Genomic DNA, 57,671 nt, shown 5'->3' on the forward strand with positions numbered 1-57,671 from the left:
CTTTTTTTTGAACCCTCGGACAAGTCCTCAAGTCCCCAGTAGTACCTGGCAACCACGGGATAACGCCGCAGCGCAGGGCTGCGAACGGCCAGGCCGGGCATCGCCCGCTGAGAATCCGTGTTCCCCAGACGAGAGGACTCGACCAATGGAACTGAAAGCATACCAACCCCGCCTCGCCTTCCTGCGCACGGGCCTGCTGATCGGCGCCAGCGCCCTGGTCCTGGCCGGCTGCGCCGGCAACCCGCCGAGCGAGCAGATGGCGGTCACCGAGTCGGCGGTCAACGCCGCGGTCAGCGCCGGCGGCCCGCAGTACGCGCCGGTGGAGACGAAATCCGCCCAGGACAAGCTCGCCCAGGCGCGCATCGCCCTCAACGACAAGGAGTACGAGCAGGCCAGGCGCCTGGCCCAGCAGGCCGAGTGGGACGCCCGCGTGGCCGAGCGCAAGTCGCAGGCGGTCAAGGCGCAGAACGCCGTCAAGGACGCCCAGCAGGGCGTGATGGAAATCCGCGAGGAAGGGCTGCAGAAGCTCCAGCAGCCACAGCAGTAGGCGCCCTTCCCCATTCCCCCCTCCGGATCATTAAGGACGACAGCCATGCGTAAACTCATCGCCCTCCCCGCCCTCTCCAGCCTGGCGCTGCTGCTGGCCGCCTGCGCCCACGAGCCCAACGCCAACCTGGAGAAGGCCCGCAGCGACTATTCCGCCCTGCAGGCGCAACCCCAGGCCACCCAGCTCGCGGCCCTGGAAACCAAGGACGCCGGCGACTGGCTGAGCAAGGCCGACAAGGCCTACCGCGACGGCGAGAAGCAGCAGGACGTGGACCAGCTGGCCTACCTGACGCAGCAGCGCATCAACCTGGCCAACCAGACCATCGCCCTGAAGACCGCCGAAGGGCAGTTGCAGAACACCGCGGCGCAACGCACCCAGGCCCGCCTGGACGTGCGCACCCAGCAGCTCAAGGACCTGCAGGCCAGGCAGACCCAGCGCGGCACCCTGGTGACCTTCGGCGACGTGCTCTTCGACCTCGACCGCGCCGACCTCAAGCCCGAGGCCAGCCACAACATCCAGCAACTGGCCAGCTACCTGCAGCAGAACCCCGAGCGCAAGGTACTGGTCGAGGGCTACACCGACAGCAGCGGCTCGGCCGGCTACAACCAGAGCCTGTCCGAGCGCCGCGCCGACTCGGTGCGCATGGCCCTGCTGGCCCAGGGCGTGGACCCGGCCCGGGTGACCACCCGCGGCTACGGCAAGGACTACCCGGTGGCGAGCAACGCCAGCTCCTCCGGCCGCGCACAGAACCGCCGGGTGGAAGTGACCATCTCCAACGACGCCAAGCCGGTGGTGCCGCGCTCGTCGGTGGATAGCGATTACTGACGCGGCTCTCCATGTAGGAGCGCGCCCTGCGCGCGATTCGCGGGCAGGGCCCGCTCCTACAGGTTACCGTGCAGCACATATCCCACCGTAGGAGCGGACCTTGTCCGCGATAGCCGGAACCACCGGCGCGCTTCGCGGATAAGATCCGCTCCTACACCGCCCCACCCACACCATTCCCATGTAGGAGCGCGCCCTGCGCGCGAATCGCGGGCAGGGCCCGCTCCTACATTGCCTGCCGGCGAGCATGGCTTTTCGTAGGAGCGAGCTTGCTCGCGAACCGCATGGCCCCGCGTTTATTCGCGAGCAAGCTCGCTCCTACGAAGAGCACCTCGGCGCAGTCGGCGCCTACGCACCACCCCGCAGCAGGCGCCGGTAGAGTTCAGCCATGTCCTCGGCGAAGGGCACCAGCAGCAGGCGTTGCAGGCTGCTGCCGGCGGGGCGCAGGCGGCGCAGTTCGCCGATGGCGATGCCGGCCGCCGCTTCCAGGGGATAGCCGTAGATGCCGCAGCTGATCGCCGGAAAGGCGATGCCTTCCAGCCCATGCGCTTCCGCCAGCGCCAGGCTGTTGCGGTAGCAGGCGGCGAGCAGCTCCGGCTCGCCGTGCCCGCCGCCGCGCCAGACCGGGCCGACGGTGTGGATGACGTGGGCGGCCGGCAGGCGGAAACCGGGGGTGATCTTCGCCTCGCCGGTCTCGCAGCCGCCCAGGGTGCGGCAATAAGCCACCAGCTCCGGGCCGGCGGCGCGGTGGATGGCGCCGTCCACGCCCCCGCCGCCGAGCAGCGAGGCGTTGGCGGCGTTGACGATGGCGTCGATGCGCAGGGTGGTGATGTCGCCCTGCCAGATGTGGATTTCGGGGTTGCTCATGGTCGCGCCCTCCGGGTTGCTCCCAGCCTAGCCCCGAACGCTGCCGTCAGTGCACCTGCTGCGGGGTTTCCTGGCCGGCGCAGCGCACGGCGTGCTTCTTGTTGTCCACCAGCACGCCGGAGAGGCCCTTCTGGGCGGTGTCGAACAGTACCAGCACGCCGTCGATGCATTGCGCGACCTGGGTGGCCGGCTCCAGGGACAGCTTCACGTCCTCCCCGGGGATGCTCTTGAGCATGGTGAACTCGGCCAGTAGCAGGGCGTCCTGCTCCTTGGCGAAGTGCAGGTAACCGTAGTACCAGAGGGTGCCGACACTGACGATGATGCTGCCGATGGCGGTGAGGATGTACGGGATCATATTGCGGTCGGTGCTGGTGGTCATGGCTTGCCCTGGGACTGGCTGGCCGGCTCGGCCGGCGGATCGGTGTTGGGGACTTCGGCCAGGCGGCGCAGGCCGCTGAAATGCTGCGGGTCATCGAGGAAGCGCAGCATCACTTCGCGCCAGGTCGGTTCGCCGAAGGTTTCCACGTGCCCGCCACGGGTCAGCTGGAAGACTTTCGGCGGCCGCGCCGCCTTGTACAGGCTCAGGCCGTTGTCCAGGGGCACGATGGTATCGTCGATGCTGTGAAAGAACAGCACGGGTGCGCCAGAAAGTCGCGGCATGGCGCGGATGGCGCTGTCGCCGTCGGGCACCAGCCAGGACAGCGGCACCTGCAGCGGCCAGGTCAGCCAGGCGGTGCCCAGGGTGTAGCGGGCCACCTCGCGGTAGCTGGCCGGCACGCCGTCGAGCACCACCGCCTTGAGCTGCTTCACCCGTTCGGGATGCTGCGCCAGGTAGTGCACACCCATGGCGCCGCCCAGGCTCTGGCCGAGCAGGACCAGCGGCTTGCCCTGGGCTTCCGGGGCCTTGTCCAGCCAGGCGAAGGCCGCGTCTATGTCGCGGTAGACATCGGGCAGGCGCGGCTCGCCCTGGGAATGGCCATAGCCGCGGTAGTCGATCATCAGCACCTGGTAGCCCTGCTCCGGCAGCCAGAAGGTGCCGCCCAGGTGCCAGGCCATGTTGCCGCCGTTGCCATGCAGGTGCAGCACCGTGCCCTTCACCGGCACGCCCGGCTTGGCCGGCAGCCACCAGCCGGCGAGCTTCACGCCGTCGGCGGTGGTCAGGGTGACGTCGCGGTATTCCAGCTTGGCCCGCTGCGGGGTGATGGCCACGTCGGGGCTGGGGTAGAACAGCAGCGAGCTGCAGCCGCCGAGCAGAAGCAGCAGGGACAGCGCGGCGGCCTTGAAGCGGTGGGTCATGGTCGGATCATCCTTGGGGCCGGGAACGCACGGCTTTTCGTAGGAGCGAGCTTGCTCGCGAATGGGCCCCGCTGCGGAGTCGGTTCGCGAGCAAGCTCGCTCCTACGAAGGGCATTTCGGCGCGGTCCCTAGAGGATATTCGCGTAGTCCGCCTCGATGCGGTCCAGGCTCAGGTGGTTGAGGAAGTTGGAGAAGCACATCCAGGCCGACAGCGCGTTGAGGTCGCGGAACTGCGGCGGCAGGTACTTCGGCGGCACCACCAGGCCCTCGTCGACCAGTTGGCGCAGGGTGCGCATGTCTTCCAGGGTGGCCTTGCCGCAGAACAGCAGCGGGATCTGCTCCAGCTTGCCCTTGCGCACGGCGAGCTGGATGTAGTTGTAGATGAGGATGAAGCCCTTCAGGTACGACAGGTCTTTGGTGAACGGCAGCCCGGCCGGGGTCGAGCCGCGGAACACCCGGCTGGCGTTCTGGTAGCTGCTTTCCTGGCTGTAGCCCTGCTCGCGGTAGAAGTGGAACACCTCGAGGAAGTTCGCGCCCTCCTCGGCCATGTGGATGGCGCGGGTGCGGTTGGTGAGCTTGCGCAGGCGCGTGGGGTAGGAGGCGAAGGCGATCACCTCCATGAGGATGGCCAGGCCTTCCTGGGTCACGGTGGAGGACGGCGGGCCCTTGGCCAGGAAGGTGCAGATCGGCTGGTTCTGCCCGTTCAGGGTGGTGCCCACGTGCACCAGGCCCTCGTGGACCTCCAGGGCGCGCACGTCGCGCTCGTTGAACATGGCGTCCGCCCGCACCTTGATGTAGTCGGCGCCGGCCGCGGCGTCGGCGACTATGCCGTCGGACTCGAACACGCGGATGGTGTCCTCGGCCTCGCCGAAGGTCTTGTTCAGGCGCTCCTGCAGCATGGCCACCGCTTCCTTGGCGGTGAGGGTCTTGGGCTCGTCCTTGAGGTCGCCGCGGTCGGCGATGTTGTTCAGGTAGTCCGAGAGCATCAGGCCGAGGTCGGCCAGGGTCGGGTCGCCGGCGTGGAAGGCGTCGGAGGCCGAGCCGTAGAGCTCCTGGGAGATCAGCCCGAAGTCCTGGGTGCCGCGCGCCTCGAGCATGCGGATGACCATGCGGTACTCGCGGCACATGCGCCGCATGATCTGCCCCACCGGGTTGAACTGGCCGAGCTGGCGGGTGATGTCGCGCTCCAGGTTCTGGAATTCCTGCTTCTTGGCATCGCCGTCGAAGGCCAGCGGGCGGCCGTCGTAGTAGCCGCGGTCGACCTTGGGCGCATGCTTGCCGCGGCCCTTGAGGAAGTCCGCGCGCACGCTGTCGTCCCACTTGATGGCGTCGAGCACGCGGATCGGCGTCTGCGCCTCCACCAGGCGGTCGGACAGGCCGCGGATGATCTGCTGGTACTCGCTGGGCGTGGCCTTCTTGCGCCGCAGGTTCATGGGCGTTCTCCCGGAGTCACTCGCTGGAAGCGTAGCGCTTCGCTGAAGACTTCGGCGTTGGCGGGGTCGTCCAGGTAGGCCAGGACGTCGCCCAGGGGGCTGGCCACCAGGGCGCCGGCGCCCTGCTCGCTGTCCACCTTCTGGCCCTGCAGGGTGCCCTTGGCCATGGCCTGGAGGACCTGCTCGACGTCCAGCGAGTAGACCACCAGCTCGTCCTTGTCGGTGATCTCGAAGCCGGCCAGCACGTAGTTGCCGCCCTGGCTCTTGGGCAGCCCGGCGGACAGGTACCAGCGCTGGCCGTGGTGGGCCACGGTGAAGGGCAGGTCTTCGGCGCTATCGGTGTTGCCGCTGTCGTCGTAGTAGCTGAAGGCGCGGTACAGGCCCTCGCCGGTGCGGCTGATCTCGAGGAACTGTTCCTCGCCGTACTCGTCGATCCGCGACCACTGGCCGAGCAACTGCGTGGGCGCGGCCTCCTTCGCCGGGATCGGCTCCTTGAAGGTCACCAGGCAGCCGCCGAGCAGGAGGATGCTCAACAGCAGCAAGGCGCGCCAGGCTTTCATCGAAGTCTCCTCAGGGGCCGCGGGCGGCACGCCATATGGGGTCGTCGGCGGGCTCAGAGGCCCAGCACCAGGTACAGGTAGCGGGTCAGGATGGCGCGCATCTCCACGGTGTCCAGGTGCTCCACGCCATCCAGCAGGCCCTGATACTCCATCTGCAGGATGATGGCCGTCAACACCTTGGCGTCCTGTTCCGGCTGCTGCGAGCCGAGCACCTCGAAGAAGTGCACCACGCCCAGGGAGAGAATGCGCCTGTGGCTCTGCGCCAGCTGTTCCAGGCGCGGGTTGAGCAGCGCCTCCTGGCGGAACGCCTGCTCGGCCAGCAGGTGCTCGCGGCGCTCGGTGAGCTGCACGCGCACGTACTGGATGGCCAGCTCGGCGATGCGGTCGGCCAGCTCGCGGCGCGCCTCGGGGCTGCCGGTGAGGCCGGCGGCCAGGGCCTGCAGGTCGCCCTCGACGCTGGCCCAGAAGGCCGACAGGGCCTCGGCGCTGCGTTCGACGAAGAGCGCGAAGGTGTCGGTGATGAGGTCGTCGATGTCCTTGAAGTAATAGGTGGTGGCCGACAGCGGCACGTCCGCCTCGGCCGCCACCGCCCGGTGGCGCACGGCCCGCACGCCCTCGCGGACGATGATGCGCATGGCCGCGTCGAGGATCGCCTGGCGGCGCTGCTCGCTGCCCTGGCGGGCGGCCTTGCGGCCCTGGTACCGGACACTCTCGGCCACCGCGCTGGCGGCCTGGGCGGCGCTGTCTCTGGGAACTGCTCGGGGCACGGTGTTTCCTCCGCTCGCGGGCGATGGCGCATTGTTCGGGCTTTTGCGCGGGGAATCAATCGGGGCGGGGTGCGTCCCGGGTATGTGGGTGTATGAGGTGGCCTCCGCGCCCTCTCCCCAGCCCTCTCCCTGAAGGGAGAGGGGGCTAGTCCGTGCCGGCTGAAAGCAAGGCTTCAGCCGGATGCCGCAACATCTGGCGAACTCCAGAGCATCCAAGCACACCGAAAGGTCCCTCTCTCTCGGGCGGTGTGCCTCCCGGGTATGTGGGTGCATGAGGTTGCCCCGGAACCCTCTCCCCAGCCCTCGCCTGCGCGTCCCGCCCAGAAGGGAGAGGGGGCTTGTCCGTGCCGAGAGGAGGAGTGGTTTCAGTCGGCAGCCTCTGTGCTAGCCGGCTAACGCCGAAACACCCGAACACTCCGAACGGTCCCCTCTCCCTTCAGGGAGAGGGTTAGGGAGAGGGCGCTCTCAAACCCAGCGCCCAAATCCCCGGCAAGCACCGTTCGCGAGCAAGCTCGCTCCGACGAAAAGCCCACAGACACGAAAAAGCCGCCCTAAGGCGGCTTCTTCTATTGTTCCGGCGCTTACGCCTGCGGGCGCATGTGCGGGAACAGGATCACGTCGCGGATCGACGGCGAGTTGGTCAGCAGCATCACCAGGCGGTCGATGCCGATGCCTTCGCCGGCGGTGGGCGGCATGCCGTATTCCAGGGCGTTGATGAAGTCGGCGTCGTAGTGCATCGCCTCGTCGTCACCGGCGTCCTTCTCCTTGACCTGCAGCATGAAGCGCTCGGCCTGGTCCTCGGCGTCGTTCAGCTCGGAGTAGGCGTTGGCGATCTCGCGGCCACCGATGAACAGCTCGAAGCGGTCGGTGACGCTCGGGTCCTGGTCGTTGCGGCGGGCCAGCGGGGAGACCTCGAAGGGGTACTGGGTGATGAAGTGCGGCTGTTCCAGCTTGTGCTCCACCAGCTCCTCGAAAATCATCACCTGCAGCTTGCCCAGGCCTTCGTGGCCGAGGACCTTGGCGCCGGCCTGCTTGGCGATCGCGCGGGCCTTGTCGACGTCCTGCAGGTCAGCCGCGGTGATGTCCGGGTTGTACTTGAGGATGGCGTCGAACACCGACAGGCGGGCGAACGGCTCGCCGAAGTGGAAGACCTTGTCGCCGTAGGGCACGTCGGTGGTGCCGAGCACCGCCTGGGCCAGCTCGCGGAACAGTTCCTCGGTCAGGTCCATGTTGTCTTCGTAGTCGGCGTAGGCCTGGTAGAACTCGAGCATGGTGAACTCGGGGTTGTGCCGGGTCGAGACGCCTTCGTTGCGGAAGTTGCGGTTGATCTCGAAGACCTTCTCGAAGCCACCGACCACCAGGCGCTTGAGGTACAGCTCCGGGGCGATGCGCAGGAACATGGCCATGTCCAGCGCGTTGTGGTGGGTGGCGAAGGGCTTGGCCGCGGCGCCGCCGGGGATGGTCTGCAGCATCGGGGTTTCCACTTCGAGGAAACCGCGGTCGCTGAGGAAGCGGCGGATGTGGGCGATCACCTGGGAACGCACGCGGAAGGTGTGGCGGGTTTCCTCGTTGACGATCAGGTCGACGTAGCGCTGGCGGTAGCGCTGCTCGGTGTCGGTCAGGCCGTGGTGCTTGTCCGGCAGCGGGCGCAGCGACTTGGTCAGCAGGCGCACGTCGTGCATGTCGACGTACAGGTCGCCCTTGCCGGAGCGGGCCAGCACGCCTTCGGCTCCGATGATGTCGCCCAGGTCCCAGGTCTTGATCTCGGCCAGGGTCTCTTCGGGCAGGGTCTTGCGGTTGACGTACACCTGCAGGCGGTCGCTGCTGTCCTGCAGGACGATGAAGGAACCGCGGTTGAGCATGATGCGACCGGCGACCTTGACCGGGATGGCTGCGGCTTCCAGCTCTTCCTTGGTCTTGTCGGCGTACTGCTTCTGCAGGTCCGCGAAGTAGCTGTCGCGGCGGAAGTCGTTGGGGAAGGCGATGGCCTTGGCCTCGCGCACGGCGGCAAGCTTTTCCTTGCGCTGGGCGATCAGCTTGTTTTCTTCCTGCTGCAGTTCGTGCTGGTCGAGTTGTTGGTCGCTCATGGTCGTTCTATCTGCCTGGCGTATCTTCAATTTGGGTTTATGGCGGGAACGGGCGGTCCCGTTCCCGCGAGGCGGGACGGGTCAGAGGCCCTGTTTCAGGCTGGCTTCCAGGTACTCGTCCAGGTCGCCGTCGAGCACCTTGTCGCAGTCGCTACGCTCGACGCCGGTGCGCAGGTCCTTGATCCGCGACTGGTCGAGCACGTAGGAGCGGATCTGGTGGCCCCAGCCGATGTCCGACTTGCTGTCTTCCAGGGCCTGGGACGCCGCGTTGCGCTTCTGCATCTCCTGCTCGTACAACCGGGCCCGCAGCATCTTCATGGCGGTGTCCCTGTTGGCGTGCTGGGAGCGTTCGTTCTGGCACGCCACCACGGTATTGGTCGGCACGTGGGTGATGCGCACCGCCGAATCGGTGGTGTTCACGTGCTGGCCGCCGGCGCCGGAGGAGCGATAGGTGTCGATGCGCAGGTCCGCCGGGTTGATCTCGATCTCGATGTTGTCGTCGATCTCGGGCGAGACGAACACCGCGGTGAACGAGGTGTGGCGGCGGTTGCCGGAGTCGAACGGGCTCTTGCGCACCAGGCGGTGCACGCCGATCTCGGTGCGCAGCCAGCCGAAGGCGTACTCGCCCTTGATGTGCACGGTGGCGCCCTTGATGCCGGCGACCTCGCCCTCGGACAGTTCGACGATCTCGGCATCGAAGCCGTGCTTGTCGGCCCAGCGCAGGTACATGCGCAGCAGCATGTTGGCCCAGTCCTGGGCCTCGGTGCCGCCGGAGCCGGCCTGGATGTCCAGGTAGGCGTTGTTCGGGTCCATCTCGCCGCTGAACATGCGGCGGAACTCCAGCTTCTCGAGGATCTCGCGCAGGCGCTCGACTTCGGTCGCGACGTCGTTGACGGCGCCTTCGTCGTTTTCCTCGACCGCCATGTCCAGCAGGTCGCTGGAGTCGGCCAGGCCGCCGGTCAGCTCGTCGAGGGTCTCGACGATCTGCGCCAGGGTGGCGCGCTCGCGGCCCAGGTTCTGGGCGTATTCGGGGTTGTTCCAGACGGCCGGGTCTTCCAGCTCGCGGTTCACTTCGACCAGACGATCATGCTTCAGATCGTAGTCAAAGATACCCCCGAATGGACTGGGTGCGGTCGGAGAGGTCCTTGATGCTGTTGAGGATCGGGTTGATTTCCATGACGGTCAGCACTCACGGGTAATGGCGTGGAAAAACCCGGAAGTATACCCGAGAAAGCCGCCCGTGGGCGGCTATGCGTCAGCCGGTCGGGCCGCCGTCCACCCCGACCTGGTTGCGCCCGCCGTGCTTGGCATTGTAGAGCGCGCGGTCGGCGTGCTCGATCAGCCGCAGGCAGCTTTCGCCCTGCCCCGGGGTGAGGGTCGCCACGCCGATGCTGACCGTCAGCACCGCGCCGGAGTCCGGCTCCTCGTGGGCGATGCCCAGGGCCTGCACGGTCAGCCGCAGCTTTTCCGCCAGCAGCCGTGCGCCGCCCGGCGAGGTGCCCGGGAGGATGATGGCGAACTCCTCGCCGCCGTAGCGCGCCGGCAGGTCGGAGGAACGCGCGCAGCTCTCGCGGATGGTGCCGGCGACGCGGCGCAGCGCCTCGTCGCCGGCGACGTGGCCGAAGGTGTCGTTGTAGGCCTTGAAGTGGTCGACGTCGATCAGCAGCAGCGACAGCTGGCTCTGCTCGCGCAGGGCGCGGCGCCATTCCATTTCCAGGTACTCGTCGAAGTGCCGGCGGTTGGACAGCCCGGTGAGGCCGTCGGAGTTCATCAGGCGCTGCAGCACCAGGTTGGTCTCCAGCAGCTTCTGCTGGCTCTCGCGCAGGGCGCGGTAGGCCTCGTCGCGCTGCTGCAGGGCCAGGTAGGAGCGCGAGTGGTAGCGCACCCGCGCCACCAGCTCGATGGCGTCGGGCAGCTTGACCAGGTAGTCGTTGGCCCCGGCGGCGAAGGCGGCGCTCTTGACCTGCGGCTCCTCCTTGGTCGACAGGACGATGATCGGGATGTCCCGCGTCTGCGGGTGGCGGCGGTACTGGCGCACCAGGTCGAGGCCGTCGGTGTCGGGCATCACCAGGTCCTGGAGGATCACCGTCGGGCGGATCTGCAGGGCCTGCTCGATGGCCTGGGTGGCGTCGGAGCAGAAGTGGAAGTCGATGCTGCCGTCGTCGGCCAGGGCGCGGCGCACGGCCTCGCCGATCATGGCCTGGTCGTCGACCAGCAGGACCATGACCGCGGTGTCGTCCGGGGTGATCAAGGGCTTCTCGCTATGGTTGGGATTCATCGTCGTTCTGGCGCCGCTGGCGCTCCCTCCGGAATGTCAGCCGTACAGTTCGCCCAGGCGCCGGGCGATGTCGCCCAGGGCGCGGATCTCGGTGGCGGCGCCGATCGCCGCGGCGGCCTTGGGCATGCCATAGACTGCGCTGCTGGCCTGGTCCTGGGCCAGCGTCAGGAAGCCGCGCTCACGCATGTGCTTGAGGCCCTGGGCGCCGTCGCGGCCCATGCCGGTGAGCAGGACGCCGGTGGCCTGGCCCACCCAATTGTCGGCCACGCTGTCGAAGAACACGTCGATCGAGGGCCGGTAGATGTGCCCGCAGGGTTCGGCGGTGTAGGCCAGCTCGCCGTTGCGTTGCAGGCGGATGTGGTCGTTGGTGCCGGCCAGCAGCACGCAGCCGGGCTGCGGCACCTCGCCGTTGCGCGCCAGGCGCACCGGGATGCTGGCCTGGCTGGCCAGCCATTCGGCCATGCCGGCGGCGAACACTTCGTCCACGTGCTGCACCACCACCATGGCCGCGGAAAAGCTCGCCGGCAGTTTGCCCAGCAGTTCGGCCAGGGCCGCCGGGCCGCCGGCCGAGGCGCCTACGGCCACCAGGCGGCGGGCCTTGGCGGGGTTGTCGCGCACGGCGACCTCGCTGCGCGGCCGGGCATTGCCCGGGGCCGACAGCCAGGCCAGGTTCTGCAGCTTGCGCAGCAGCGGGCGGGCCGCCTCCAGGGAGTCGCCGACGCCCAGCGCCGGGGTGTTCACCGCGTCCACCGCGCCGCAGCCCATGGCCTCGAACACCCGCGAGAGGTTCTGCTCCAGGTCCACGGTGACCACGATGATGGCGCAGGGCGAGGCGGCCATGATCCGCCGCGTGGCCTCGACGCCGTCCATCACCGGCATCAGCAGGTCCATCAGCACCACGTCGGGGGTCTGCGCGGCGCACATCTCCACCGCCTCGGCGCCGTTACCGGCCACCCAGAGCACGCGGTGCGAGGGTTCGAAGGCCAATGCGCGGCGCAATGCTTCCACGGCCAGCGGCATGTCATTGACGATGCCTATCCTCATCCCTGCGCCCCTCCGATCAAGTCGACCACCGCGTCCAGCAGGGCCTCGTCATGGAAACTGGCCTTGGCCAGGTAGTAGTCGGCGCCGGCATCGAGCCCGCGGCGGCGGTCCTCCTCGCGGTCCTTGTAGGACACGACCATGACCGGCAGGGCCTGCAGGCGGGCGTCGCGGCGGATCAACCCGACCAGTTCTATACCGTCCATGCGGGGCATGTCGATATCCGTGATGACCAGGTCGAAACGCTCCGAGCGCAGGGCGTTCCAGCCGTCCATGCCGTCCACCGCCACCGCCACGTCGTAGCCGCGGCCGGCCAGCAGCTTGCGCTCCAGTTCGCGCACCGTCAGCGAATCGTCCACCACCAGCACGCGCTTGCGCAGCATCGCGCCCTGGCGGTTGCCGGCGTCGATGCGCTCCAGGCGGCCGCTGGCCAGCAGCTTGTCCACCGAACGCAGCATGTCCTCGACGTCGAGGATCAGCACCGGGGTGCCATCGTCCAGCACGGCGCCGGCGGACACGTCCCGGACCTTGCCCAGGCGCGCGTCCAGCGGCATCACCACCAGGGTGCGCTCGCCGATGAAGCGCTCCACCGCCACGCCGTACAGGGTGTCGCGCTCGCGGATCAGCACCAGCGGGATGTCGCCTTCCGCCGCGCGGCCTTCCGGGCGCTGCAGCAGTTGGTGCGCCGCCACCAGGCCGACGTGCCGGCCCTCGTGCCAGAACTGCTGGCGGCCCTCGATCTGCACGATCTCCTCCACCGCCAGGCTGCGCATGCGCTCGATGTGCGCCAGGGGGAAGGCGTAGGCCTCGCCGCCGATCTCCACCACCAGGCTGCGCACCACCGAGAGGGTCAGCGGCACCTCGATGTGGAAATGGCTGCCCTGGCCCTGCACCTGCTCCATGCGGATGCCGCCGCGCAGCTGGCGCACCATGTGCTGCACGGCGTCCAGGCCGACGCCGCGGCCGGAGACCTCGGTGACCTGCTCGCGCAGGCTGAAGCCGGGCAGGAAGAGGAAGGCCAGCAGCTCTTCCTCGGACATCCGCGCCGCGGTGTCCGCGGTGGACAGGCCGCGGCGCACGATGCCTTCGCGCAGGCGCTGCAGGTCGACGCCGGCGCCGTCGTCGCGCAGGTCCAGCACCAGCATGCCGGCATGGTGCCGCGCCAGCAGGCGGATCAGCCCCTGCTCCGGCTTGCCGGCCCGGCGCCGCGCGTCCGGCATCTCGATGCCGTGGTCGACGGCGTTGCGCAGCAGGTGCGTCAGCGGCGCCTCGAGTTTTTCCAGGACCTCGCGGTCCACCTGGGTGGACACCCCGTCCACCTCCAGGCGCACCGGCTTGCCCAGTTCGCGGCCGAGGTCGCGGACCATCCGCGCCTGGCCGCCGAGCACGTCGGCGAAGGGCCGCATGCGGCAGGCCAGGGCGCTGTCGTAGAGGGTCTGGGCGCGCTGCGAGGTGGTCCAGGCGAATTCGTCCAGCTCGGCCATCTGTTCGCCCAGCAGTTGCTGGCATTCGCCCACCAGGCGCCGCGCATCGGCGAGGAAGGCCTGGGCCTGCGGGTCGAGGGTGGCGCCGGCGGCGTCGCGGGCGCCGTCGAGCAGGCGGCTGGCGGTGGCCTGCAGGCGCTTCAGGCGCTGCATCGAGGCCAGTTGCGGTTGCAGGCGCTGGGAATCGACCAGGGCCTTGCTGGACAGGTCGAGCAACTGGTTCAGGCGCTCGGCGGTGACGCGCAGCACCCGCCCCGTGCCCTCCTCGCCCGGGCTGCGCGGGTTCGCGACTGCGGCAGGTTCGGGCGGCGGCTCGGCGGCCTCGGGCGGCTGCGGCACCGGCGGCGCGGCTTCGGCGGGAGCGGGCGCCGGCGTGGCGGGCGGCGCCTTGGCTTGCGCCGTCTCCCCGCCCAGCAGGCCCTGCAGGCGCAACACCAGGTCCGGCACCGCCGCGCGCGCCGCGGCGGCCCGCTCGGGCTGGACGTCGGCGATGTGCAGCAGGATGTCGGTGCCGGCCAGCAAGGCATCTATATGCTCCGCCCCCAGCAGCAGGCGGCCGTCCTGGGCGGCCACCAGGCATTCCTCCATGACGTGGGCCACCTGCACGCCTTCGTCCAGGCCGACGATGCGCGCGGCGCCCTTGAGCGAATGCGCGGCACGCATGCAGGCTTCCAGCCGGGTGGCCTGGCGCGGCTCGCGCTCCAGCGCCAGCAGGCCCTGGCCGAGGGCCTGGGCCTGGGCTTCGGCCTCCAGGCGGAAGAGTTCCAGCAGCGAGGCGTCCTTCATCTGCTCGGGGGTCATGCCAGGCTCCGGGCGGCGGCGGCCAGCAGGGCCTGGTGGTCGAGCAGGCGCACGCTGCGCTCGCGCCACTTCAGCACGTCATGGGTGAAACGGCTGCCGGCCGCCGCGGCGGCGCGCGCCTGGCCCGGCGCCAGCGGGTGGATGCCGTCCACCTCGTCCACCGGCGTCAGCACCGGCCCGCTGTCGGTGGCCAGCACCAGCATGCGCGGCCGGCGGCGCCCCTCGTCCTCGCGCGGGGCGGAGGGCGCCAGGCCGAGCAGTTCGGCCAGCGACAGGCAGGCGACGAGGGTGCCATGGACGTTGGCCACGCCCAGCAAGACCGGCGAGCGCTGGTGCGGCAGCGAATGCACCGGGCAGTTCGGCGCCACCTCCGTCAGCGCCAGGGTGCGCAGGGCCAGCCATTCCTCGCCGATGCGGAACAGCAGGTAGGCATCGCCCGGCGGCGCCTCCTCGCCGACGCTGGCGACATGCTCGCTCTCCGAGCCCAGGGCATAGCGGTCCAGCAGGCGCACGGCGGCGCTGGCATGGACCGGGCAGTTGCGGCAGTGGATGTGCTCGGCCAGCCGCGGGCAGGACTTGTCGCCGCGAATGCCGATGCGGTTCCAGCAGTCGTCCACGGCCTGGCCGGCCGCCTCGGGGTGCAGGTGGTAGCGCTGCTCAGGCATCGCGCTTCACTCCTCGCGCGGCGCGCTCCTGCAGGCGCCGCGCACCTTCCAGGTCACCGCGGGCGGCCAGCAGGGCGGCCAGTTGCAGCAGGCTCTCCTGGTGGTCGGGCTGCAGGTACAGCGCCTTGCGGTAGTAGCCCTGGGCCTGTTCGCCCTGCCCTTCGGCGTCGGCCAGCAGGCCCAGCCAGTAATAGGCCTGGGCCGCCGGGCCGTGCTGGGCGAGGTATGCCTCGCAGGCGGCGCGGGCCTGGGCCGCCTGGCCCTGGTTGGCCAGCCGGGCGATTTCCGCCAGGCCCTGTTCGGCGCCGCTCGGCACCGTGGCCGGCACCGGCCTGGCCGGCGCGGGGGGCGGCGCTCGCCGTGGCGATGGGCGTGGCGACACGGCCACCGGTGGCGGGCGCGGGGCGCTGCGCGGCCTGGGCGCCGGCGCTTCGGGCTCCGCAGCCATGCGCAGGAAGGCGAAGGACTGCGGCACGCCCAGCGCGCGCAGCCCCGTGCGCGACATCAGGCTGGCCTCGGCCGGGCCGATGAACAGCGCGCCGTCCTCGCGCACCAGGCGCAGCAGCACCTGCACGGCGCGTTCCTGGGTGTCGCGGTCGAAATAGATCAGCAGGTTGCGGCAGAACAGGAAGTCGTAGGGCGACTCCTCGGCCAGCAGGCCGGGCGCCAGCAGGTTGCCGCGGCGCAGGCGCACGCGGCGACGCACCCGTTCGTCGAGCCGGTAGTCGGGGCCCTCGGCATGGAAGTAGCGGTCGCGGAAGCCCAGTTCGCTGCCGCGGAACGAATTGCGCCCGTACACGCCATGGGCCGCGCGCTCCAGCGAGGCCGGGCTGACGTCCAGGGCGTCGATCTGGAAGGCCGCCTCCGGCAGCCCGGCGTCGAGCAGGGCCATGGCGATGGAGTACGGCTCCTCGCCGGTGGAACAGGGCAGGCTGAGCAGGCGCAGCGGCCGCGCGCCGGCCAGTTCCAGTTGCCGGCTCAGGGCCAGGCGGCCGAGGGCGGCGAAGGATTCGGGGTAGCGGAAGAACCAGGTCTCCGGGACTATCACCGCCTCGATCAGCGCCTGCTGTTCCTCGGCGGAGCCCTGCAGGCGCTGCCAGTAGGCCTCCAGGTCGCCGCCGCTGGTGCGGTTGGCGCACTGGCGCACGGCGCGGGCGATGACCGCATCGCCCACCGACTCCGCGTCCAGGCCGATGCGTGCCTTGAGCAACTGGCTGAAACGGGCGTCGCTCATGGCCGTTCACCTTCGGCCAGGAGCCGCTCGCGCACGTGCTCGGGCAGCAGTTCGTCCACCTGCACGCGTTGCAGCAGGCCCTCGGCGTCTTCCAGCACCGGCCCCAGGTAGCGGGCCTCGCCGCGCTCCAGGCCGTAGTCGCGGAAGGCCGCCGGGTCGCGGCGCAGGGTCTGGCTGGCCTGTTCCAGGATCAGCCCCAGGCGCCGCTGCGGGCCGCTGCCGGCGAAGCGGTAGTCGACCAGCACCAGGCGCGTGCTGGTGTGCCGCGGCGCCGGGCGGCCGCAGGCGATCTGGCTGAGGTCGAGCACCGGCAGCAGCTCGCCGCGGTGGACGAACAGCCCGGCCACCCAGGCCGGCGCCTCGGGCACCTGCTTGAAGCGCTGCAGCGGCAGGACCTCGACGATCTCGCGCACGTCCAGCGCATAGCGGTCGGCGCCCAGGCGGAACTGCAGGTAGAGCCGCCCGCCGGCCTCAGACCTTGAAGCGGGAGACGCCATTGCGCAGTCCATTGGCCACAAGGTTCAGCTCGTCGATGGCGAAACCGGCCTGGCGCAGCGACTCCACGGTCTGCCCGGTTGCCTCGCCCAGCTGCACCAGGGCCTGGTTGATCTGCTCGGCGCCGGTGGCCTGCGCCTGCATGCCTTCGTTGACCATCTGCACCCGCGGCGCCAGGGCCTGCACCTGCTGGATGATCTGCGTCAGCTGCTCGCCGACCTGGCCGACCTCGGCGATGCCGCGGCGCACCTCCTCGGAGAACTTGTCCATGCCCATCACCCCGGCGGACACCGCCGACTGGATCTCGCGGACCATCTGCTCGATGTCGTAGGTGGCCACCGCGGTCTGGTCGGCCAGGCGGCGCACCTCGGTGGCCACCACGGCGAAGCCGCGGCCGTACTCGCCGGCCTTCTCCGCCTCGATGGCGGCGTTGAGCGACAGCAGGTTGGTCTGGTCGGCGACCTTGACGATGGTGGTGACCACCTGGTTGATGTTGCCGGCGCGCTCGTTGAGGATCGCAAGCTTGGCGTTGACCAGCTCGGCGGCGCCCATCACCTGGTGCATGGTCTCTTCCATGCGGGCCAGACCCAGCTGGCCGGAGCCGGCCAGGGTGGAGGTCTGCTCGGCGGCGCTGGACACCTCGGTCATGGTGCGCACCAGGTCCCGCGAGGTGGCGGCGATCTCCCGCGAGGTGGCGCCGATCTCGGTGGTGGTGGCCGCGGTCTCGGTGGCGGTGGCCTGCTGCTGCTTGGAGGTGGCGGCGATCTCGGTGACCGAGGTGGTGACCTGGATGGCCGAGCGCTGCGCCTGCGCCACCAGGGCCTTGAGTTCCTCGGCCATGCCGTTGAAGCCGCTCTCGATCACCCCGAACTCGTCGTTGCGCGCCAGCGCCAGGCGCGCGGTGAGGTCGCCGCCGCTCATGGTCTGGAGGGTCTTCACCACCTGCTCCACCGGGCCGGTGATGGCGCGCATCAGCAGCAGGCCGAGGACGCCGGCGGCGAAGATCGCCAGCAGCAGCGAGACCAGCATGGTGACCTCGGCCACCTCGACCTGGTGGACGATGCCGATGGCAGCGGAATCGGCGATCTGCTTGTTCAGCGAGATCAGCTCGTTGAGCGTCTGCCGGCCCTTCTCCCAGGCCGGCAGCAGTTCATTCAGCAGGGCGCGGCGGGCGGCCTCGTGATCCTTGTCGTAGAGGTCCAGCAGTTGCTCCAGCTGCCCGTGGAAGTCCACCGCCTGCTGCTTGTAGCGGTTCAGCAGCTCACGGTCGGACGACTCGTGCACGGTGGATTCATAGGCGGCGATGCGCTGCTGCAGGGTCTCGTGCAGCTCGCGGAAGCCCTGGCGGCCGGCGGCATCCAGCGGCTTGCCGTCGCCCAGGCCGACCAGCGCCTGGGTGCGCAGCATGGTGTCGGTCCAGGACGAACGCACCGTGGTCAGGGCATAGGTGCCCGGCATGGCGTCGGAGCTGACGCGGCGCGAATCGCGCTCGACGGTGAGCAGGGTGATGTAGGAAACCACCACCATCAGCAACATGATCGCGATCACGACCGCGAAGCTGGCCAGGATACGTCGGCGGAGCGTCCAATTCTTCACAGCAATCCCCTGGTGGTGGCCGGCTATCTGACAGGCAAACCTTCAGATGAAGGCTGATCGGAGTCAGCCTTCTCTTCAGTTCTAGCGGAAAAACGCCGCATATATTATCCGTAACGGCTAATTTTCGGCGTCATTATTCCGAAGCGACTAATACCCGGCCAGCCCCTCCCCCATCAGGCCGCGCGCAGGGGAATGAAGGCGCAGTCGTCGGCCAGCAGCGCGGCGATCATCGCCCCGGTTTCCGCCAGTTGGCGGGCCAGGTCGTCGGTGGAGACGTGCAGCTGCCAGTCCGCCGCGGAACTGGCCGGCGCCTGCGCGCGCACCGCGTCCAGGGCCGCAAGGAAGGCCTTGCGCTGCGGCAGGTAGGCGGTGAAGCCGTCGCCCTTGAGCGCCGAGACGCTGATGCCCAGGCGTTCGCAGATGGCCGCCTTGGCGGCGATCTCCTCGCGGTCGGCCTGGCGCGAACGCTCGATCAGCGCCGCCAGCTCGGTGTCCACCAGGCGGCCGCCGACGATCAGCTCGGGGCCCTCTTCCCAGACCTGCGGAGGGCAGTCCTTGGCCTCCGCGCGCAGGGGGATGTGCGGGTTGATCTCCATGGGGTAGATGCGGCACACCAGCGGCCGCCGCTCGTAGATGCCGCAGCGCATGTCGCTGCCCAGGTGGCGGCAGGCGCCCTGGTTGAAGGCGGCGAAGGTGATCGCCAGGTGCGCCCGGGTGCTGCCGCAGCGCACCGGCAGCGAACGCCGCAGCACGTGCTCGCGCTGCTCATCCGGCAGGCTGGCGCCATCGTCCAGCACCGCCTCCAGCAGGACGATCAGGCTGCCGCCGTCGGCCACCCAGTCGCGGGATTCGTCGAGGGTCAGGGGTACGTGGTGGTCATGGCAGCATTTGCCGCAACCGTTGCAGGAAAAGCGCATGGGATTCGCTCCGTGGCCAGGGGGTGACGGAAAACCGGCGTTTTCCGTGCCATGGCCGATGCGGAGCAGATTGTGTGCCAGGTGTTGCCCGGGGGCGGGGCTCAGCCCGCACGGGCGAACACCAGCGCCTTGAGCGCCGCGTCCGCATCGACGTCGGTGAACTCCGGCGGGTTGTCCAGCCGCTCGACGAAGACCAGTTCCGGCGCCTCGGCCGCCATGCCCTCGATGAGGAAGGCCGGGGTCACGGACGGATCGTTGACGCAGGCCAGCACCCGGCCGCCGGGGGCCAGCAGCTCGGGCAGGCGACGCAGGATGCGCGGGTAGTCCTTGCCGAGGGCGAAGCTGCCCTTCTGGAACGACGGCGGGTCGATGATCACCAGGTCGTAGGGGCCGCTCTTCTTCACCTTGCCCCAGGACTTGAACAGCTCGTGGCCGAGGAACTCCACCCGCGACAGGTCGTGGCCGTTCAGCCGGTGGTTGTCGCGCCCGCGGCTGAGCGCGGCGCGTGCCATGTCCAGGTTGACCACGTGCTCGGCGCCGCCGGCGATGGCCGCCACCGAGAAGCCGCAGGTGTAGGCGAACAGGTTGAGCACCCGCTGCCCGGCGGCCCGGGCCTGCACCCACTGGCGGCCCAGGCGCATGTCGAGGAACAGCCCGTTGTTCTGCTTGCGCCCCAGGTCCAGCAGGTAGCGCAGGCCGTTCTCGCTGACCACGCGTTCCTCCGGCACCTCGCCGAGCAGGGCCTGCATGGCGCTGTCCGGACGGTAGCGGTGCTGCAGCAGCAAGGCCTCGGCGCCGCTGGCGCGCCATTGCGGCGACTCGCCGAGGCTCAGCAGCAGGCGCTCCAGCGCCGCCAGTTCGGCGGCTTCCGGCTCGCGGAACAGCGACACCAGCAGCACGCCCTGCAGCCAGTCGGCGGTCAGGTGCTCCAGCCCCGGCCAGCGCCGGCCGCGGCCGTGGAACAGGCGGCGGACCTCGGCGGGCGGCGCTTCCAGCGCGGCCAGCAGGTGTTGCAGGAGGACATCGAGGGCTTGGGCGTTCATGGCGACGGGGCGGAAGCGGCGAAAGGGGGCGCCATTCTGGACAGGATCGGTGCAAAAGAGAATCGCCGGGCGGCTCTTCGCAGGATGGGTTGAGCCTCGGCGAAACCCATGCGGCCATGGCGATGGGTATCGCTTCGCTCAACCCATCCTGCGACGGTGCTTGGTCCGGACCTGTAGAATGAACGCCTGAAAGATTCTTCCCAGGGGTTCCCGGTGGCAGCACAACACGGCTTCGTCCTCACCCGGCATTGGCGCGACACGCCCGCCGGCACCGAGGTGGAGTTCTGGCTGGCCACCGACGCCGGCCCGCGCCGGGTGCGCCTGCCGCTGCAGACCTCGGTGGCCTTCCTGCCCGCCGCCCAGCACGAGGCGGCGCAGCGCCTGTTGCAGGGCGAGGCCGGCGTGGAGCTGCGCCCGCTGCAGCTGCGCGATTTCGAGCAGCGCCCGGTGCTTGGCCTGTACAGCCGCCAGCACCGCCAGCTGATGGACCTGGACAAGCGCCTGCGCGGCGCCGGCATCGAGCTGCTGGAAGCCGACATCCGCCCGCCGGAGCGCTACCTGATGGAGCGCTTCATCACCGCGCCGGTGACCTTCGACGGCGAACCCGACGCCGACGGCGTGCTGTGCGAGGCCGTGCTCAAGCCGGCGCCGGACTACCGGCCGCAGCTGAAACTGGTGTCCCTGGACATCGAGACCGACATCCACGGCAACCTCTACTCCATCGCCCTGGAGGGCTGCGGCCAGCGCCAGGTGTACATGCTCGGCCCGGCCAACGGCGACGCCAGCTGGCTGGACTTCGACCTGGCCTACCGCGACAGCCGCGGCGAACTGCTGGAAAGCCTCAACCAGTGGCTAGCCGAGCACGACCCCGACGCCATCATCGGCTGGAACCTGGTGCAGTTCGACCTGCGCGTGCTGCGCGACCACGCCCAGCGCCTGAAGATCCCCCTGCGCCTGGGCCGCGGCGGTGACGAGATGGGCTGGCGCCAGCACGGCAGCGGCAGCAACCACTACTTCGCCGCGGCGGCCGGGCGGCTGATCATCGACGGCATCGAGGCGCTGCGCTCGGCGACCTGGAGCTTCCCCTCCTTCAGCCTGGAAAGCGTGGCTCAGACGCTGCTCGGCGAAGGCAAGGCGATCGACAACCCCTACGACCGCATGGCCGAGATCGACCGCAAGTTCGCCGAGGACAAGCCGGCCCTGGCCCACTACAACCTCAAGGACTGCGAGCTGGTCACGCGCATCTTCGCCAGGACCGAGCTGCTGCACTTCCTGCTCGAACGCGCCAGCGTCACCGGCCTGCCCGCCGACCGCAGCGGCGGCTCGGTGGCGGCCTTCACCCACCTGTACCTGCCGCCCATGCACCGCCTGGGCTTCGTCGCCCCCAACCTGGGCGGCAAGCCGCCGGAGGCCAGCCCCGGCGGCTTCGTCATGGACTCGCGGCCGGGCCTGTATGAATCGGTGCTGGTGCTGGACTACAAGAGCCTGTACCCGTCGATCATCCGCAGCTTCCTGATCGACCCGGTGGGCCTGGTGGAAGGCCTGGGCCAGCCGGACGACGAGCACTCGGTGGAAGGCTTCCGCGGCGCCCGCTTCTCGCGCACCCGGCACTGCCTGCCGGCCATCGTCGAGCGCGTGTGGCAGGGCCGCGAGGCGGCCAAGCGCGAGGGCAACAAGCCCCTGTCCCAGGCGCTGAAGATCATCATGAACGCCTTCTACGGCGTGCTCGGCTCCAGCGGCTGCCGCTTCTTCGATCCGCGCCTGGCCTCCTCCATCACCCTGCGCGGGCACCAGATCATGCGCCGCACCCGCGAGCTGATCGAGGCCGAGGGCCAGCAGGTGATCTACGGCGACACCGACTCCACCTTCGTCTGGCTCGGCGGCGCCCACGCCGAGGCGGACGCCGAGCGCATCGGCCGCGCCCTGGTGCAGCACGTCAACCAGTGGTGGAAACGACACCTGCGCGAGGAATTCGGCCTGGAAAGCGCCCTGGAGCTGCAGTACGAAACCCACTACCAGCGCTTCCTGATGCCCACCGTGCGCGGCGCCGAGGAAGGCAGCAAGAAACGCTACGCAGGCCTTGTGCGCCGCGCCGACGGCAGCGAGGAGATGGTCTTCAAGGGCCTGGAGACGGTGCGCACCGACTGGTCGCCGCTGGCCCAGCGCTTCCAGCAGGAACTTTACGAACGCATCTTCCGCCGCCAGCCCTACCAGGACTACGTGCGCGACTACGTGCGCCGCACCCTGGCCGGCGAGCTGGACGACCTGCTGGTCTACCGCAAGCGCCTGCGCCGACGCCTGGACGACTACGAACGCAACGTCCCGCCCCACGTCCGCGCGGCCCGCGCCGCCGACGACTACAACCAGAGCCAGGGGCGCCCACGGCAGTACCAGCACGGCGGCTGGATCAGCTACCTGATCACCGTGGCCGGCCCCGAGCCCCTGGAAAACCGCAGCGCCCCCATCGACTACGAGCACTACCTGACACGCCAGCTGCAACCGGTGGCCGACGCCATCCTGCCCTTCGTCGGGGATGACTTCGGGCGGCTGATCGATCGGCAGATGGAGTTGTTCTGAACACGCCCGCCGGCGATGGCCCCGGCCGGACGTAGGGCGCATAACGCCTACGGCGTCATCCGCCGAATCGCGGACAGAGTCCGCTCCTACGGTTCAGAGAAGCACGGGCGTAGGAGCGGACTCCGTCCGCGATTGGATTTACCGGCCACGCCGGACGCCCCGGTGGCACGGCCGGGTGAGCGCGCCCTGCGCGCGATTCGCGGACGGAGTCCGCTCCTACAGGTTGACGCCAAACTTCCCGAGCACGCCGGACAGCCCCCTTTCCCTTCAGGGCGGGGGGCGCAGCCGAGGGTTGGGGAGAGGGGCGGAGTCAGCCTGAAACACAACTGCCGCCGGAAAGCACCGTTCGCGAGCAAGCTCGCTCCTACGAAGAGCCGGAAGCCGGCGGCGCCATGCTCAATCGGCATGGATGTCGTTGTGCCGCGTCTCGCGCAGGAACAGCAGCGAGCCTCCGGTAACCAACATCGAATACCAGAAGCCGTAGAAGATGACTTCGCACGGCTGTTCGGTTGGCAGATGGAGTTGTCCTAAAGTCACTGAAAAAAAGCCCCTCGACTCACATCGAAGGGCCTTTCTCAACACAGAGCGATCAGTTACCGGCAGCAAGCACCAGTTCTAGCCCGTGGCGCTGCTCGAACACCGCGCCGGATCCTGCTGGGCTCGGTACGCCGAAGGCAGCCATGTTATCTATCAGGTGTTGTGTCTTGCCCTCCAGCGAAGCAGTGGCATCACTCATCAAGGATAGAGAGACGCCTTGTACCGCAGGCCCCTCTGCCAGCAAGGAGTTGGACCGTTCACCTCCGTTCGTGCTTCTGCCGCCGATCGATTTGCCTTGAAGCAACGATTTGACCTGCTCGACATCCCAGATGGTGCCATCGGCGAAGCGGATTTCTTCCAGGCGGTAATCACTTTTACCGTCGTTGGCAAGGTAATTACTGAGTGTGATCCGATCGTCTGTGCCTTTCAGGCTCAAAATCAGATCGGAGCCCCAGCGACTCAGTTGGATATCATTGGCAGAAATGTCCGAGCCGAATTCGATGGCATCCGTCTTACCGCTATTTCTGTCGTAGTTTTCGATACGGTCCTGGCCCCAGCCCCGTTCGAAACGGTACACATCACTACCGTCTCCACCATGGAGGTAGTCGTTGCCGGCACCGCCCACCAAGGTATCATTGCCAGCGTTGCCGAACAGCGTGTCGTTACCAGTACCACCGCCAATCCAGTCATTGCCGATACCACCATCGAGTCGATCATTGCCTGCGCCACCACTCAGGCAGTCATCGCTAGCGTAGCCGGTGAGGATGTCGTTGCCCTCTCCACCCTGTAGCAACAATGACTTGACCCGCTCGACATCCCAGATGGTGCCGTCGGCAAAACGAATCTCTTCCAGGCAATACTGGTTGTTGCCGTCGTTGGAGAGGTAATTACTGAGGGTGATCCGGTCGTCACTGCCCTTCAGGCTCAGGATCAGCTCATTACCTTGACGGCTTAGTTGGATATCGTCAGCAGTAATGTCTGCACCGAACTCAATGGCATCGACTTTGTCAGCGCTTCTGTCGTAATTGGAAACCGTGTCCTGCCCCCAGCCACGTTCGAAACGGTACACATCGCTGCCGTCCCCACCATGGAGGTAGTCGTTGCCGGCACCACCCACCAAGGTGTCGTTGCCAGCATCGCCGTACAGGCTGTCGTTACCGATACCGCCCTCAAGCCAGTCATTACCGGCACCGGCAGAGAGCCGATCATTACCGGCACCGCCGCTCAGGCGATCATCATTGGCGTAACCGGTCAGGGTGTCGTTACCCTCGCCACCCTGCAATAGCAGGGCCTTGACTCGGTCGACATTCCACACGACACCGTCGGCAAAACGAATCTCCTCCAGCCGGAAATCACTGTTGCCGTCGTTGTAAAGGTAATTACTGATCGTGATCCGATCGTCACTGCCTTTCAGGCTCAGGATCAGGTCGAAGCCCCAGCGACTCAGTTGGATATCATCGGCAGAAATGTCCGAGCCAAACTCGATGGCATCAACTTTGTCGGCGCTTCTGTCGTAGTTATAGATACGATCCTGGCCCCAGCCTCGCTCGAAGCGGTACACATCGCTGCCGTCACCGCCCTCGAGGTAATCGTTGCCGGCTCCGCCGATCAGGGTATCGTCGCCAGCCCTTCCATAGAGGGTGTCATTACCGACACCACCCTCCAACCAGTCGTTACCGGCCTCGCCATAAAGCCAATCATTGCCTGCGCCGCCACTCAGGCGATCATCACTAGCGTAACCGGTCAGGGTGTCGTTACCCTCGCCACCCTGCAGTAGCAGGGCCTTGACTCGGTCGACATCCCACACGGCACCGTCGGCAAAACGAATCTCCTCCAGCCGGAAATCACTGTTGCCGTCGTTGTAAAGGTAATTACTGATCGTGATCCGATCGTCACTGCCTTTCAGGCTCAGAACCAAGTCGTTGCCGTTGCGACTCAGTTGGATATCATTGGCAGAAATGTCCGAGCCGAATTCGATGGCATCCGTCTTACCGGTATTTCGGTCGTAGTTTTCGATACGGTCCTGGCCCCAGCCCCGTTCGAAACGGTACACATCACTACCGTCTCCACCATGGAGGTAGTCATTACCAACACCACCCACCAAGGTGTCGTTGCCAGCATCGCCGTATAGGGTGTCGTTACCGATACCGCCCTCGAGCCAGTCATTGCCAGCCCCGGCAGAGAGCCGATCATTACCGGCGCCGCCGCTCAGGTGATCATCAGTGGCATAGCCGGTAAGGGTGTCATTGCCCTCGCCTCCTTGCAGCAGCATCGCCCTGATCCGTTTGACGTCCCAGATCGTGCCATCGGCGAAGCGGATTTCTTCCAGACGATATGAGTTGTTGCCGTCGTTGGTGAGGTAATTGGTGAGGGTGATCCGATCATCGCTGCCTTTCAGGCTCAAAATCAGGTCGGAGCCCCAGCGCCCCATCAGGATGTCGTCAGTCGAGATGTCATTGCCAAATTCGATAGCATCAACTTTGTCGGCGCTTCTATCGTAGTTGTCGATCCGATCCTGACCCCAGCCCCGTTCGAAACGATACACATCACTACCGTCTCCACCATGGAGGTAGTCATTGCCAGCACCACCCATCAAGGTGTCGTTGCCGGCATCGCCATACAGGGTGTCGTTACCGATACCGCCGTCAAGCCAATCATTGCCGGCCCCGGCAGTGAGCCGGTCATTACCCGCACCACCGCTCAGGTGATCATCGCTGGCGTAGCCAGTGAGGGTGTCATTACCCTCGTCCCCTTGCAGCAACATCGCCTTGACCCGCTCGACGTCCCAGATGGTGCCGTCGGCGAAGCGGATTTCTTCCAGGCGATACAAGTTGTTGCCGTCATTGAAGAGGTAACTGCTGAGAGTGATCTGATCGTCAGTGCCTTTCAGGCTCAGTATCAAGTTGGAGCCCCAGCGACTCAGTTGGATATCATCGGCAGAAATGTCCGAGCCAAACTCGATGGCATCCGTCTTGCCGGTACTTCGGTCGTAGTTTTCGATATGGTCCTGGCCCCAGCCACGCTCGAAACGATAGACGTCACTGCCTTCACCACCAATCAAGTAGTCGCTGCCAGCGCCACCGATCAGCGTGTCGTTTCCGACACCACCATACAGTCTGTCGTTACCGATACCGCCTTCAAGCCAGTCATGCCCGGCCTCGCCATAAAGCCAATCATTACCTGCGCCGCCGCTCAGGCGATCATCACTGGCGTAACCGATAAGGGCATCGTTACCCTCTCCCCCCTGCAGTAACAGGGCCTTGACCTGCTCGACGTCCCAGACGGAGCCATCGGCAAAACGAATCTCCTCCAAGCGATAACTGCTACCACCATCGTTGGAGAGGTAGTTACTGAGTGTGATCCGATCGTCTGTGCCTTTCAGGCTCAGGAGCAAGTCGTTGCCGTTGCGCCACAGTTGGATATCGTCGGTAAAAATGTCCGAGCCAAACTCGATGGCATCCGTCTTGCCGGTACTTCGGTCGTAGTTGTCGATACGGTCCTGGCCCCAACCCCGTTCGAAACGGTATACATCACTACCGTCTCCACCATGGAGGTAGTCGTTACCGACACCACCCACCAAGGTATCGTTTCCGACGCCACCATAAAGACTGTCGTTACCCGCACCACCGCTCAGGCGGTCATCACTGGCGTAGCCGGTCAGAGAGTCGTTACCCTCGCCCCCCTGTAGTAGCAGGGTCTTGACCTGTTCGATGTCCCAAATGGTGCCGTCGGCGAAGCGGATTTCTTCCAGGCGATACAAGTTGTTGCCGTCGTTGGCGAGGTAATTGGTGAGGGTGATCCGATCATCGCTGCCCTTCAGGCTCAGGATCAGGTCGGTACCCCAGCGGCCGACGAGAATGTCGCCAGTCGTGATGTCACTGCCGAACTCGATGGCATCGACTTTGTCGGTGCCTCTGTCGTAGTTATCGATGCGGTCCTGGCCCCAACCGCGCTCGAAACGGTACACATCATTACCGTCCCCACCATGGAGGTAGTCGTTGCCAGCACCACCCACCAAAGTGTCGTTGCCGGCATCGCCATACAGACTGTCATTTCCAATACCACCCTCGAGCCAGTCATTACCAGCCCCGGCAGAAAGCCAGTCATTACCAGCGCCACCGCTCAGGTGATCATCACTGGCGTAGCCGGTGAGGGTGTCATTGCCCTCCCCCCCTTGCAGCAACATCGCCTTGATCCGCTCGACGTCCCAGATGGTGCCATCGGCGAAACGGATTTCTTCCAGACGATACGAGTTGTTGCCGTCGTTGGTGAGGTAATTGGTGAGGGTGATCCGATCATCGCTGCCCTTCAGGCTCAGGATCAGGTCGGTACCCCAGCGGCCGACGAGAATGTCATCAGTCGTGATGTCACTGCCGAACTCGATGGCATCAACTTTGCCGGCGCCTCTGTCGTAGTTGTCGATACGGTCCTGGCCCCAGCCCCGTTCGAAACGGTATACATCGCTGCCGTCCCCACCATGGAGGTAGTCATTACCAACACCACCCACCAAGGTGTCGTTGCCAGCATCGCCGTACAGGGTGTCGTTACCGATACCGCCCTCGAGCCAGTCATTGCCGGCCCCGGCAGTGACCCGGTCATTACCCGCACCACCGCTCAGGCGATCATCGCTAGCGTAGCCAGTGAGGGTGTCATTACCCTCGCCTCCTTGCAGCAGCATCGCCTTGATCCGCTCGACATCCCAGATGGTGCCGTCGGCGAAGCGGATTTCTTCCAGGCGATAAAAGTTGTTGCCATCGTTGGAGAGGTAACTGCTGAGAGTGATCCGATCATCGTTGCCCTTCAGGCTCAGGATCAGCTCGGTACCCCAGCGGCCGACGAGAATATCGTCAGTCGTGATGTCACTGCCGAACTCGATGGCATCAACTTTGTCGGTGCTTCTGTCGTAATTGAAAACCGTGTCCTGCCCCCAGCCACGCTCAAAGTAATAAACATCACTACCGCTACCGCCTTCAAGGTGGTCATTACCTGCACCACCAATCAGCGTGTCATTGCCACTTCCGCCGCTCAGTCTCTCATTATCAGCCACACCCAACAGCAGGTCGTCGGTATCGGTCCCACTCAGGCGCCCATTATTAGCGCCTCCCACAACCAGACTCGCGCCTAGAGACGCAAGCACGACACCCAAGGTCCCCCCAAGCGATCTCCCAGCCCTCCGTATCTCCTCAAGTGCCTGGACGCCAGCATCCGTTTTCAACGCTTTGATATTATTGGCAAACTCGCCAATGAATCCCGCTCCACTCTCTCCTCTTGTCTGATACTCGGTTATCAGTTCATCGATCAGAAGCGAAACATCCAACTTGAACTGTCCGCTAGCCTCATCGAAGGACAAACTCACACGATCATAAAGATGTTTGAAACTCGATTGAGCCAGTAACTGTGTAGCGACATAATCCTTGAGCTTCGAGTACGCTTGCACCAGTAGACCAGCAGCATTAGGGCCCAGCCCACCAGCCTGCCACTTGTTCACATACTTCTCGCCAAGAAAGCGCTCCAACGCTGCTATTTTTCGAGCATCTCCCAGCTTATTATTGGTAGCACCACGATCATTAGGATCTATATCCTGAACACCTGTCCAGGCATAAATCAAAGAATCAAGAATCTCCGATTTTTTGGAAAAATTCTTTTCCTCAATATACTCCCCCAGCAACTCCTTTATTATTCCAGTAGAGTCCTTGGCAATGGACTGATTCAAATCAGAAACATTCCCGAACCCGGCCACATTGGGCAAGGATAAAAAGTCCGAACCAAGATCCACCTTGTTCCTATCTTGCGTATTTGCACTATCGAAAGTGAACCAAACATCATCCATGGCTTGGGTGTCACCATTCAGATCGACATAGCCACCCTGCTGAAGAATCTTGTTGCCATGCTCATCTACCTTGTTCTGGTTGGAGAACCCGGTCGACAGTTTGCCAACGCCCGCATCCTCCAGCGTCAATAATTCTCCTTCATCCACCTTTCCATTACTGTTGCTATCCTTCCAGACTCTCAGTTGAGAAAAGGCTTCGTCACTGGCGTCGATCCAGCCATCTCCATTGCTGTCTAGGTCCGCGAGGGCCAGGAAACCATTGGTTGCCTTTCCGCCATCGGCGAGATCCGTGTTATTGCCGAACAGTTCACTCCCGTCGTCGATCTCGCCATTGCCATTTCGATCGAGCACCAGCAGGCCATCATCCTTGCCAACCCAGCCGCTCAGTTCGGCAAAGCCGTTGCCATCATGGTCGAAATGAATGCCAGCATCCTTACCAAGGGTCTCAACACCATCCCCATCGAGGTCAAGGATCAAGGGGGAGGCATTCTGCTCAGAGTCTTTAAAATCCTTCTGCAACTCTGTAATCAGAATGGGAAGGCAGGACTTTCCTCCATCTATATATCCCCTCTGAATATCCTCCCAAGTCCAAAGAGGTCGGGAGGAGACCATTTTGTCCCAATCATTTGGTGAAACCTCATTGCTATACTTCTTCTGTAGCCCCGCAATGGCGTCAAACAAATCCGAAACCGCCTGTGCCACTTGGCGATCATCACCATCAAGAGAAAGAGCATAAATTCCTAACCCGATAGCAGCAGCAACAAATAAAGCAGCGGCTGCAGGTCCCGAGGCTACAAGTGCTGCAGCACTAGCCAAAGACCCCAAGGCGGAAACCAGGGACCGATCGGAAGCCACCCCATCACGCTTTACATCATTATAAACAGACAAAGCACTTGATAATGCCGACGCCGCAACAGCCGACTTCGCTAAAGGAGAAAACGATAACGCGGCCGAGGCTGCTGACGCACCAGCCGAAACGGCTGAAATTTTATCAAGCTCTCCAGACTTCTTATAATCCTTAATCACGAGATGAACATCTTTTGCTGAGTTAGCCGAACCACCAGCCCCTGAAAACTGATTAGCCAAATGCTTAGCAAGCCCTCCCGCCAAGCTCGACACAGACGAAATATTAGACATCTAACTTCCTCCCAAACCCAACTCTATAGAATACATAAGCAAGCGCAGCTAGACCGATAAAAAGAATGGAGAAAAACCTTCCAAAACCGGTATATCCGGCACGCAATCTACACTCCATCACACTATTACATTTAGGCCTACACACCTCCTTGCCTGAATGAAAGCAACTGACAATCCGTCCACGGTCCAAGCGAAAATGCATTTCCTTCCCCCTATATAAATCAAAATCAAATCCAGACAAATCTACATATGCTTTTGATGCAAAGTAACTTCTATAACCTCCATTCTTAGCTACAACAAAAATTTTTCCAGCCACACCACCACGATCAACATAATAGAGAACCCCCACCTCTTCCCTGAACTCTCCAGAAATATCTATAGACTGGAAGACCTCATGAATTTCGAACAAGAAAAACACAAAAGAGAAAACCAAGAAAACTCTAGCCCCCACAAGAAATTCATTTCCCTGAAAGAACTTTATAACCTCAAGACCAACCCTAGATAACATAGCCATCCCACACCCCCTGAAGGCAGCTCAGAAAAATATAAAAATCACTATTTCTTAACCCCTCATAGCAGCACCGAGCCCCACATGCATAAAAAATGACGCTCCTTGAACAGTCCTTCTCACAAATTATCCCCAGAATAAATACCAGTTAAAAAATTAAAGGATATCTAGAAATAACCCCCCATAATTCTCACACTACCTTTCCAAACTGAAAACTAAAAAACCTTCACTTTCAAAACTTCTTAGCCATTCCTATTCAGTCCAAACCATTTCTGTCAGACGCAAGCCTGTATTAGTATTAATGCTTTCTTCTTTCGTATAAAACATGAGTCCCCAAAAGCATCATCGAGAACAAAAAAGCAAAAGCCGATGGAACCCATCCATCACCATATAACTTCAAAAGTCGCTCTCGACACTCATTTACATATAGACATTTAGGCTTGCACAAAAACTCTCCATTGCGACTACAGCTAACTATTCGATCCTCATCAAGAACAAAATCAAACTCCTCTCCTTTATATGGACCAGACCTTAAAGACAGCGCATCAACATATACCGAATAAGCATACAATTTCTTATAACCCCCATCGTCATCTTTCAAAATCAGCAATTTATCCAAACTTCCCCTACCAGGCTCTACATAAATCAATCTACCGACTTCTTTTCGAAAACTCGTCGAGGAATTGAATTTTTTATCCTCTTCAAAAAGCCAAATCCAAAAAAACAAAAAAGAAAGAAGCAACAACACACATCCAGCAACAAGAAAAGAATTAAGGCCAAAACGCCTTAAATACCCCCAAAAAGCTCTAATCCACATATATCCCCCAAAAACCCAAGAAAAAACCCTGAAGCAAAAAATCTCTTACCCAAGCCACATAAGCCCAATAAAATCATCTCACTACACATGTCTCATGTAGGCTCCGATAATTTTCTATGCTGAAATCTTTGAAAAGGTCAACGACGACTGCGCACTATTCTTTTGACGCAAACCTAATTAACACTCTGCCGACCAAGCCTGCAGCAGAGAAAAATTTAAGCACCACTGCACTCTCTACTTCTTATTTTAAAAATTAAAAACGAAGAAACTGTAAAAATCGTCAAAACAGACAGCATCCAGACCGTTCCCAAAGCTGAAGCCTTCCTATTTTGACAGTCAGTCAAACCAGAGCACTTCGAACCACAAACCTCTCGCCCCTTATACGTACAGGAATACAATGTCCTACCAATGGAATTAAAAACCAACTCCCTCCCTTTGTAGTTCTTCAGCCCAACAGCACTTACATATCTAGGATCCGCATATAATTTTCGATATCCATCACTCCTAAAAACCACGGTACTACCCACCGTAGACCCTGGGCTGACATAATACAAAACACCAGAAAAGCTATTCACCTCCCCTTCAATTTTTCTATCGGTCAAAGTATCAACAAAGTAGAAAACAGAAAAAAACACCAACAAAACAATCCCAACCCTACTTCCGACAAGAAACTCATCACCGCGAAATAAATCCCTCACTTGACGAAAAAACCCAATTAGCACATTCATCGCTCTTGACCCTCCGCCATATAAAACTTTTTTAAAAACTCCAACGCCCGTCTATAAATCAGCCTCATAATTTTTTATTACCTCTCCCCCAAACTCTCACTCACATACTGTTTAAGCGGACTCAGGAAATACTCGATAACCTTTCTCTTATCCGTCTTCACCTCCGCACTCACCGCCATCCCCGGTGTCAATGGAATGTTCCGGCTTCCCACTCGGATATGGTTCTGCTTCAAGCGAATTCGCATGCTGTAAAACAAGCCGCGCTTTTCATCTTCGATGGCATCGTCGGAGATGCTGATGACTTCGCCCGGCACCACGCCGTACTTGGTGAAGGTGAAGGTCTCGACCTTGATTTCCACTTCCTGCCCCGGCCAGACGAAACCGATGTCCTTGTTTTCCAACATGGCTTCCACTTCCACCGGCTGGTCCCTGGGGACGATGGCCATCAGCGGCTGGGCCGCAGTGACCACCCCGCCGCGGGTGTGGATGGCCAGTTGCTGGACGGTGCCATCCACGGGGGCGGTCAGGCGGGTCAGTTGGTCGCGTTGCTCTGCCTTGCGCAGTTCCTGGGCGAGGGCGGCGGCCTTCTGTTCGGATTGCTGTTGCAGGTCGAGCATGGCCCGACGGGTCTGTGCGATCACGCCTTCTCGGCGTTGCTCGGCTTCGCGCAGGGAGGCGCGCAGTTCCAGCAGTCGGGCCTGCTGTACCGACAGTTCGCGGGTCTGTTCGAGACGGGCTTGTTCCTTTTCCAGCCAGGCGTGCTTGGCGACGAAGCGGCGCTCCATCAGGCGCTTGTAGTCCGCCGCCAGTTGTTCGGCGATGGGTAGGGTGATGTGCAAGGAATTGACAGTGGCTTGGGCCGCCTGGATTTCTGCGCGGCGTTGCTCGATCGATGCCTGGGTCTGCTCGATGTTGCTGCGCAATTCCAGGTATTGCCCCAGTAGCCAGCGCTGGGCGCTTTGCAGCTGTTCTTCGCTGGCCTGTGGCAGGCGCTCCTTCAGGGAAGCGGGTTCGACGCCATCACGGATAGCGTCGAGCATGGCGCCGGCACGGGCGCTGTCCACCTTGGCGGCGAGCAGGTCGGCCTTCAAACGCTCCACGTCGGCCTCGGTCTGGCTCGGGTCCAGTTCCAACAGCAGGTCGCCCGCCTTCACCTGCTGCCCGTCGTGGACGTGTATGGCCTTGACCACCGCCACTTCGCTGGGCTGGATGACCTTGGTCTTGCCGCTGGGGACGATCTTGCCGCGGGCGGTGGCGACCACGTCTATTTCGCCGAGGCAGGCCCAAAGAACGGCGAGGGCGGCGAAGGCCATGATCGACCACTTGATATAACGCACCAACGGGCTGACCGGCTGCTCCTGCAAGGCCAGGGCCGCGGGGAGGAACTGCACCTCATGGGGCAGCCGCTGCGGCGGATCCATCGACTGGCGGTTGCGCCAGGCCCGGCGCCAGGCGCTGCGGTAGCGTCGCAGCAGATCGCGGCGGGCGCTCATGGCACACCACCCTGCTGCAGGCGGAACAGGCGCGAATAGTGCCCGGCCTGGTGGGCGAGCAGTTCGGCATGGCTGCCCTGTTCGACGATCTGGCCACGGTCCATCACCACGATCCGGTTGGCCTCGCGCACCGCACTCAGGCGGTGCGCGATGATGATCACAGTGCGTCCCTTGCAGATGGCCCTCATGTTCTGCTGGACCACGCGCTCGGACTCGTAGTCCAGGGCGCTGGTGGCCTCGTCGAAGATCAGGATGCGCGGTTTGCCGATCAGTGCGCGAGCGATGGCGATGCGCTGCCGCTGGCCACCGGACAGCGACGAACCATGCTCGCCAACCAGCGTGTCGTAACCTTCGGGCAATTCGAGGATGAATTCATGGGCCCCGGCCAGGCGAGCCGCCTGGATCACGGCCTCCATCGGCGCACCAGGGTCGGTCAGCGCGATGTTCTCGCGAATGCTGCGGTTGAACAGCAGGTTGTCCTGCAGCACCACGCCGATCTGCCGACGCAGCGAGGAAACGTCCACCAGGGCCAGGTCCATGCCGTCGACCAGCACCCGCCCGCGTTCCGGCACATATAGCCGTTGCAGCAGGCGTGTCAGGGTACTCTTGCCAGAACCGGAACGACCGACGATGCCGACCACCTCTCCCGCGGCGACGCTCAGGTTGATGCCGCGGAGCACTTCCGAACCGTCCGGGCGATAGCGGAAGTGCACCTGGTCGAACTCCAGGCGTCCTTTCAGCGCGGGCAGGCTGCTGCGCGAGGCTTGCGACAGCTCCGTCCGGGTGTTGAGGATGTCCCCCAGGCGCTGGACCGATACGCCGGTCTGCTGGAAGTTCGTCCACAACTGAGCCAGGCGCATGATCGGCTGCGATACCCGGCCGGCGAGCATGTTGAAGGCGATCAACTGGCCTACCGTGAGCTGCCCTTCGATGACCAGGCGCGCCCCCAGCCAGAGCGTGGCGACCGTGACCAGCTTGCCGATGAGCGAAACGCCCTCGTTGGCCAGCATGGACAGGTTCTGCGTCTTGAAACCGGCGGCCACGTAGGCCGCCAACTGGTTGTCCCACTTGCGGGTGGTCTGCGGTTCGACGGCCATCGACTTGAGGGTATCGATGCCGTTGATGGTTTCCACCAGGAAGGCCTGGTTCTCGGCCCCGCGGTTGAAGCTTTCCTGCACCCGGGCGCGCAGCAGTGGCGTAACGAACAGCGACAGCAGGAAATACAAGGGCAGCGACAGCACCACCACCAGGGTCAGCCAGCCGCTGTAGAAGAACATCACGGCGATGAACACCACCGAGAAGAGCACGTCGAGCAGCAGGGTGATGGCATTGCCGGTGAGGAAGCTGCGGATGTTCTCCAGTTCCCGCACCCGTGCCACGGAGTCACCGACGCGGCGAGCCTGGAAGTAGGCCAGCGGCAGGGTGACCAGGTGGCGGAACAGACGGGCACCGAGTTCCACGTCGATGCGGCTTGCGGTATGCGCGAAGACATAGCTGCGCAGGCCACTGAGCAGGCTCTCGAAGAGCATGATGCCAAGCAGGCCCACGGCCAGTACGTCCAGTGTCGACAACCCCCGGTGCACCAGCACCTTGTCCATCACGACCTGGAAGAACAGGGGCGTCAGCAAGGCGAATATCTGCAGCACGAAAGACGCGACCAGCACCTCGCCCAGCGGCTTTCGATACTTGACGATGGCGGGGATGAACCAGGTGAAGTCGAAGCGCGACAGGCCGGCCGCCTCCGATGCCTGGGAGCGGACCAGGATCAGCTCTCCGCTCCAGCGCTCGGCCAGCGCCTCCAGGGCGAGCACCTCGGGGCCCGCAGCCTTCGGAGCCTGGACCAGTACCTTGTCCTGGTCGCTCCTGGCGATGAGGAAGAAATCGCCGTCGTGGGAACGAGCGATAGCGGGGAACGGCGTGCGTGCCAGGCGCTCGACGGAGCTGCGTACCGAGCGCGCCTTCAGGCCCAATCGACGCGCGGCCAGGAGGATTTCCGCAATGCCGAAGGCCGCGCCCGGCGGCCGGAGTTCGTGGGCCAGTTGCTGGGGAGAAACCGCCACCTGGTGAAAGCGCGCCAACATCACCAGGCAGGCCAGCCCACTGTCCAGTTCCATGGTTTCCCCGGTTGCTGCGTCGGTGTTTTCCTGGGACATCGAATTTCCTTGTGCTTGCGCGTGCCCTTAGAGCGCGCTTCAACGAATGCCTGCCGCCTCACCGAGGGCATCGGCCAGCAGTTGGCCGTATGCCTTGAGCCCATTGCCGACGCTGTAGCCTTGTGCCGTGACCCTGGCCTGCTGGCGCAGTTGCCAATGGGCAGCCGGCCGTTCGACGGCATCCAGTACGCGGCGGGCAATCGAGGACGGGGAAAAGAAGTCGACGAGGTGGCCGTTGCGCCCGTCCTCGATCACCTCGCGAACCGGAGCGGTATCCGAGCCGACGACCAGGCAGCCGCTGGCCATGGCCTCCAGCAGCGACCAGGAAAGAACGAAGGGATAAGTGAGATAGACGTGAACGGCGGAAACCTGGAGAACGCGCCTGTAGGTTGCATAGGGCACCTTGCCGAGAAAGTGCACGCGTTCGAGGTCCAGGGAAAGCTCCCCCAGCAGCTTGCTACGCCAGTTCGGCGCGTCCCCGGGCAACCTGCCATAGCTGCAGCCATCGCCCCCGACTATGACCACCTGGACCTGTCGATTGCCGGACAGGATCGACGGCAATGCGCGCATGAAGCTGTGGAACCCCCGGTAGGGCTCCAGGTTGCGCGCCACGTAAGTCACCACAGGCTGCCCGGCACGCAGCACACCGCCACAAGGTAGCGGCAGGCAGGCCAGGGGGTCGGGGCCCAGCTCGTTGACGGGGATGCCCTCGTGGGCGACGCGGATCTTGCCGCGATAGGCCTCGGGGTGCAGGGAATGCTGCCAATACGTGGGGGTGACGCCCCAGTCGCACTGTTCGAGATTGAGCAAGTGCAGGGTGTTGCGCAAGCGCAGCCGCGCCGAGTCGTCCAGCGTCATGGGAAACTCGGGGTCGAAACCCGCGTCGGCGCCCTGGGTCTGGTAGTAGTACTCGCAGAAGTGGATCAGCGGTGCTTCGGGAAACACGTCCTTGAGAAAGAGCGTTTCACCCCATCCGGGATGGCCGAGGATCACATCGGGCCGATAGCCCCGGCGACGCTGCTGCAGAAGGATGCGAGCCACCTGCTGCCCGTGCAGGACCGCGTTCTCCAATGTGTGGAGATAGCCATGGGCCTGCGTGGCAGGGGCACGCCTGGGCCGGTAGCGGGACAACTTCACGCCAGGCAATCCTGGGGCGCTGTCCAGCCCGAGTGCGCGGACCTCGCAACCCTCCTGACCTGCCAGGGCATGGGCCAGGTAGCGGAACTGGCCGGGGAAGTTCTGGTGCAATAGCAGGAGCTTCATCGCGCGCCTGCCGCTCGTTGCGGGTAATCGCCGAGGATGGGCAGGACCATTGCGTTCCTGCTGGATGATGGACGTCGCATGTTTCGCTCCCTGCTGGCCATGGATAGCAGGGAGCTTTTTAGTTTTTGCTCTTTAGGATGTATGCAGCTTGATTCCTACAGGCATTCCTCTTTTTTCCTGATTCCTGCAGGAAAGAGCCTTTTTCAGAAAACCCTCCAAACTGGTCACGGCCCGGCAAATGAAACGGCCCGCACGAGGCGGGCCGTCTTGGTCTTGCCGCACGCTCAATCGGCATGAATGTCGTTATGCCGCGTCTCGCGCAGGAACAGCAGCGAGCACACCAGGCTCACGCCGGTGACCAGCACCGGGTACCAGAGGCCGTAGAAGATGTTGCCGGTGTACACCACCAGGGCGAAGGAGATGGTCGGCAGCAGGCCGCCGAACCAGCCGTTGCCGATGTGGTACGGCAGCGACAGCGAGGTGTAGCGGATGCGCGTCGGGAACAGCTCGACCATCAGCGCCGCCAGCGGGCCGTAGCAGCAGGTGGCGATGAAGATCAGCGCGACGATGATGGCGATCACCATCGGCCGGTTCACCAGCGAGGCGTCGGCCTGGGTCGGGTAACCGGCCTCCTTCACCGCGGCGCCCAGGGCGGCGGCGTCGAAGCCCTCGATGCGCTTCTCGCCCACGCTCACCACCAGCTCGCTGCCGGCCGGCGCGGCCTGGGTGCTGTAGGGCACGCCGCCCTTCACCAGCAGGGTCTTGGCCTTGTCGCAGGGGCTGTCGAATTTGGCCTTGCCCACCGGGTCGAACTGGAAGGTGCAGGTGGCCGGGTCGGCCATCACCACCACCGGGGCCTGGCGCGTGGCCTGGTCGATCTGCGGGTTGGCGTAGTGGGTCAGGGCCTTGAACAGCGGGAAGTAGCACAGCGTGGCCAGCAGCAGGCCGACCACCAGCACCGGCTTGCGCCCGACCTTGTCGGACACCCAGCCGGCCAGCACGAACAGCGGCGCGCCTATCACCAGGGAAATGATCAGCAGCACGTTGGACAGGGCCGGGTCGACCTTGAGCACCTGGGTGAGGAAGAACATCACGTAGAACTGCGCGGCATAGAAGGTCACTGCCTGGCCGGCGTTGATGCTGAACAGGGCGATCAGCACGATCTTCAGGTTGCTCCAGTTGGTGAAGGACTCCTTCAGCGGCGCCTTGCTGACCTTGCCTTCGGCCTTCATCTTCAGGAACGCCGGCGACTCCTGCATCGACAGGCGGATCCAGGTGGAGATGCCCAGCAGCACGATGGACAGCAGGAACGGCAGGCGCCAGCCCCAGCTTTCGAAAGCCTCGCCGGTGAACTGGCGGCAGCCCCAGATCACCAGCAGCGACAGCAGCAGGCCGGCGGTGGCGGTGCACTGGATCCAGCTGGTGTAGGCGCCGCGCTTGTTGGCCGGGGCGTGCTCGGCGACGTAGATGGCCGCGCCGCCGTACTCGCCGCCCAGGGCCAGGCCCTGCAGCAGGCGCAGGGCGATGAGGATGATGGGCGCAGCCACGCCGATGCTGGCGTAGGACGGCAGCAGGCCGACGCAGAAGGTCGACAGGCCCATCAGCAGGATGGTGACGAGGAAGGTGTACTTGCGCCCGATCATGTCGCCCAGGCGGCCGAACACCAGGGCGCCGAAGGGCCGCACCAGGAAGCCGGCGGCGAAGGCCAGCAGGGCGAAGATGAAGGCGGTGGTGTCGTTGACGCCGGCGAAGAACTGCTTGCTGATGACCGCCGCCAGCGATCCGTAGAGGAAGAAGTCGTACCACTCGAACACGGTACCGAGCGAGGAGGCGAAGATCACCTTGCGCTCTTCGCGGCCGCTGGAGCGCCCCCGCTCGAACGACTGGGGCTGTGCTAGATCGGTCATTACGGCTCTCCTGCCCCTCGTGGGGGCTCTTATTGTTGTTTCAGCCTCGACCGCCACGGCCCGGGGGCCGCGCGACGCTGTCTTCTGTCGAACCTGTTCGTCCCGCCGGGGTGGCCGTCAGGACAGGGCCTTCTCCTCGCGCCCGCTGATAGGGATGACCTCGGCGCTGCGCGAGGGTTCGGCAAGAATCATCCGCGCCGCCTTCTCGGCGATCACCAGCACCGGCGAGCAGCTGTTGCCGGAGGTGAGCGCGGGCATGATCGAGGCGTCGGCGATGCGCAGGCCGGGGATGCCGTGCACGCGCAGCTGGCTGTCGACCACGGCAGTGGGCCCCGAGCCCATGCGGCAGGTGCCGGCCGGGTGGAAGATGGTGGTGCCGATGTCCGCCGCGGCGCGCTGCAGGTCTTCCTCGGTCTGGAAGTCCGGGCCGGGCTTGTATTCCTCCGGGCGGAAGCGCGCCAGGGCCGGCGCGGCGGCGATGCGGCGGGTCAGGCGGATGGCGTCGGCGGCCACCCGCAGGTCTTCCGGGTGGCTCAGGTAGTTGGGCTGGATCAGCGGCTTGGCGCGCGCATCGCTGCTGCGGATGCGCACGCTGCCGCGGCTCTGCGGGCGCAGGTCGCACACCGAGGCGGTGAAGGCCGGGAAGGCGTGCAACGGCTCGCCGAAACGCTCCAGGGACAGCGGCTGCACGTGGTATTCGAGGTTGGCCGAGGCCTGGCCGGGATCGGATTTGGCGAAGGCGCCCAGCTGGCTCGGTGCCATGGACAGCGGGCCGCTGCGCTTGAACAGGTATTCCAGGCCCATGCCGACCTTGCCCCAGGGCGTGGCGGCGATGCGGTTCAGCGTGCGGGTGCCCTGAATGCGGTAGATCAGCCGCAGCTGCAGGTGGTCCTGGAGGTTCTCGCCGACGCCGGGCAGCTCGTGGCGCACACCGATGCCCAGTTGCTCCAGCAGGGGCCGCGGGCCGATGCCCGAGCGCTGCAGCAGGGCCGGCGAGCCGATGGCGCCGGCGCACAGGATCACCTCGCGGCGCGCCCGCAGTTCGCGGCGGGCGCCCTGCCAGTCCACCACCAGGCCGCGGGCGCGGCCGTCTTCGAGGATCAGCTGCTGCGCCTCGACGTGGGTCAGCACCATCAGGTTCGGGCGCTGTTCGACCGGACGCAGGAAGGCCTTGGAGGCATTCCAGCGCACGCCGCCGCGCTGGTTCACCTGGAAGTAGCCGCAGCCTTCGTTGTCGCCGCCGTTGAAGTCGTCCACCGAAGCGATGCCGGTCTGCGCGGCGGCCTCGCGGAAGGCATCGAGGATTTCCCAGGACAGCCGCTGCTGCTCCACCCGCCATTCGCCGCCGCCATGGTGGATGGCGCTGTCGCCGGCGAAGTGGTCCTCCATGCCGAGGAACAGCGGCAGCAGGTCGTCCCAGCCCCAGCCGGGGTTGCCCTCGGCGGCCCAGCCGTCGTAGTCGCGGGCCTGGCCGCGCATGTAGATCATGCCGTTGATCGAGGAGCAGCCGCCGAGCACGCGGCCACGGGGGTACTTGATGGCGCGGCCGTTGAGGCCGGGGACCGCTTCGGTGTCGAAGCACCAGTCGGTGCGCGGGTTGCCGATGCAGTAGAGGTAGCCGACGGGGATGTGGATCCACGGGTAGTTGTCCGGGCCGCCGGCCTCGATCAGCAGCACGCGGTTGGCCGGGTCGGCGGACAGCCGGTTGGCCAGCAGGCAGCCGGCGGGGCCGGCACCGACGATCAGGTAGTCGAACGAGTCCAGTGCCTGGGGCATGGGCTGACCTCTTGTTGTTCTTATCGATGCGTCGCTTGAGGCTAGCCGCTCATTCGCGATAAAAAAACGAACATTTCGAGTCAGCTGCTGATCGTTTTCTAACAACGGAGCCCGCCATGTTCGACTGGAACGACCTGCGCTACTTCCTCGAACTGCACCGCAGCGGCCGCCTGCTGGCCACGGCGCGCAAGCTGAACACTACCCATGCCACCGTGGCGCGGCACATCGAGAACATCGAGCGCGACCTGGGCACCCAGCTGTTCGCCCAGCACACCGGCGGCTACCAGCTGACGCCGGCCGGCCTGGCGCTGCTCAGGCACGCCGAGGCCATGGAGAACACCGCCCTCCTCGCCCAGGAGGAAATGAGCCAGAGCATCAGCCCCCTGGGCCAGGTGCGCCTGGGCGTGACCGAGGGCCTGGGCACCATGTTCCTCGCCCCGCGCCTGGGCGAGCTGATGCGCCAGTACCCGGGCCTTGAGCTGGAACTGGTGTCGGTGCCGCGCTTCGTCAGCATCACCAACCGCGAGGCGGACATCGCCATCACCCTGGAAAGGCCCAACGCCGACCTGGTGATCAGCCGCCGCCTGACGCGCTACCGCCTGAGCCTGTTCGCCAGCCCCGCCTACCTGGAAAAGGCCCCACCGCTGCGCGACCGCGACGACCTGTGCAAGCACCAGTGGATCGGCTACGTGGACGACCTGCTGTTCAGCCAGGAACTGATGTTCCACCACAGCTTCTGCCGCCACCCCCAGGTGGTGTTCCGCAGCACCAGCGTGGTGGCCCAGCAGCAGGCCGCGCAAGCCGGCGTCGGCCTGGCCATCCTGCCCCAGTTCATGGGCCTGCACGACCCGCTGCTGGTGCCGGTGCTGCCGGGGGAGTTCATCGAGCGGGAGTACTGGATGTGTACGCGGCGGGAGTTGCACCGGTCGGTGAGGTTGCGGTTGGTGTGGGATTTTCTGCTGGGGCTGTGCGAGAGGGAGCAGGGGATTTTGCTGGAGGGCAAGGCCACTGCGCCTCTGTAGACGCGACGCCCGCTATCAACACGCGCGTTCCGCGGCCAGGCCGGAAACCTGGTCCAGCGTCTGGAGAAACTCGCCGACCTCGCGCCGCGAGCGCAGATGGACGATGCGCCGCCCCTGCCGGTGCGCGTCCAGCAACGCCATCACCTTGGGGCGGCTGCGCTTCGGGTAGTTCCATATCCAGCTCAGGAATGCCGGGTCGGGTAGTTGCTCGGGGCAGCCTTCGGCCATGTCGGGGCGGACCTGGCCGCGGTAGCGGAAGCCGCGACGCAGGGCGCGCCACAGGCAAAGCAGCGGTGGCAGGTCGAGGAAGATCACGGTGTCGCAGGCGGCAAGGCGCTGCGCCAGGGTGCCGGAGTAGTTGCCGTCCATCACCCAGCGCTCGCCCAGGCAAAGCGCCTCCACGCGCGCCTGCCAGTCAGGCTTTGCCGGCTCCACCCAGCCGGGCTGCCAGTACAGCGCGTCCATGTGGATGACCGGTAGAGCCAGGCGTTGGCCGAGAGCTGCGGACAAGGTGCTCTTGCCGCTGCCACCGGAGCCGATGATCAGGATTCTTTGCACAGAACGCTCCCTGTTGGCCTGCTGTGGGCCGCGTATTGTGCGGCAACCCTGCTGTTGGCGTTAAGTGAGTCCAGGCGAACTATCTTGCAGGCCGAACCGCGGCGCTCTTCGTAGGATGGGTGGAGCGAAGCGATACCCATCGCCGTGCTCGGCCGAGCACCGGCCTTGCCGGCGGGATCGCGGACGGAGTCCGCTCCTACAGGTCGCCGGGAAACACGCTATTCCTTCCCCGTAGGAGCGGACCTTGTCCGCGAGCGCCGGAGGTTTCGGCGCGGATCGCGGATAAGATCCGCTCCTACGCTGCCTCACCCACGCCATTCCCATGTAGGAGCGCGCCCTACGCGCGAATCGCGGGCAGGGCCCGCTCCTACAGGATGCATGGGCTCGGTCGAGGGGGTTATTCCGCGCGGGCGTGCTCGACCTTCTCGGACGCGGACCAGATGCGGTAGCGGACTTCGACGTCCTTGGGCGCGTAGATCACGATCGGCAGCTTGCTGTTGTAGCGCAGCAGGAAGCCGTCGCCGACCACCGGTACGAAGTCCTTCCTGCTCTTGCCTTGCGGGCAGGCCATCAGGGTGCTGGCCGGGCCGCTGACCTTGTCCAGGCGGTAGTAGGGATAGCCCCAGCCTTCCAGGGTCTTTTCTTCCAGGCTGCCGCCCAGGCGCTGGCGGTTGCAGTCGACAGTCAGGGTCTTGCCGGCCAGGACCTCGACCTTGAAGTTCTCTTCCTGCGCCTGCTTGGGCAGGTGGATGACCTGCCGCACGAAGCCGTCCTCAGCCTTGGGATAAGGCGCTACGCCCTCGAGCTTGGCGGCGTTGGCCAGGGTGGCGGTGGCGCTGAGCAGCAGCGCGGTGGAAAGGGTGAAACGGGTACAGGGCATGACGCCTCCTTGCCGGTTGAAGGACGAACGCAACGCGCGGATGCGTTCGTCCGGATTGCTTGCGTCCCTTCGACAGCCTGAATGTGCGAATGCTCCTACATGTACGCCCTCAAGCCGTGCCAAGTTGTTTCAGGCTACTTCACCGCCGCTCTTGGCCTGCTGCTCCAGGTGGGCCTGCAGTTCCGGGTCGAGTTGGAGCTGGTAGGCCAGTTCGTCCAGGTAGTTGCGTTCGCTTTCCTGCTGGTCGTCCACCAGCATCACGCTGGCCAGGTACATTTCCGCGGCCTTGCCGGGGTCGCCCTGGGCAGCCCGGGCCACGTCGGTGGCTTCGAGGGGTTTGCGCACCTCGTTGTCGAGCCAGGCCTGCAGTTCCGGCTCGCCGGCGTGGCGGGAGATTTCCGCGTAGATCGCCTGCTTCTCCTTGTCGTCGATGCGGCCGTCGGCCTTGGCCGCGGCGATCAGGGCGATGAGGATGGCGTGGCTGTGGGCTTCGGCTTCGTCGCCGGAGAGCTGGTCGACGGTGGTCGGCGCCTGTTGCGGCGCGGCGGCGGCCTGCTGTCGCTGCCAGTTCTGGTAGGCCTGGAAGGCCATCATGCCCAGGGAGGCGAGCATGGCGTAGTTGACCCCGCCGCCACTGGAGCGCCCCTGGCTGGCCGGGGCGCCGCCGCCGAGCATGCTGCCCAGCACACCGCCGAGGCCGCCCAGGCCACCCAAGCCACCGGCCGATGCGCCCCCACCGGTGGCGCCGCCGAGCAGGCCGCCGAGCAGCCCTCCCAGGCCACCCAGGCCGCCTGCGCCGCCTTGTTGCGCCTGCGCGCCCTGGCCGGCCCGCAGCAGTTGTTCCAGCAGATCCGTGGTGTTCATGGCAGCGCCCTCGGCGTGGTTGCGGTCAGGCAACGATAGTCCCGGTGGCGGATTCCGCCAATGCCGTCCGGGACTATTCAGGGGCGCGCTGAGAATCAGGCCGGCAGTGCCTGCAGGGCCTTCTGCGCCTGGGTTTCCAGCTCGGCCTTGAGGCCGGGGTCGAGGCTCAGCTGGCGGGCCAGTTCGTCGAGGTAGGCGCGCTCCATGTAGTTTTCCTCGTCCACCATCAGCAGGCTGGCCAGGTACATCTCGGCGGCCATTTCCTCGCTCTTGGCGGCGCGCGCCACTTCCTGCGGGTCCAGCGGCTTGGCCAGTTCACGGTCGAGCCAGCCCTGCAGCTCCAGGTCGCCGGTGAGCTTGGCGATCTCGCCGTCGATCAACTGGCGTTCGCGGGCGTCGATGTGGCCGTCGGCCTTGGCCGCCGCCACCAGGGCGCGGAGGATGGCGTGGCTGTGGGCTTCGGCTTCCACCGGCGGCAGGCGGTCGACGGTCTGCGGCTCGCCGCGCGGCGCACTGGCCTGCTGGCGCTGCCAGTTGCCGTAGGCCTTGTAGGCGATCACCCCGAGGGCGGCCAGGCCGCCGTAGGTGACTACCTTGCCGCCCATCTTGCGCGCCTTCTTGCTGCCCAGCAGCAGGCCCAGCGCGCCGGCGGCCAGGGCGCCGCCACCGGCGCCGGAGAGCAGGCTGCCGATGTCCAGGCCGACCTTGCCGGCGCCCTGCCCGGCCTGTGGCTGGCCGCCGGCCTGGGCGAGCCCCTTGTTCTGCAGGAGTTCCTGGCCGGATTTGAGCAGTTGGTCGAGCAGGCCACGGGTGTTCATGGCGGTCTCCTGGGTCGGTTGGGGGGAAACTTCGACTCTAGCGCCCGCCCACGGGGGCGCGCAGGCGCAGAGTGCTTCGGGATATTGCTGAGCCGGCGTCCCATCTGTAGGAGCGCGCCCTGCGCGCGATTCGCGGGCAGGGCCCGCTCCTACAAGTGCAGGAGAACCCCATCGCCATGGCCGCATGGGTTTCGCCGGGGCTCAACCCATCCTACGAAGAGCATCCTGTGCTTGCGCCTTCCATTCGATTTAAAAGAATGTTCCTATGGATTTTCGATAAAGCACAAAGCCATGGCCCGCCACCATGATGACCCTGCGCCAGATCCGCCATTTCATCGCCGTCGCCGAGACCGGCTCGATCTCCGCCGCCGCCCAGGCGGTGTTCATTTCCCAGTCCACCCTGACGCTGGCCATCCAGCAACTGGAGGAGGAGATCGGCGTGCGCCTGTTCGAGCGCCACGCCAAGGGCATGACGCTCACCCACCAGGGCCACCAGTTCCTGCGCCAGGCGCACCTGATCCTGGCCACGGTGGAGAACGCCAAGCGCAGCCTGCAGCAGAGCACCGACAAGGTGGCCGGCAGCCTGACCATAGGCGTGACCAGCCTGGTGGCCGGCTACTACCTGGCCGACCTGATCACCCGCTTCCAGCGCGCCTACCCCAACGTGCAGACCCGCGTGGTGGAGGACGAGCGGCCTTATATAGAGCACCTGCTGGTGAGCGGCGAGATCGACGTGGGCGTGCTCATCCTCTCCAACCTGGAGGACCGCCACGCCCTGCAGACCGAGGTGCTCACCCACTCGCCGCACCGCCTCTGGCTGCCGGCCCAGCACCCGCTGCTGGAGCGCGACAGCATCGGCCTGGCGGACGTCGCCGGCGAGCCGCTGATCCAGCTCAACGCCGACGAGATGGGCCTGCACACCCAGCGCATCTGGTCGCGCGCCGGGCTGGCGCCGCAGGTGACGCTGCGCACCGCCTCGGTGGAGGCCGTGCGTAGCCTGGTGGCCGCCGGCCTGGGCCTGTCGATCCAGCCGGACATGACCTACCGCCCCTGGTCCCTGGAGGGCGACATCATCGAGGCGCGCCCGCTGGTGGACCTGGGCGAGCCGCTGGACGTCGGCCTGGCCTGGCGCCGCGGCACGGCGCGGCCGGCGCTGGTGGACCCGTTCCTCACCGTGGCCCGCGAACAACCCAACGCCAAGCGGCCATCGATCTAGCAGCTTTCGATTTAATCGAATGCCGCTTTCAGTATTTAGAATTTGTCGACCTCAAGCCCGGAATCTAGTCTCTCGCTTCATACAAAAGGGCCGGATCCGGGCAGCCCCTCCGGAGCACGCCAATGGCCCCCGAAAACAAGACCGAGAAGAAAAGAGCCGCGAAGATGAACGCCCTTGCGAGCCCCCCGACCCTGTACACCGAGCTGCTGATCGACGGTCAGCTGGCGGCCGGCCAGGGCCTCGCCGAGGCCATCCTCAACCCCGCCAGCGGCGAAACCCTGGTCAGCGTCGCCGATGCCTCCCCCGAGCAGATCGAGCGGGCCATCGACGCTGCCCAGCGCGCCTTCCCGGCCTGGTCGCGGACCACCCCCGCGCAGCGCTCCGCCGCCCTGCTGGCGATCGCCGACGCCATCGACAAGCGCGCCGACGCCCTCGCCCGCCTGGAGGCCCTGAACTGCGGCAAGCCGCTGCACCTGGCGCGGCAGGACGACATCCCGGCCACCGCCGACGTGTTCCGCTTCTTCGCCGGTGCCGTGCGCTGCCAGCAGGGCCAGCTGGCCGGCGAGTACGTGCCCGGGCACACCAGCATGGTGCGCCGCGACCCGGTGGGCGTGGTGGCCTCCATCGCGCCCTGGAACTACCCGCTGATGATGGCGGCGTGGAAGATCGCCCCGGCCCTGGCCGCCGGCAACACCCTGGTGTTCAAGCCGTCCGAGCACACCCCGCTGTCGATCCTGGCGCTGGCCCCGGCGCTGGCGGACATCCTCCCGCCTGGCGTCCTCAACATAGTCTGCGGCGGCGGCGAGAACGTCGGCAGCCATCTGGTCGGCCACCCGCGGGTGCGCATGGTGTCGCTGACCGGCGACATCGTCACCGGGCAGAAGATCCTCCAGGCCGCCGCGCGCACCTTGAAGCGCACCCACCTGGAGTTGGGCGGCAAGGCGCCGGTCATAGTCTGCAACGACGCCGACATCGAGGCGGTCGTCCAGGGCGTGCGTACCCACGGCTACTACAACGCCGGGCAGGACTGCACCGCCGCCTGCCGCATCTACGCCCAGGCCGGCATCCACGACCGCCTGGTGGCCGAGCTGGGCGAGGCCGTGGCCAGCATCCGTTTCGCCCGCAAGCGCGATGCGGACAACGAAATCGGCCCGCTGATCAGCGCCCGCCAGCGCGACCGCGTGGCCAGCTTCGTCGAACGCGCCCTGGGCCAGCCGCACATCGAGCGGGTGACCGGCGCCGCCGTGCATTCCGGCCCCGGTTTCTACTACCAGCCCACGCTGCTGGCCGGCTGCCGGCAGCAGGACGAGATCGTCCAGCGCGAGGTGTTCGGCCCGGTGGTCACCGTGACCCGCTTCGAGCAACTGGAGCAGGCGGTGGACTGGGCCAACGACTCCGAGTACGGCCTGGCCTCCTCGGTGTGGACGCAGAACCTGGACAAGGCCTTCCAGATCGCCAACCGCCTGCAGTACGGCTGCACCTGGATCAATACCCATTTCATGCTCGCCAGCGAGATGCCCCACGGCGGCCTCAAGCGCTCAGGCTACGGCAAGGACCTGTCCAGCGACTCGCTGCAGGACTACAGCGTGGTGCGCCACATCATGGCCCGCCACGGCGACCGGCTGGATTGAACCACCCGGCGGGCCCGCCCGCCGGTACATAAGAAGCGCCCCGGCGGTACGCCGCGCGAGGGCCGTTGCTCGATTGACACTGCCCCACCAATAGAGACAACAAACGAGGGAGACATCGCATGCGCAAGACCGCACTGCTCAGCGCCATCACCACCGCCCTGCTGGCCAGCGCCGGCGTACAGGCCGCCGATGCCATCAAGGCGGTCGGCGCCGGTGAGGGCCGCCTGGACATCATCGCCTGGCCCGGCTACATCGAACGCGGCCAGTCCGACAAGGCCTACGACTGGGTCACCCAGTTCGAGAAGGACACCGGCTGTCAGGTCAACGTGAAGACCGCCGCCACCTCCGACGAGATGGTCAGCCTGATGGCCAAGGGCGGCTACGACCTGGTCACCGCCTCCGGCGACGCTTCCCTGCGCCTGATCTACGGCAAGCGCGTGCAACCGATCAACCCGTCGCTGATCCCCAACTGGAAGAACATCGACGCGCGCCTGAAGGATGCGCCCTGGTACACCGTCGCCGGCAAGACCTACGGCACCCCCTACCAGTGGGGCCCGAACCTGCTGATGTACAACACCAAGGTCTTCCCCAAGGCGCCGGACAGCTGGAGCGTGGTGTTCGAGGCGCAGAACCTGCCCGACGGCAAGCCGAACAAGGGCCGCGTGCAGGCCTACGACGGCCCCATCTACATCGCCGACGCCGCGCTGTACCTGAAGAGCACCAGGCCGGAACTGGGCATCCAGGACCCGTACCAGCTGACCGAGGCGCAGTACGCCGCCGTGCTCGACCTGCTGCGCAAGCAGCACGCGCTGATCCACCGCTACTGGCACGACGCGACCGTGCAGATGAGCGACTTCAAGAACGAGGGCGTCGCCGCCTCCAGCTCCTGGCCGTACCAGGCCAACGCGCTGAAGGGCGAGAAGCAGCCGATCGCCACCGTGTTCCCGAAAGAGGGCGTCACCGGCTGGGCCGACACCACCATGCTGCACGCCGAGGCCGCGCACCCGAACTGCGCCTACAAGTGGATGAACTGGTCGCTGGAGCCCAAGGTGCAGGGCGACGTGGCCGCCTGGTTCGGCTCGGTGCCGGCCGCGCCGGAAGGCTGCAAGGCCAGCGAGCTGCTCGGCGGCGAAGGCTGCGCCACCAATGGCTTCGACCAGTTCGAGAAGATCGCCTTCTGGAAGACCCCGCAGGCCGAGGGCGGCAAGTTCGTGCCGTACAGCCGCTGGACCCAGGACTACATCGCGATCATGGGCGGTCGTTGAGCACGAGGCTTCGCCTCGCGCCTGACCGGCTCCCCTCTCCCTGAAGGGAGAGGGGGCGTCCAGCCCACCATCCGTTTCTGATCCACCCGATTTTTCCGGGCAGGGCCTTCGCACGCCGATTTCCTGCCCCTGGAGCGTGCCCCATGACCACCCCCGCTGTTCAATTCACCCAGGTCTCCCGCCAGTTCGGCGAGGTGAAAGCCGTCGACCGGGTGTCCATCGACATCAAGGACGGCGAGTTCTTCTCCATGCTCGGCCCCTCGGGTTCGGGCAAGACCACCTGCCTGCGCCTGATCGCCGGCTTCGAGCAGCCCAGCGCAGGCTCCATCCGCATCCACGGCGAGGAGGCCGCCGGCCTGCCGCCGTACCAGCGCGACGTCAACACGGTGTTCCAGGACTACGCGCTGTTCCCGCACATGAACGTGCTGGAGAACGTCGCCTACGGCCTGAAGGTGAAGGGCGTGGCCAAGGCCGAGCGCCTCAAGCGCGCCGAAGAGGCCCTGGGCATGGTCGCCCTGGGCGGCTACGGCGGCCGCAAGCCGGTGCAGCTGTCCGGCGGCCAGCGCCAGCGCGTGGCCCTGGCCCGGGCCCTGGTGAACCGCCCGCGCGTGCTGCTGCTGGACGAGCCCCTGGGCGCGCTGGACCTGAAGCTGCGCGAGCAGATGCAGAGCGAGCTGAAGAAGCTGCAGCGCCAGTTGGGCATCACCTTCATCTTCGTCACCCACGACCAGGGCGAAGCGCTGTCCATGTCCGACCGCGTGGCGGTGTTCAACAAGGGCCGCATCGAGCAGGTGGACACCCCGCGCAACCTGTACATGAAGCCGGCCACGCCCTTCGTCGCCGAGTTCGTCGGCACCGCCAACGTGCTGCGCGGCGACCTCGCCCGGCGCCTGCTCGGCGAGGCCGGGGCCTGGTCGCTGCGGCCGGAGCACGTGCGCTTCGGCCAGGCGCGCGAGGGCGAGCTGCAGGTGGGCGGCACCCTGGTCGACGTGCAGTACCTGGGCGCCGCCAGCCGCTACGAGATCGCCCTGGACGACGGCGGCCGGCTGGTGGCCGCGCTGCCCAACGGCGAGCGCGAGGAGCTGCGCCCGCAGCCCGGCGAGGCGGTCAGCGCCTGCTGGGCGCGCAGCGCGCTGGTGCCGCTGCGCGAGGAGCCGCTGCCATGATGCGCGCGGTCTCCAGCTTCCTCTACCGGCGCGGCAACCTCTACCTGCTGATGCTGCTGATCCCGCCGCTGCTGTGGTTCGGGGTGATCTACGTCGGCTCGCTGTTCGCCCTGCTGTGGCAGAGCTTCTACACCTTCGACGACTTCACCATGGCGGTGACGCCGGAGCTGACCCTGGCCAACTACAAGGCGCTGTTCAACCCCGCCAACTACGACATCGTGCTGCGCACCCTGGGCATGGCCGTGGCGGTGTCCCTGGCCAGCGCCGTGCTGGCCTTCCCCATCGCCTACTACATGGCGCGTTTCGCCGGGCCCAAGGAGAAGGCCTTCTTCTATATCGCGGTGATGCTGCCGATGTGGGCCAGCTACATCGTCAAGGCCTACGCCTGGACGGTGATCCTGGCCAAGGGCGGCATCCTCTACTGGATCATCGAGAAGCTGCACCTGCTGGGGCCGCTGGACCTGCTGCTGGACGTGCCCGGCGTGGGCGGCAACACCCTGTCCACCTCGCACCTGGGGCGCTTCTGGGTGTTCACCTACATCTGGCTGCCGTTCATGATCCTGCCGATCCAGGCCGCCCTGGAGCGCCTGCCGCCGTCGCTGCTGCAGGCCAGCGCCGACCTGGGCGCGCGGCCGCGGCAGACCTTCGCCCAGGTGATACTGCCGCTGGCCTTCCCCGGCGTGGTGGCCGGCTCGATCTTCACCTTCAGCCTGACCCTGGGCGACTTCATCATCCCGCAGCTGGTCGGCCCCAGCGGGCTGTTCATCGGCACCATGGTCTACGTGCAGCAGGGCTCCATCGGCAACATGCCGCTGGCCGCGGCCTTCACCCTGGTGCCCATAGTGCTCATCGCCATCTACCTGTCCATCGCCAAGCGGCTGGGGGCCTTCGATGCACTCTGAACGAGCTTCCTGGCCCCTGCGCCTGGCCGCCTGGGGCGGGCTGGTGTTCCTGCACTTCCCGATCCTGGTGATCCTGCTGTACGCCTTCAACACCGAGGAGTCGGCCTACAGCTTCCCGCTGCAGGGCTTCACCCTGCGCTGGTTCGCCGAGGTGGCCCAGCGCGGCGACGTGCTGGAGGCCATCTGGCTGTCGGTGAAGATCGCCTGCGTCGCCACCCTGGTAGCCATGGTGCTCGGCACGCTCGCCGCCGGCGCGCTGTACCGCAGGGACTTCTTCGGCAAGGAGGGCATCTCGCTGATGCTGATCCTGCCCATCGCCCTGCCCGGCATCATCACCGGTATCGCCCTGCTGTCGGCGTTCAAGACCCTCGGCATCGAGCCGGGCTTCCTGACCATCGTCATCGGCCACGCCACCTTCTGCGTGGTGATCGTCTACAACAACGTGATAGCGCGCTTCCGCCGCACCTCGTTCAGCCTGATCGAGGCCTCCATGGACCTGGGCGCCGACGGCTGGCAGACCTTCCGCTACATCGTCCTGCCGAACATCGCCACCGCCCTGCTGGCCGGCGGCATGCTGGCCTTCGCGCTGTCCTTCGACGAGATCATCGTCACCACCTTCACCGCCGGCCACGAGCGCACCCTGCCGCTGTGGCTGCTGAACCAGCTCACCCGCCCGCGCGACGTGCCCATCACCAACGTGGTGGCCATGCTGGTGATGCTGGCGACCATGCTGCCGATCCTCGGTGCCTACTACCTGACCCGCGGCACCAGCGACATGGCCGGCGGCGGCAAGTGAACAGGCCCCCGCCCGGCGGGGAAGCAGCCACCGAACCAGAGGAGCCCGCCATGCAAAGCAAACTGCTGATCAATGGCCAGTTCGTCGCCGGCGAAGGCGAGAAACTGGACATCCTCAACCCCTCCACCGGCGAAGTGCTGGGCCGGATAGCCGAGGCCAGCGAGGCCCAGGTGGACGCCGCCGTGCGCGCCGCCGACGCGGCCTTCGACGGCTGGTCGCAGAGCACCCCGAAGGACCGCGCGCTGCTGTTGCTGCGCCTGGCCGACCGGATCGAGGAGCACGCCGAGGAACTGGCGCGCCTGGAATCGCAGAACTGCGGCAAGCCCTACGCCGCCGCGCTGAACGACGAGATCCCGGCCATCGCCGACGTGTTCCGCTTCTTCGCCGGCGCCTGCCGCTGCCTGCCCGGCTCGGCGGCCGGCGAATACCTGCCCGGCTTCACCTCGATGATCCGCCGCGACCCGGTGGGGGTGATCGCCTCCATCGCGCCCTGGAACTACCCGCTGATGATGGCCGCCTGGAAGCTCGGCCCGGCCCTGGCCGCCGGCAACTGCGTGGTGCTCAAGCCCTCGGAGCAGACGCCGCTGACCGCCCTGCGCCTGGCCGAGTTCATCGCCGAGCTGTTCCCCGCCGGGGTGGTCAACCTGGTGTTCGGCCGCGGCCCCACGGTGGGCAGCCCGCTGGTCAGCCACGCGCTGGTGCGCATGGTCTCGCTGACCGGCTCGGTGGGTACCGGCAAGAGCATCATCCGCAGCGCCGCCGACAGCGTGAAGCGCCTGCACATGGAGCTGGGCGGCAAGGCCCCGGTGATCGTCTTCGACGACGCCGACCTGGCCGACGTGGTCGAGGGCATCCGCACCTTCGGCTTCTACAACGCCGGGCAGGACTGCACCGCGGCCTGCCGCATCTACGCCGGCAAGAAGATCTACGACAACTTCGTCGCCGACCTGGCCAGCGCCGTGTCCAGCCTCAAGACCGGCCTGCAGGACGACCCGGCCACCGAGCTGGGCCCGCTGATCACCGCCAGCCAGCGCGAGCGCGTGTCCGGCTTCGTCGAACGGGCCAAGGCCAGCCCGCACATCCGCATCGCCACCGGCGGCAGCGCGGTGGCCGGCCAGGGCTTCTTCTACCAGCCGACGGTGGTGGCCAACGCCCAGCAGGACGACGAGATCGTGCGCAACGAAGTGTTCGGCCCGGTGGTCTCGGTGACCCCGTTCAGCGACGTCGAGCAGGCCATCCGCTGGGCCAACGACTCCGAGTACGGCCTGGCCAGCTCGGTGTGGACCCGCGACGTCGGCCGCGCCTCGCGGGTGGCGGCGCGGCTGCAGTACGGCTGTACCTGGGTCAACACCCACTTCATGCTGTGCAGCGAGATGCCCCACGGCGGCTTCAAGCAGTCCGGCTACGGCAAGGACCTGTCGATGTACGGGCTGGAGGACTACACGGTGGCGCGGCACATCATGATCCGGCATTGAGGCCGGCTATCGCGGACGGGGTCCTACGCCATGCCCCACCTGTAGGAGCGGGCCCTGCCCGCGATTCGCGCGCAGGGCGCGCTCCTACAGGTTGAAGCTGAACTTCGCGCTCATGCCGGACAGCCCCCTCTCCCGCAAGCGGGAGAGGGTTGGGGAGAGGGGACGGCGTCAATCCGAAGCACGGTGCCGCCGGTGAACATTATTCGCGGACAAGGTCCGCTCCTACAGGGTCACGATGCAAGGCCAATCCGTAGGAGCGGGCCCTGCCCGCGATTCGCGCGCAAGGCGCGCGTTTCTCGGTGTCAGAGGTCGATCACCAGCCGTGGCGTGCGCGAGCGGGACACGCAGAGCATCAGGCTCTGCTGCGAAGCCTTTTCCTCGTCGCTCAGGTACTGGTCGAAATGCTCCGCCTCGCCTTCGAGGATGGCCGTCTCGCAGGTGCCGCAGACGCCCTCGCGGCACAGGCACTCGACCTTGGCCGCCTTCACGTTCTCGATGGCCTGGAGGATGGTCATGCCCTCCTCCACCCGCAGTTCGCGGCCGGAGCGGGCCAGCACCACGGTGAAGGCGGCGCCTTCGGCCGGGGCGGCGGCGAACTGTTCCCAGTGCACGCGCTCATCGCCGATGCCGGCCGCTTTCGCGCCTGCGATCACCGCGTCGATCAGCGGCTTGGGCCCGCACACGTATACATGTGCATCCTCGGCCAGGCCGGCGAACAGCGCCGCCAGGTCGAGCTTGCGCGCCAGGCTGTCGATGTAGAAGCGCACGTGTTCGGCGTGCGGGCCCTGCTCCAGCTCGGCCTGGAACGCGCCATGCTCCGGGCTGCGGAACGCGTAGTGCAGTTCGTAAGGCGTGGCGCCGCCTTCCAGGTCGTGCAGCTGGGCCAGGAACGGGGTGATGCCGATGCCGCCGGCGATCAGCACGTGGCGGCCGGCGCCGGGGTCCAGGGCGAACAGGTTGTTCGGGGTGGAGATGGTCAGCCGGGTGCCGACCTCCACCTGCTGGTGCATGAAGGCCGAGCCGCCCCTGGACTGCTCTTCCAGGCGCACGCCGATCTGGTAGTGGCTGAGGTCGCGCGGGTCGCTCATCAGCGAGTAGGCGTTGCTGAAGGTGCCACCTTCGGCGTCCTGCACGATCACGTGGCTGCCGCCGCTGAAGGCCGGCATCGGCTGGCCGTCCTCGCGCACCAGGGTAAAGCGCTTGATCAGCGGCGTCGCCTGTTCCACCGCGCTGACGCGGACGCTGAACATCTCGTATTTGTTGGCCATCATTCACCTCGACTGCATCGGCGCGCGGCAGGCCCTGCCGCGCGCCGGAACCCGTTGCCCGCTCAGACGGCGAGGCACAGGTACTTGATTTCCAGATAGTCCTCGATGCCGTACTTCGAGCCTTCGCGGCCCAGGCCGGACTGCTTCACCCCGCCAAACGGCGCCACCTCGTTGGAGATCAGCCCGGTGTTGATGCCCACCATGCCGTACTCCAGGCGCTCGGCGACCTTGAACACGCGGCCGAGGTCGCGGCTGTAGAAGTAGGCGGCCAGGCCGTACTGGGTGGCGTTGGCCAGCTCGATCACCTCGGCGTCGGTGGAGAAGCGCACCAGCGCCGCCACCGGGCCGAAGATTTCCTCTTCCAGCAGCGCCATGCCCGGGCGGATGCCGGCCAGCACCGTGGGCTCGAAGAAGCCGCCGCCCAGTTCGTGGCTGCGGCCGCCCAGAACCAGCTCGGCGCCCTTGCCGACGGCGTCGTCGATCAGGCTGCGCACCTTGGCCACCGCCTTGTCGCTGATCAGCGGGCCGACCTGGGTGCCCTCGGCGCCGCCGTGGCCGACCTTCAGCTCGCGCACGCGCTCGACGAAGCGGGCGGCGAAGCGCTCGTACACCGCGTCGTGCACGTAGAAGCGGTTGACGCACACGCAGGTCTGCCCGGCGTTGCGGTACTTGGCGACCAGCGCGCCTTCCACCGCCGCCTCGATGTCGGCGTCGTCGAAGACGATGAAGGGGGCGTTGCCGCCCAGTTCCAGGGAGACCTTCTTGATGGTCTCGGCGCACTGCCCCATCAGCAGGCGGCCCACCGGGGTCGAGCCGGTGAAGGTCAGCTTGCGCACCAGCGGGTGGCCGGTGAGCTGCGCGCCTATGGCCACGGCGTCGCCGGTGACGATGCTCAGCAGCCCGGCCGGCAGCCCGGCGCGCTCGGCCAGCTCGACCAGCGCCAGGGCGCTGAACGGCGTCTCGTTGGCCGGCTTGAGCACCACGCTGCAGCCGGCGGCCAGGGCCGGGGCGACCTTGCGGGTGATCATCGCCGCCGGGAAGTTCCACGGGGTGATGGCCGCGCACACGCCGATGCCCTGCTTGATCACCAGCAGGCGCTTGTCGTTGCTCGGGCTGGGGATGACGTCGCCGTAGATGCGCTTGCCTTCCTCGGCGAACCACTCGACGAAGGCGGCGGCGTAGCGGATCTCGCCCAGGGCCTCGTGCAGCGGCTTGCCCTGCTCGAAGGTCATCAGCCGGGCCAGGTCGTCCTCGTTTTCCAGCAGCAGCTCGAACCAGCGGCGCAGCACCTGGGCGCGCTCCTTGGCGGTCTTCGCGCGCCAGCCTTCCAGGGCGGCGTCGGCGGCCTCGATGGCGCGGACGGCCTCGGCGCCGCCCATCAGCGGCACCTGGCCCAGCAGCTCGCCGGTGGCCGGGTCGGTCACCGCGACGGTGCGGCCGTCGTCGGCGTCGCACCAGGCGCCGGCGATGTAGGCCTGCTGGCGGAACAGTTTCGAATCGTTGAGTTTCACGCAAGTCTCTCCAGGCGCCGCCGCCGGCCGCGCGGGCCGGCGGCGGTCAGCCTCAGGCGTCCAGGTGGGCGACGGCGATCAGGTTGTGGAAGTGGGCGATGCCGTGCTCGCTGATGCCACTGCGCTGCTTGTCCACCATGATCCGGCCCTGGCCGCGGTAGCCGCGGGACTTCAGGCCCTTCTGCACGCTTTCCACCAGGCGCAGGTCCTCGGGGCGGAACACGTCGCGGTACCACTCCACCAGCACCTTCTGCTCTTCGGTCAGCTCCTTGTCGAGGAAGTAGATGTCGTAGTGCTGCAGGGTGGTCTCGGCGTCCACCGGGAACTCGTAGATCACGGTCATGAAGTTGGCGCCCGGCGGCACGTTGAACATGGTGCAGGGCCAGGCCCAGAAGCCGGCGAAGGACGGGTCGGTGACCGACTCGTCGACCTTGAACGACTGCTCCGAGGACTTGGCGATGCCGTACTGCAGCGACCAGTTGCCGTGCAGGGTGTGGCCGTACTGGCCGACGTCCACCGAGTCGGCGAAGCTGGGGTGCGCCGGGCCGCAGTGGTAGCACTCCATGTAGTTGTCGACGATGGACTTCCAGTTGGCCGGGGTGGTGGTGACGAAGCGCGCCGCCAGCTGCAGGTCGTCGATCACCGCGCAGGCCTGGCGCATGCGCGCCTGGAGGCCCGGCAGCTGGTCCTCGACGCTGCCGGCATCGTTGTCCATGTTGATGAAGATGAAGCCGGCGTATTCCTCGACGCGCAGCGGCACCAGGCCGTAGTCGCCCTTGTCGAAACCCTGCACGGCATCGCAGTTGCGCACGTGGGTCAGCTCGCCGTCGAGCTTGAAGGTCCAGGCGTGGTACGGGCAGGCGATGACGTTCTTGGCCTTGCCGCTGCCTTCCAGCAGCTGGTGGCCGCGGTGCGGACAGACGTTGTAGAAGGCGCGCAGCACGCCGTCGCGGCCACGCACGACGATGATGCTTTCGCCGATCACCTCGCGGGTGATGTACGCGTTGTTCTCCGCCACTTCGCTGCGGTGCGCCACGCAGATCCAGCTGCGGGCGAAGATGGCTTCCTTCTCGTGCTCGTACACCGCCTTGCTGGTGTAGAAGTGCGCGGGGATGGTGAAGGCTTCTTCGTGGTTGGTGCAGAAGTCGGCTGGCAGGCGTTGGAAGTCGTTCATCGGTTGGTCTCCGGTGTCGGGCACGGGCGTGGCCGTGCTTTTTACTTATTGGTTAACGGATATCTATTGGTTAACAAGCCGGGCAAAAAAATTTGCCGCAAGGTGCCCGCCTCCACTCGGGAGACGGGCCGTATCGCTTACTGCGCTGGCGCCGCGGCGGCCACCGGTTGCGGCTCGGCGTGGGGCTCCTCGCCGGCCAGGCGGGTGGCCTCTTCCTCGATCAGGTGCGCCGGCATCTGGCCGTAGTCCTGCACCATCCACTTGAGGAAGCCGTAGATCTTCACCAGCAGGATCGCCATGAACGGGATCGCGGTGAGCACCACGGCCGTCTTCATGGTCGACAGCGAGGCCTTGGCGAAGAGCATGGCCAGCGGCACCAGGGTCAGGGTCACGCACCAGAACAGCCGGTGGGTCGGCGTCGGGTCGTCGCCTTCCTGCAGGTTGCGGGTGCTGGTGGCGGCCACCG

Annotated in this window: 45 protein-coding genes (1 of these 45 cut by a window edge); 11 read left to right on the forward strand and 34 right to left on the reverse strand. The window is 65.8% G+C overall.

The genetic code is table 11. The annotated features are described in order from the left end of the window. Positions 1–145 precede the first annotated feature (145 nt). Positions 146–547 carry a DUF4398 domain-containing protein gene (locus tag DK254_RS20340; protein WP_109935215.1) on the forward strand — a complete coding sequence of 134 codons (402 nt, stop codon included), beginning with the start codon at positions 146–148 and terminating at the stop codon, positions 545–547. Positions 548–592: 45 nt separating this feature from the next. After that, positions 593–1,372: an OmpA family protein gene (locus DK254_RS20345; protein WP_109935216.1), complete on the forward strand. Its 780-nt coding sequence runs from the start codon at positions 593–595 to the stop codon at positions 1,370–1,372. A 345-nt stretch (positions 1,373–1,717) separates the two neighbouring features. On the opposite strand, the gene DK254_RS20350 is transcribed toward DK254_RS20345, so the two are convergent. The 17 genes from DK254_RS20350 to DK254_RS20430 all read right to left on the reverse strand — a co-directional run bounded on the left by DK254_RS20350 (position 1,718) and on the right by DK254_RS20430 (position 19,933). Beyond that, positions 1,718–2,236 carry an O-acetyl-ADP-ribose deacetylase gene (locus DK254_RS20350; RefSeq protein WP_109935217.1) on the reverse strand — a complete coding sequence of 173 codons (519 nt, stop codon included), beginning with the start codon at positions 2,234–2,236 and terminating at the stop codon, positions 1,718–1,720. 46 nt (positions 2,237–2,282) lie between these two features. Then, positions 2,283–2,615: a hypothetical protein gene (locus tag DK254_RS20355; protein WP_109935218.1), complete on the reverse strand. Its 333-nt coding sequence runs from the start codon at positions 2,613–2,615 to the stop codon at positions 2,283–2,285. Next, positions 2,612–3,532, reverse strand: coding sequence for an alpha/beta hydrolase (locus DK254_RS20360; RefSeq protein ID WP_109935219.1), 921 nt, complete (start codon positions 3,530–3,532; stop codon positions 2,612–2,614). Before DK254_RS20360 ends, DK254_RS20355 begins: the two co-directional genes overlap by 4 nt. A 128-nt stretch (positions 3,533–3,660) precedes the next feature. Then, the gene (locus tag DK254_RS20365; RefSeq protein ID WP_109935220.1) at positions 3,661–4,965 is read right to left on the reverse strand and encodes a flavohemoglobin expression-modulating QEGLA motif protein; all 1,305 of its coding nucleotides are present in this window, start codon (positions 4,963–4,965) and stop codon (positions 3,661–3,663) included. Next, positions 4,962–5,525, reverse strand: coding sequence for a hypothetical protein (locus DK254_RS20370; protein WP_109935221.1), 564 nt, complete (start codon positions 5,523–5,525; stop codon positions 4,962–4,964). Before DK254_RS20370 ends, DK254_RS20365 begins: the two co-directional genes overlap by 4 nt. 53 nt (positions 5,526–5,578) lie before the next feature. Beyond that, positions 5,579–6,292, reverse strand: coding sequence for a TetR/AcrR family transcriptional regulator (locus DK254_RS20375; protein WP_089391517.1), 714 nt, complete (start codon positions 6,290–6,292; stop codon positions 5,579–5,581). A 581-nt stretch (positions 6,293–6,873) separates the two neighbouring features. After that, positions 6,874–8,379, reverse strand: a complete 1,506-nt coding sequence (gene lysS, locus DK254_RS20380) for a lysine--tRNA ligase (protein ID WP_109935222.1) — start codon at positions 8,377–8,379, stop codon at positions 6,874–6,876. Positions 8,380–8,460: 81 nt separating this feature from the next. After that, a protein-coding gene (gene prfB / locus DK254_RS20385; RefSeq protein ID WP_109935223.1) for a peptide chain release factor 2 occupies positions 8,461–9,556 on the reverse strand; the annotation gives its coding sequence in 2 pieces (ribosomal slippage) (positions 8,461–9,483 and positions 9,485–9,556; 1,095 coding nt in all). Positions 9,557–9,634: 78 nt separating this feature from the next. Further along, positions 9,635–10,657 (reverse strand): PleD family two-component system response regulator, encoded by a 1,023-nt coding sequence (locus DK254_RS20390; protein WP_109935224.1) that lies wholly within the window; start codon positions 10,655–10,657, stop codon positions 9,635–9,637. 36 nt (positions 10,658–10,693) lie between these two features. Further along, on the reverse strand, positions 10,694–11,701 hold the full coding sequence (locus DK254_RS20395; protein ID WP_109935225.1) for a chemotaxis response regulator protein-glutamate methylesterase: 1,008 nt from the start codon (positions 11,699–11,701) through the stop codon (positions 10,694–10,696). Continuing rightward, positions 11,698–13,983: a hybrid sensor histidine kinase/response regulator gene (locus DK254_RS20400; RefSeq protein ID WP_109935226.1), complete on the reverse strand. Its 2,286-nt coding sequence runs from the start codon at positions 13,981–13,983 to the stop codon at positions 11,698–11,700. Before DK254_RS20400 ends, DK254_RS20395 begins: the two co-directional genes overlap by 4 nt. Then, positions 13,980–14,648, reverse strand: a complete 669-nt coding sequence (locus DK254_RS20405; protein ID WP_109935227.1) for a chemotaxis protein CheW — start codon at positions 14,646–14,648, stop codon at positions 13,980–13,982. Before DK254_RS20405 ends, DK254_RS20400 begins: the two co-directional genes overlap by 4 nt. After that, positions 14,641–15,882: a CheR family methyltransferase gene (locus DK254_RS20410; protein ID WP_109935228.1), complete on the reverse strand. Its 1,242-nt coding sequence runs from the start codon at positions 15,880–15,882 to the stop codon at positions 14,641–14,643. Before DK254_RS20410 ends, DK254_RS20405 begins: the two co-directional genes overlap by 8 nt. Then, positions 15,879–16,379: a chemotaxis protein CheW gene (locus DK254_RS20415; protein ID WP_109935229.1), complete on the reverse strand. Its 501-nt coding sequence runs from the start codon at positions 16,377–16,379 to the stop codon at positions 15,879–15,881. The genes DK254_RS20410 and DK254_RS20415 overlap by 4 nt, the downstream gene beginning before the upstream one ends. Then, a complete protein-coding gene (locus tag DK254_RS20420; RefSeq protein ID WP_109935230.1) occupies positions 16,354–17,973 on the reverse strand; it encodes a methyl-accepting chemotaxis protein in 1,620 nt (539 codons plus the stop codon). Before DK254_RS20420 ends, DK254_RS20415 begins: the two co-directional genes overlap by 26 nt. A 173-nt stretch (positions 17,974–18,146) precedes the next feature. Then, positions 18,147–18,890 carry a YkgJ family cysteine cluster protein gene (locus DK254_RS20425; protein ID WP_109935231.1) on the reverse strand — a complete coding sequence of 248 codons (744 nt, stop codon included), beginning with the start codon at positions 18,888–18,890 and terminating at the stop codon, positions 18,147–18,149. Between the two features lie 101 nt (positions 18,891–18,991). Continuing rightward, positions 18,992–19,933, reverse strand: coding sequence for a class I SAM-dependent methyltransferase (locus DK254_RS20430; protein WP_109935232.1), 942 nt, complete (start codon positions 19,931–19,933; stop codon positions 18,992–18,994). Between the two features lie 213 nt (positions 19,934–20,146). Here DK254_RS20430 and DK254_RS20435 point away from each other — a divergent pair, with 213 nt between their 5' ends. Continuing rightward, positions 20,147–22,510 carry a DNA polymerase II gene (locus DK254_RS20435; RefSeq protein ID WP_109935233.1) on the forward strand — a complete coding sequence of 788 codons (2,364 nt, stop codon included), beginning with the start codon at positions 20,147–20,149 and terminating at the stop codon, positions 22,508–22,510. A gap of 589 nt (positions 22,511–23,099) precedes the next feature. On the opposite strand, the gene DK254_RS20440 is transcribed toward DK254_RS20435, so the two are convergent. From DK254_RS20440 to DK254_RS20465, 9 genes are all read right to left on the reverse strand, one after another. Next, on the reverse strand, positions 23,100–30,014 hold the full coding sequence (locus tag DK254_RS20440; protein WP_109935234.1) for a calcium-binding protein: 6,915 nt from the start codon (positions 30,012–30,014) through the stop codon (positions 23,100–23,102). Continuing rightward, positions 30,007–30,528, reverse strand: a complete 522-nt coding sequence (locus DK254_RS33850; RefSeq protein ID WP_146219621.1) for a hypothetical protein — start codon at positions 30,526–30,528, stop codon at positions 30,007–30,009. Before DK254_RS33850 ends, DK254_RS20440 begins: the two co-directional genes overlap by 8 nt. 292 nt (positions 30,529–30,820) lie before the next feature. Then, positions 30,821–31,339 (reverse strand): hypothetical protein, encoded by a 519-nt coding sequence (locus tag DK254_RS33855; protein WP_146219622.1) that lies wholly within the window; start codon positions 31,337–31,339, stop codon positions 30,821–30,823. 215 nt (positions 31,340–31,554) lie between these two features. Next, on the reverse strand, positions 31,555–32,067 hold the full coding sequence (locus DK254_RS33860; protein WP_146219623.1) for a hypothetical protein: 513 nt from the start codon (positions 32,065–32,067) through the stop codon (positions 31,555–31,557). 77 nt (positions 32,068–32,144) lie between these two features. Beyond that, positions 32,145–33,560, reverse strand: coding sequence for an HlyD family type I secretion periplasmic adaptor subunit (locus DK254_RS20445; protein WP_109935235.1), 1,416 nt, complete (start codon positions 33,558–33,560; stop codon positions 32,145–32,147). After that, on the reverse strand, positions 33,557–35,713 hold the full coding sequence (locus DK254_RS20450; RefSeq protein ID WP_109935236.1) for a type I secretion system permease/ATPase: 2,157 nt from the start codon (positions 35,711–35,713) through the stop codon (positions 33,557–33,559). Before DK254_RS20450 ends, DK254_RS20445 begins: the two co-directional genes overlap by 4 nt. Positions 35,714–35,752: 39 nt before the next feature. Beyond that, the gene (locus DK254_RS20455) at positions 35,753–36,976 is read right to left on the reverse strand and encodes a glycosyltransferase family 4 protein (RefSeq protein WP_109935237.1); all 1,224 of its coding nucleotides are present in this window, start codon (positions 36,974–36,976) and stop codon (positions 35,753–35,755) included. A gap of 284 nt (positions 36,977–37,260) precedes the next feature. After that, positions 37,261–38,883 (reverse strand): MFS transporter, encoded by a 1,623-nt coding sequence (locus tag DK254_RS20460; protein ID WP_109935238.1) that lies wholly within the window; start codon positions 38,881–38,883, stop codon positions 37,261–37,263. A 117-nt stretch (positions 38,884–39,000) separates the two neighbouring features. After that, positions 39,001–40,659, reverse strand: coding sequence for a GMC family oxidoreductase (locus DK254_RS20465; RefSeq protein WP_109935239.1), 1,659 nt, complete (start codon positions 40,657–40,659; stop codon positions 39,001–39,003). Positions 40,660–40,775: 116 nt separating this feature from the next. On the opposite strand from DK254_RS20465, the gene DK254_RS20470 reads away from it, so the two are divergent. Next, positions 40,776–41,681 carry a LysR family transcriptional regulator gene (locus DK254_RS20470; protein WP_109935240.1) on the forward strand — a complete coding sequence of 302 codons (906 nt, stop codon included), beginning with the start codon at positions 40,776–40,778 and terminating at the stop codon, positions 41,679–41,681. Between the two features lie 15 nt (positions 41,682–41,696). On the opposite strand, the gene DK254_RS20475 is transcribed toward DK254_RS20470, so the two are convergent. The 4 genes from DK254_RS20475 to DK254_RS20490 all read right to left on the reverse strand — a co-directional run bounded on the left by DK254_RS20475 (position 41,697) and on the right by DK254_RS20490 (position 44,801). After that, the gene (locus tag DK254_RS20475; protein WP_109935241.1) at positions 41,697–42,239 is read right to left on the reverse strand and encodes a topology modulation protein; all 543 of its coding nucleotides are present in this window, start codon (positions 42,237–42,239) and stop codon (positions 41,697–41,699) included. Positions 42,240–42,636: 397 nt separating this feature from the next. Next, positions 42,637–43,119: a serine protease inhibitor ecotin gene (gene eco / locus DK254_RS20480; RefSeq protein ID WP_109935242.1), complete on the reverse strand. Its 483-nt coding sequence runs from the start codon at positions 43,117–43,119 to the stop codon at positions 42,637–42,639. 129 nt (positions 43,120–43,248) lie between these two features. Beyond that, the gene (locus DK254_RS20485; protein WP_109935243.1) at positions 43,249–43,983 is read right to left on the reverse strand and encodes a tellurite resistance TerB family protein; all 735 of its coding nucleotides are present in this window, start codon (positions 43,981–43,983) and stop codon (positions 43,249–43,251) included. A gap of 95 nt (positions 43,984–44,078) precedes the next feature. Further along, positions 44,079–44,801, reverse strand: coding sequence for a tellurite resistance TerB family protein (locus DK254_RS20490; RefSeq protein ID WP_109935244.1), 723 nt, complete (start codon positions 44,799–44,801; stop codon positions 44,079–44,081). Positions 44,802–45,105: 304 nt separating this feature from the next. Between DK254_RS20490 and DK254_RS20495 the strand changes: the two genes are divergently transcribed. The 7 genes from DK254_RS20495 to DK254_RS20525 all read left to right on the forward strand — a co-directional run bounded on the left by DK254_RS20495 (position 45,106) and on the right by DK254_RS20525 (position 53,252). Beyond that, positions 45,106–46,017, forward strand: a complete 912-nt coding sequence (locus DK254_RS20495) for a LysR family transcriptional regulator (RefSeq protein ID WP_089391497.1) — start codon at positions 45,106–45,108, stop codon at positions 46,015–46,017. A 164-nt stretch (positions 46,018–46,181) separates the two neighbouring features. Further along, positions 46,182–47,648 (forward strand): gamma-aminobutyraldehyde dehydrogenase, encoded by a 1,467-nt coding sequence (locus DK254_RS20500; protein WP_109935799.1) that lies wholly within the window; start codon positions 46,182–46,184, stop codon positions 47,646–47,648. Positions 47,649–47,767: 119 nt separating this feature from the next. Continuing rightward, positions 47,768–48,913, forward strand: a complete 1,146-nt coding sequence (gene ydcS / locus DK254_RS20505; RefSeq protein WP_109935245.1) for a putative ABC transporter substrate-binding protein YdcS — start codon at positions 47,768–47,770, stop codon at positions 48,911–48,913. 143 nt (positions 48,914–49,056) lie between these two features. Then, positions 49,057–50,079, forward strand: coding sequence for an ABC transporter ATP-binding protein (locus DK254_RS20510; RefSeq protein WP_109935246.1), 1,023 nt, complete (start codon positions 49,057–49,059; stop codon positions 50,077–50,079). Continuing rightward, on the forward strand, positions 50,076–50,981 hold the full coding sequence (locus DK254_RS20515; protein ID WP_109935247.1) for an ABC transporter permease: 906 nt from the start codon (positions 50,076–50,078) through the stop codon (positions 50,979–50,981). Before DK254_RS20510 ends, DK254_RS20515 begins: the two co-directional genes overlap by 4 nt. Next, on the forward strand, positions 50,971–51,777 hold the full coding sequence (locus DK254_RS20520; RefSeq protein WP_109935248.1) for an ABC transporter permease: 807 nt from the start codon (positions 50,971–50,973) through the stop codon (positions 51,775–51,777). Before DK254_RS20515 ends, DK254_RS20520 begins: the two co-directional genes overlap by 11 nt. Before the next feature lie 50 nt (positions 51,778–51,827). Continuing rightward, positions 51,828–53,252: a gamma-aminobutyraldehyde dehydrogenase gene (locus tag DK254_RS20525; RefSeq protein ID WP_109935249.1), complete on the forward strand. Its 1,425-nt coding sequence runs from the start codon at positions 51,828–51,830 to the stop codon at positions 53,250–53,252. A gap of 302 nt (positions 53,253–53,554) precedes the next feature. Here DK254_RS20525 and DK254_RS20530 read toward each other — a convergent pair whose 3' ends face one another. The 4 genes from DK254_RS20530 to DK254_RS20545 all read right to left on the reverse strand — a co-directional run. Then, positions 53,555–54,520, reverse strand: coding sequence for a PDR/VanB family oxidoreductase (locus DK254_RS20530; protein ID WP_109935800.1), 966 nt, complete (start codon positions 54,518–54,520; stop codon positions 53,555–53,557). A 62-nt stretch (positions 54,521–54,582) separates the two neighbouring features. Beyond that, positions 54,583–56,031: an NAD-dependent succinate-semialdehyde dehydrogenase gene (locus DK254_RS20535; RefSeq protein ID WP_109935250.1), complete on the reverse strand. Its 1,449-nt coding sequence runs from the start codon at positions 56,029–56,031 to the stop codon at positions 54,583–54,585. A gap of 52 nt (positions 56,032–56,083) precedes the next feature. Continuing rightward, positions 56,084–57,205: an aromatic ring-hydroxylating dioxygenase subunit alpha gene (locus DK254_RS20540; protein WP_109935251.1), complete on the reverse strand. Its 1,122-nt coding sequence runs from the start codon at positions 57,203–57,205 to the stop codon at positions 56,084–56,086. Positions 57,206–57,342: 137 nt separating this feature from the next. Next, positions 57,343–57,671, reverse strand: partial view of a BCCT family transporter gene (locus DK254_RS20545; protein ID WP_109935252.1) — the end only. Its footprint extends 1,276 nt past the window's final position; the window shows 329 of its 1,605 coding nt (coding positions 1,277–1,605); its start codon lies beyond the right edge, outside the window — the gene reads right to left on this strand; it ends in the stop codon at positions 57,343–57,345.

The organism is Pseudomonas sp. RW407 (genome assembly GCF_003176655.1).
Classification (GTDB): Bacteria; Pseudomonadota; Gammaproteobacteria; order Pseudomonadales; family Pseudomonadaceae; genus Pseudomonas; species Pseudomonas delhiensis.

Coding starts and splice junctions, on each gene's coding strand:
- DK254_RS33850 (WP_146219621.1), bottom strand. CDS start 30,528: ATGGCTATGTTATCTAGGGTTGGTCTTGAGGTTATAAAGTTCTTTCAG.
- DK254_RS20470 (WP_109935240.1), top strand. CDS start 40,776: ATGTTCGACTGGAACGACCTGCGCTACTTCCTCGAACTGCACCGCAGC.
- DK254_RS20520 (WP_109935248.1), top strand. CDS start 50,971: ATGCACTCTGAACGAGCTTCCTGGCCCCTGCGCCTGGCCGCCTGGGGC.
- DK254_RS20395 (WP_109935225.1), bottom strand. CDS start 11,701: ATGAGGATAGGCATCGTCAATGACATGCCGCTGGCCGTGGAAGCATTG.
- eco (WP_109935242.1), bottom strand. CDS start 43,119: ATGCCCTGTACCCGTTTCACCCTTTCCACCGCGCTGCTGCTCAGCGCC.
- DK254_RS20400 (WP_109935226.1), bottom strand. CDS start 13,983: ATGACCCCCGAGCAGATGAAGGACGCCTCGCTGCTGGAACTCTTCCGC.
- DK254_RS20515 (WP_109935247.1), top strand. CDS start 50,076: ATGATGCGCGCGGTCTCCAGCTTCCTCTACCGGCGCGGCAACCTCTAC.
- DK254_RS20510 (WP_109935246.1), top strand. CDS start 49,057: ATGACCACCCCCGCTGTTCAATTCACCCAGGTCTCCCGCCAGTTCGGC.
- DK254_RS20525 (WP_109935249.1), top strand. CDS start 51,828: ATGCAAAGCAAACTGCTGATCAATGGCCAGTTCGTCGCCGGCGAAGGC.
- DK254_RS20430 (WP_109935232.1), bottom strand. CDS start 19,933: ATGAACGCCCAAGCCCTCGATGTCCTCCTGCAACACCTGCTGGCCGCG.
- DK254_RS20355 (WP_109935218.1), bottom strand. CDS start 2,615: ATGACCACCAGCACCGACCGCAATATGATCCCGTACATCCTCACCGCC.
- DK254_RS20455 (WP_109935237.1), bottom strand. CDS start 36,976: ATGAAGCTCCTGCTATTGCACCAGAACTTCCCCGGCCAGTTCCGCTAC.
- DK254_RS20405 (WP_109935227.1), bottom strand. CDS start 14,648: ATGCCTGAGCAGCGCTACCACCTGCACCCCGAGGCGGCCGGCCAGGCC.
- DK254_RS20450 (WP_109935236.1), bottom strand. CDS start 35,713: ATGTCCCAGGAAAACACCGACGCAGCAACCGGGGAAACCATGGAACTG.
- DK254_RS20350 (WP_109935217.1), bottom strand. CDS start 2,236: ATGAGCAACCCCGAAATCCACATCTGGCAGGGCGACATCACCACCCTG.
- DK254_RS20410 (WP_109935228.1), bottom strand. CDS start 15,882: ATGAGCGACGCCCGTTTCAGCCAGTTGCTCAAGGCACGCATCGGCCTG.
- DK254_RS20460 (WP_109935238.1), bottom strand. CDS start 38,883: ATGACCGATCTAGCACAGCCCCAGTCGTTCGAGCGGGGGCGCTCCAGC.
- DK254_RS20500 (WP_109935799.1), top strand. CDS start 46,182: ATGAACGCCCTTGCGAGCCCCCCGACCCTGTACACCGAGCTGCTGATC.
- lysS (WP_109935222.1), bottom strand. CDS start 8,379: ATGAGCGACCAACAACTCGACCAGCACGAACTGCAGCAGGAAGAAAAC.
- DK254_RS33855 (WP_146219622.1), bottom strand. CDS start 31,339: ATGTGGATTAGAGCTTTTTGGGGGTATTTAAGGCGTTTTGGCCTTAAT.
- DK254_RS20340 (WP_109935215.1), top strand. CDS start 146: ATGGAACTGAAAGCATACCAACCCCGCCTCGCCTTCCTGCGCACGGGC.
- ydcS (WP_109935245.1), top strand. CDS start 47,768: ATGCGCAAGACCGCACTGCTCAGCGCCATCACCACCGCCCTGCTGGCC.
- DK254_RS20360 (WP_109935219.1), bottom strand. CDS start 3,532: ATGACCCACCGCTTCAAGGCCGCCGCGCTGTCCCTGCTGCTTCTGCTC.
- DK254_RS20365 (WP_109935220.1), bottom strand. CDS start 4,965: ATGAACCTGCGGCGCAAGAAGGCCACGCCCAGCGAGTACCAGCAGATC.
- DK254_RS20390 (WP_109935224.1), bottom strand. CDS start 10,657: ATGAATCCCAACCATAGCGAGAAGCCCTTGATCACCCCGGACGACACC.
- DK254_RS20495 (WP_089391497.1), top strand. CDS start 45,106: ATGATGACCCTGCGCCAGATCCGCCATTTCATCGCCGTCGCCGAGACC.
- DK254_RS33860 (WP_146219623.1), bottom strand. CDS start 32,067: ATGAATGTGCTAATTGGGTTTTTTCGTCAAGTGAGGGATTTATTTCGC.
- DK254_RS20540 (WP_109935251.1), bottom strand. CDS start 57,205: ATGAACGACTTCCAACGCCTGCCAGCCGACTTCTGCACCAACCACGAA.
- DK254_RS20485 (WP_109935243.1), bottom strand. CDS start 43,983: ATGAACACCACGGATCTGCTGGAACAACTGCTGCGGGCCGGCCAGGGC.
- DK254_RS20530 (WP_109935800.1), bottom strand. CDS start 54,520: ATGGCCAACAAATACGAGATGTTCAGCGTCCGCGTCAGCGCGGTGGAA.
- DK254_RS20415 (WP_109935229.1), bottom strand. CDS start 16,379: ATGGCGTCTCCCGCTTCAAGGTCTGAGGCCGGCGGGCGGCTCTACCTG.
- DK254_RS20425 (WP_109935231.1), bottom strand. CDS start 18,890: ATGCGCTTTTCCTGCAACGGTTGCGGCAAATGCTGCCATGACCACCAC.
- DK254_RS20490 (WP_109935244.1), bottom strand. CDS start 44,801: ATGAACACCCGTGGCCTGCTCGACCAACTGCTCAAATCCGGCCAGGAA.
- DK254_RS20465 (WP_109935239.1), bottom strand. CDS start 40,659: ATGCCCCAGGCACTGGACTCGTTCGACTACCTGATCGTCGGTGCCGGC.
- DK254_RS20440 (WP_109935234.1), bottom strand. CDS start 30,014: ATGTCTAATATTTCGTCTGTGTCGAGCTTGGCGGGAGGGCTTGCTAAG.
- DK254_RS20370 (WP_109935221.1), bottom strand. CDS start 5,525: ATGAAAGCCTGGCGCGCCTTGCTGCTGTTGAGCATCCTCCTGCTCGGC.
- DK254_RS20345 (WP_109935216.1), top strand. CDS start 593: ATGCGTAAACTCATCGCCCTCCCCGCCCTCTCCAGCCTGGCGCTGCTG.
- DK254_RS20445 (WP_109935235.1), bottom strand. CDS start 33,560: ATGAGCGCCCGCCGCGATCTGCTGCGACGCTACCGCAGCGCCTGGCGC.